The organism is Actinoplanes sp. NPDC004185, assembly GCF_053603475.1.
In genome coordinates, this window is sequence record NZ_JBSGFR010000042.1 from 23,542 (window position 1) to 78,480 (window position 54,939).

Annotated in this window: 49 protein-coding genes and 1 pseudogene; 30 read left to right on the forward strand and 20 right to left on the reverse strand. The window is 73.0% G+C overall.

Features of this window, described 5'->3' with window-relative positions:
- The 5 genes from ACWEOZ_RS33620 to ACWEOZ_RS33640 form a co-directional block, all read left to right on the forward strand.
- A partial coding sequence (locus ACWEOZ_RS33620; protein WP_451914708.1) for a hypothetical protein occupies positions 1-288 on the forward strand: 288 nt, incomplete at its 5' end.
- 139 nt (positions 289-427) lie between these two features.
- A complete protein-coding gene (locus ACWEOZ_RS33625) occupies positions 428-781 on the forward strand; it encodes a hypothetical protein (RefSeq protein ID WP_451914709.1) in 354 nt (117 codons plus the stop codon).
- Between the two features lie 407 nt (positions 782-1,188).
- Positions 1,189-1,875, forward strand: coding sequence for a DUF4232 domain-containing protein (locus ACWEOZ_RS33630; protein ID WP_451914710.1), 687 nt, complete (start codon positions 1,189-1,191; stop codon positions 1,873-1,875).
- 167 nt (positions 1,876-2,042) lie between these two features.
- A complete protein-coding gene (locus ACWEOZ_RS33635) occupies positions 2,043-3,278 on the forward strand; it encodes a low temperature requirement protein A (protein ID WP_451914711.1) in 1,236 nt (411 codons plus the stop codon).
- Between the two features lie 30 nt (positions 3,279-3,308).
- A complete protein-coding gene (locus tag ACWEOZ_RS33640; RefSeq protein WP_451914712.1) occupies positions 3,309-4,304 on the forward strand; it encodes a nitronate monooxygenase in 996 nt (331 codons plus the stop codon).
- Positions 4,305-4,352: 48 nt separating this feature from the next.
- Here ACWEOZ_RS33640 and ACWEOZ_RS33645 read toward each other — a convergent pair whose 3' ends face one another.
- Positions 4,353-4,952 carry a mycothiol-dependent nitroreductase Rv2466c family protein gene (locus ACWEOZ_RS33645; RefSeq protein ID WP_451914713.1) on the reverse strand — a complete coding sequence of 200 codons (600 nt, stop codon included), beginning with the start codon at positions 4,950-4,952 and terminating at the stop codon, positions 4,353-4,355.
- A 99-nt stretch (positions 4,953-5,051) separates the two neighbouring features.
- Between ACWEOZ_RS33645 and pdxR the strand changes: the two genes are divergently transcribed.
- From pdxR to ACWEOZ_RS33675, 6 genes are all read left to right on the forward strand, one after another.
- On the forward strand, positions 5,052-6,473 hold the full coding sequence (gene pdxR / locus ACWEOZ_RS33650) for a MocR-like pyridoxine biosynthesis transcription factor PdxR (RefSeq protein WP_451914714.1): 1,422 nt from the start codon (positions 5,052-5,054) through the stop codon (positions 6,471-6,473).
- 74 nt (positions 6,474-6,547) lie between these two features.
- Positions 6,548-7,762: an MFS transporter gene (locus ACWEOZ_RS33655; RefSeq protein ID WP_451914715.1), complete on the forward strand. Its 1,215-nt coding sequence runs from the start codon at positions 6,548-6,550 to the stop codon at positions 7,760-7,762.
- Between the two features lie 39 nt (positions 7,763-7,801).
- A complete protein-coding gene (locus ACWEOZ_RS33660) occupies positions 7,802-8,389 on the forward strand; it encodes an ArsR/SmtB family transcription factor (protein WP_451914716.1) in 588 nt (195 codons plus the stop codon).
- Positions 8,386-9,648: an MFS transporter gene (locus tag ACWEOZ_RS33665; protein ID WP_451914717.1), complete on the forward strand. Its 1,263-nt coding sequence runs from the start codon at positions 8,386-8,388 to the stop codon at positions 9,646-9,648. The genes ACWEOZ_RS33660 and ACWEOZ_RS33665 overlap by 4 nt, the downstream gene beginning before the upstream one ends.
- A 36-nt stretch (positions 9,649-9,684) precedes the next feature.
- Positions 9,685-10,536 carry an SDR family NAD(P)-dependent oxidoreductase gene (locus tag ACWEOZ_RS33670; RefSeq protein WP_451914718.1) on the forward strand — a complete coding sequence of 284 codons (852 nt, stop codon included), beginning with the start codon at positions 9,685-9,687 and terminating at the stop codon, positions 10,534-10,536.
- A gap of 60 nt (positions 10,537-10,596) precedes the next feature.
- The gene (locus tag ACWEOZ_RS33675) at positions 10,597-12,690 is read left to right on the forward strand and encodes a M14 family zinc carboxypeptidase (protein ID WP_451914719.1); all 2,094 of its coding nucleotides are present in this window, start codon (positions 10,597-10,599) and stop codon (positions 12,688-12,690) included.
- Here the strand turns inward: ACWEOZ_RS33675 and ACWEOZ_RS33680 are convergent.
- Positions 12,687-14,132 carry a pyridoxal phosphate-dependent decarboxylase family protein gene (locus ACWEOZ_RS33680; RefSeq protein WP_451914720.1) on the reverse strand — a complete coding sequence of 482 codons (1,446 nt, stop codon included), beginning with the start codon at positions 14,130-14,132 and terminating at the stop codon, positions 12,687-12,689. The genes ACWEOZ_RS33675 and ACWEOZ_RS33680 overlap by 4 nt on opposite strands.
- Positions 14,133-14,336: 204 nt before the next feature.
- On the opposite strand from ACWEOZ_RS33680, the gene ACWEOZ_RS33685 reads away from it, so the two are divergent.
- Entirely contained in the window at positions 14,337-15,797 is a 1,461-nt protein-coding gene (locus ACWEOZ_RS33685; protein ID WP_451914721.1) for a GGDEF domain-containing protein, read from the forward strand.
- On the opposite strand, the gene ACWEOZ_RS33690 is transcribed toward ACWEOZ_RS33685, so the two are convergent.
- Positions 15,794-17,044 carry a sensor histidine kinase gene (locus tag ACWEOZ_RS33690; RefSeq protein WP_451914722.1) on the reverse strand — a complete coding sequence of 417 codons (1,251 nt, stop codon included), beginning with the start codon at positions 17,042-17,044 and terminating at the stop codon, positions 15,794-15,796. The two genes, ACWEOZ_RS33685 and ACWEOZ_RS33690, sit on opposite strands and share 4 nt — an antisense overlap.
- 22 nt (positions 17,045-17,066) lie before the next feature.
- Positions 17,067-17,228 (reverse strand): hypothetical protein, encoded by a 162-nt coding sequence (locus tag ACWEOZ_RS33695; RefSeq protein WP_451914723.1) that lies wholly within the window; start codon positions 17,226-17,228, stop codon positions 17,067-17,069.
- A gap of 328 nt (positions 17,229-17,556) precedes the next feature.
- Here ACWEOZ_RS33695 and ACWEOZ_RS33700 point away from each other — a divergent pair, with 328 nt between their 5' ends.
- Positions 17,557-18,309: an SDR family oxidoreductase gene (locus ACWEOZ_RS33700; protein WP_451914724.1), complete on the forward strand. Its 753-nt coding sequence runs from the start codon at positions 17,557-17,559 to the stop codon at positions 18,307-18,309.
- A 99-nt stretch (positions 18,310-18,408) separates the two neighbouring features.
- Positions 18,409-19,569, forward strand: a complete 1,161-nt coding sequence (locus ACWEOZ_RS33705) for an alkaline phosphatase PhoX (protein WP_451914725.1) — start codon at positions 18,409-18,411, stop codon at positions 19,567-19,569.
- Between the two features lie 28 nt (positions 19,570-19,597).
- On the opposite strand, the gene ACWEOZ_RS33710 is transcribed toward ACWEOZ_RS33705, so the two are convergent.
- Positions 19,598-20,383: an alpha/beta fold hydrolase gene (locus ACWEOZ_RS33710; RefSeq protein WP_451914726.1), complete on the reverse strand. Its 786-nt coding sequence runs from the start codon at positions 20,381-20,383 to the stop codon at positions 19,598-19,600.
- Between the two features lie 68 nt (positions 20,384-20,451).
- Between ACWEOZ_RS33710 and ACWEOZ_RS33715 the strand changes: the two genes are divergently transcribed.
- Positions 20,452-23,493, forward strand: coding sequence for a BTAD domain-containing putative transcriptional regulator (locus ACWEOZ_RS33715; protein WP_451914727.1), 3,042 nt, complete (start codon positions 20,452-20,454; stop codon positions 23,491-23,493).
- Position 23,494: 1 nt separating this feature from the next.
- Here the strand turns inward: ACWEOZ_RS33715 and ACWEOZ_RS33720 are convergent, their stop codons facing one another.
- The 5 genes from ACWEOZ_RS33720 to ACWEOZ_RS33740 form a co-directional block, all read right to left on the reverse strand.
- Positions 23,495-24,049 (reverse strand): dihydrofolate reductase family protein, encoded by a 555-nt coding sequence (locus ACWEOZ_RS33720; RefSeq protein WP_451914728.1) that lies wholly within the window; start codon positions 24,047-24,049, stop codon positions 23,495-23,497.
- A gap of 81 nt (positions 24,050-24,130) precedes the next feature.
- Complete coding sequence (locus tag ACWEOZ_RS33725; protein WP_451914729.1) at positions 24,131-25,303, reverse strand: cytochrome P450; 1,173 nt, start codon at positions 25,301-25,303, stop codon at positions 24,131-24,133.
- 379 nt (positions 25,304-25,682) lie between these two features.
- On the reverse strand, positions 25,683-27,485 hold the full coding sequence (locus ACWEOZ_RS33730) for a multicopper oxidase family protein (RefSeq protein WP_451914730.1): 1,803 nt from the start codon (positions 27,483-27,485) through the stop codon (positions 25,683-25,685).
- Positions 27,482-27,916 carry a DUF6220 domain-containing protein gene (locus ACWEOZ_RS33735; protein WP_451914731.1) on the reverse strand — a complete coding sequence of 145 codons (435 nt, stop codon included), beginning with the start codon at positions 27,914-27,916 and terminating at the stop codon, positions 27,482-27,484. Before ACWEOZ_RS33735 ends, ACWEOZ_RS33730 begins: the two co-directional genes overlap by 4 nt.
- Before the next feature lie 23 nt (positions 27,917-27,939).
- Positions 27,940-30,117: an MMPL family transporter gene (locus tag ACWEOZ_RS33740; RefSeq protein WP_451914732.1), complete on the reverse strand. Its 2,178-nt coding sequence runs from the start codon at positions 30,115-30,117 to the stop codon at positions 27,940-27,942.
- A 214-nt stretch (positions 30,118-30,331) separates the two neighbouring features.
- Between ACWEOZ_RS33740 and ACWEOZ_RS33745 the strand changes: the two genes are divergently transcribed.
- Entirely contained in the window at positions 30,332-31,441 is a 1,110-nt protein-coding gene (locus ACWEOZ_RS33745; protein WP_451914733.1) for a histidine kinase, read from the forward strand.
- Entirely contained in the window at positions 31,438-32,106 is a 669-nt protein-coding gene (locus tag ACWEOZ_RS33750; RefSeq protein ID WP_451914734.1) for a response regulator, read from the forward strand. Before ACWEOZ_RS33745 ends, ACWEOZ_RS33750 begins: the two co-directional genes overlap by 4 nt.
- A gap of 11 nt (positions 32,107-32,117) precedes the next feature.
- Here the strand turns inward: ACWEOZ_RS33750 and ACWEOZ_RS33755 are convergent, their stop codons facing one another.
- The gene (locus tag ACWEOZ_RS33755) at positions 32,118-33,116 is read right to left on the reverse strand and encodes a LacI family DNA-binding transcriptional regulator (RefSeq protein ID WP_451914755.1); all 999 of its coding nucleotides are present in this window, start codon (positions 33,114-33,116) and stop codon (positions 32,118-32,120) included.
- Positions 33,117-33,268: 152 nt separating this feature from the next.
- Between ACWEOZ_RS33755 and ACWEOZ_RS33760 the strand changes: the two genes are divergently transcribed.
- The 7 genes from ACWEOZ_RS33760 to ACWEOZ_RS33790 all read left to right on the forward strand — a co-directional run bounded on the left by ACWEOZ_RS33760 (position 33,269) and on the right by ACWEOZ_RS33790 (position 41,304).
- Positions 33,269-34,528, forward strand: coding sequence for a sugar ABC transporter substrate-binding protein (locus ACWEOZ_RS33760; protein WP_451914735.1), 1,260 nt, complete (start codon positions 33,269-33,271; stop codon positions 34,526-34,528).
- Positions 34,529-34,530: 2 nt separating this feature from the next.
- The gene (locus tag ACWEOZ_RS33765; protein ID WP_451914736.1) at positions 34,531-35,487 is read left to right on the forward strand and encodes a carbohydrate ABC transporter permease; all 957 of its coding nucleotides are present in this window, start codon (positions 34,531-34,533) and stop codon (positions 35,485-35,487) included.
- Complete coding sequence (locus ACWEOZ_RS33770) at positions 35,484-36,293, forward strand: carbohydrate ABC transporter permease (RefSeq protein ID WP_451914737.1); 810 nt, start codon at positions 35,484-35,486, stop codon at positions 36,291-36,293. The genes ACWEOZ_RS33765 and ACWEOZ_RS33770 overlap by 4 nt, the downstream gene beginning before the upstream one ends.
- A gap of 11 nt (positions 36,294-36,304) precedes the next feature.
- Positions 36,305-38,233, forward strand: coding sequence for a glycoside hydrolase family 127 protein (locus ACWEOZ_RS33775; protein WP_451914738.1), 1,929 nt, complete (start codon positions 36,305-36,307; stop codon positions 38,231-38,233).
- Positions 38,234-38,271: 38 nt separating this feature from the next.
- The gene (locus ACWEOZ_RS33780) at positions 38,272-39,972 is read left to right on the forward strand and encodes a CBM35 domain-containing protein (protein ID WP_451914739.1); all 1,701 of its coding nucleotides are present in this window, start codon (positions 38,272-38,274) and stop codon (positions 39,970-39,972) included.
- A 61-nt stretch (positions 39,973-40,033) separates the two neighbouring features.
- Complete coding sequence (locus ACWEOZ_RS33785) at positions 40,034-41,041, forward strand: LacI family DNA-binding transcriptional regulator (RefSeq protein ID WP_451914740.1); 1,008 nt, start codon at positions 40,034-40,036, stop codon at positions 41,039-41,041.
- A gap of 56 nt (positions 41,042-41,097) precedes the next feature.
- Complete coding sequence (locus ACWEOZ_RS33790; RefSeq protein WP_451914741.1) at positions 41,098-41,304, forward strand: hypothetical protein; 207 nt, start codon at positions 41,098-41,100, stop codon at positions 41,302-41,304.
- A 32-nt stretch (positions 41,305-41,336) separates the two neighbouring features.
- Here the strand turns inward: ACWEOZ_RS33790 and ACWEOZ_RS33795 are convergent, their stop codons facing one another.
- On the reverse strand, positions 41,337-41,804 hold the full coding sequence (locus tag ACWEOZ_RS33795; RefSeq protein ID WP_451914742.1) for an SbtR family transcriptional regulator: 468 nt from the start codon (positions 41,802-41,804) through the stop codon (positions 41,337-41,339).
- Between the two features lie 161 nt (positions 41,805-41,965).
- Between ACWEOZ_RS33795 and ACWEOZ_RS33800 the strand changes: the two genes are divergently transcribed.
- The 3 genes from ACWEOZ_RS33800 to ACWEOZ_RS33810 all read left to right on the forward strand — a co-directional run bounded on the left by ACWEOZ_RS33800 (position 41,966) and on the right by ACWEOZ_RS33810 (position 44,622).
- Complete coding sequence (locus tag ACWEOZ_RS33800; protein ID WP_451914743.1) at positions 41,966-43,216, forward strand: alpha/beta hydrolase; 1,251 nt, start codon at positions 41,966-41,968, stop codon at positions 43,214-43,216.
- Complete coding sequence (locus tag ACWEOZ_RS33805; protein WP_451914756.1) at positions 43,213-43,497, forward strand: CocE/NonD family hydrolase C-terminal non-catalytic domain-containing protein; 285 nt, start codon at positions 43,213-43,215, stop codon at positions 43,495-43,497. The genes ACWEOZ_RS33800 and ACWEOZ_RS33805 overlap by 4 nt, the downstream gene beginning before the upstream one ends.
- 171 nt (positions 43,498-43,668) lie before the next feature.
- On the forward strand, positions 43,669-44,622 hold the full coding sequence (locus ACWEOZ_RS33810) for a serine hydrolase domain-containing protein (RefSeq protein WP_451914744.1): 954 nt from the start codon (positions 43,669-43,671) through the stop codon (positions 44,620-44,622).
- Between the two features lie 9 nt (positions 44,623-44,631).
- Here ACWEOZ_RS33810 and ACWEOZ_RS33815 read toward each other — a convergent pair whose 3' ends face one another.
- Both ACWEOZ_RS33815 and ACWEOZ_RS33820 read right to left on the reverse strand, forming a co-directional pair.
- Positions 44,632-45,393 (reverse strand): YlbL family protein, encoded by a 762-nt coding sequence (locus ACWEOZ_RS33815; RefSeq protein ID WP_451914745.1) that lies wholly within the window; start codon positions 45,391-45,393, stop codon positions 44,632-44,634.
- The gene (locus tag ACWEOZ_RS33820) at positions 45,390-46,727 is read right to left on the reverse strand and encodes an MFS transporter (RefSeq protein WP_451914746.1); all 1,338 of its coding nucleotides are present in this window, start codon (positions 46,725-46,727) and stop codon (positions 45,390-45,392) included. Before ACWEOZ_RS33820 ends, ACWEOZ_RS33815 begins: the two co-directional genes overlap by 4 nt.
- A 177-nt stretch (positions 46,728-46,904) precedes the next feature.
- Here ACWEOZ_RS33820 and ACWEOZ_RS33825 point away from each other — a divergent pair, with 177 nt between their 5' ends.
- Entirely contained in the window at positions 46,905-47,387 is a 483-nt protein-coding gene (locus ACWEOZ_RS33825; protein ID WP_451914747.1) for a sigma factor-like helix-turn-helix DNA-binding protein, read from the forward strand.
- The gene (locus tag ACWEOZ_RS33830; protein ID WP_451914748.1) at positions 47,384-48,163 is read left to right on the forward strand and encodes a hypothetical protein; all 780 of its coding nucleotides are present in this window, start codon (positions 47,384-47,386) and stop codon (positions 48,161-48,163) included. Before ACWEOZ_RS33825 ends, ACWEOZ_RS33830 begins: the two co-directional genes overlap by 4 nt.
- A 4-nt stretch (positions 48,164-48,167) precedes the next feature.
- Here ACWEOZ_RS33830 and ACWEOZ_RS33835 read toward each other — a convergent pair whose 3' ends face one another.
- The 6 genes from ACWEOZ_RS33835 to ACWEOZ_RS33860 all read right to left on the reverse strand — a co-directional run bounded on the left by ACWEOZ_RS33835 (position 48,168) and on the right by ACWEOZ_RS33860 (position 54,829).
- Entirely contained in the window at positions 48,168-49,283 is a 1,116-nt protein-coding gene (locus ACWEOZ_RS33835) for an AI-2E family transporter (RefSeq protein ID WP_451914749.1), read from the reverse strand.
- 55 nt (positions 49,284-49,338) lie between these two features.
- Complete coding sequence (locus ACWEOZ_RS33840) at positions 49,339-50,205, reverse strand: carbohydrate ABC transporter permease (RefSeq protein ID WP_451914750.1); 867 nt, start codon at positions 50,203-50,205, stop codon at positions 49,339-49,341.
- The gene (locus ACWEOZ_RS33845; protein WP_451914751.1) at positions 50,205-51,206 is read right to left on the reverse strand and encodes a carbohydrate ABC transporter permease; all 1,002 of its coding nucleotides are present in this window, start codon (positions 51,204-51,206) and stop codon (positions 50,205-50,207) included. Before ACWEOZ_RS33845 ends, ACWEOZ_RS33840 begins: the two co-directional genes overlap by 1 nt.
- Entirely contained in the window at positions 51,206-52,606 is a 1,401-nt protein-coding gene (locus ACWEOZ_RS33850; protein ID WP_451914752.1) for an ABC transporter substrate-binding protein, read from the reverse strand. The genes ACWEOZ_RS33845 and ACWEOZ_RS33850 overlap by 1 nt, the downstream gene beginning before the upstream one ends.
- 181 nt (positions 52,607-52,787) lie before the next feature.
- Positions 52,788-53,624 carry a rhamnogalacturonan acetylesterase gene (locus tag ACWEOZ_RS33855; protein ID WP_451914753.1) on the reverse strand — a complete coding sequence of 279 codons (837 nt, stop codon included), beginning with the start codon at positions 53,622-53,624 and terminating at the stop codon, positions 52,788-52,790.
- Positions 53,625-53,740: 116 nt separating this feature from the next.
- Positions 53,741-54,829, reverse strand: coding sequence for a hypothetical protein (locus ACWEOZ_RS33860; protein ID WP_451914754.1), 1,089 nt, complete (start codon positions 54,827-54,829; stop codon positions 53,741-53,743).
- Positions 54,830-54,838: 9 nt separating this feature from the next.
- Between ACWEOZ_RS33860 and ACWEOZ_RS33865 the strand changes: the two are divergent.
- Positions 54,839-54,939, forward strand: a pseudogene (locus ACWEOZ_RS33865) (DUF3516 domain-containing protein); the annotation flags it as partial.

A 54,939-nucleotide genomic window follows, 5' to 3' on the forward strand; every position in this document is an offset into this window, starting at 1 on the left:
CGCGCAGCCAACGAATTCTGCCGCGAACGCGGCTTCGTCGGCGGCTTCCTCAACGGCCACCAATTCGCGAACCGCCGAGGCGCGATCTGCCTCCGTGACGCGCAGTGGTTCGATGCGACGATGGGTCAGCTCAGCGATCTCGGCTACCCGATCGGCGACGTGAACACCACCACCTGGGCCCGCGCCGGCCGCGCAGCCAACGAATTCTGCCGCGAACGCGGCTTCGTCGGCGGCTTCCTCAACGGCCACCAATTCGCGAACCGCCGAGGCGCGATCTGCCTCCGATAATCGGACCAGTCACAATGCCGCCGTCAAACTGCTCAGCGTTTGAGCCGACGATGGAGATGCGGGGTGCCCCTTTGCGGGGCACCCCGTCCGGGCCCGCGGGAGCGATGGTCCGGACTACGGCGGACGAGCCCACCGAGGAATGGCTGACCTCAAATTGCAAAACAGCGCGATGCAGCCCAGGGTCATTCGTACCGGGTCCCATCCGAAGACTCCGCACCAGAGGCAGCTGATGGCTGTGATTTTCACGGCGTCGATACGCTCGTGCCGCGTCACGGTCGCGATGCACCACAGGGTGGCCGTGGGGGCGGCATCGGCGGGGTACCGATCACTCGCCCTTCAAACCCGGTTGACCGGTGCATCCCGGCCCGACGATACGCGCAACCGCGCGGAGTCCACCTCCGGTACGGGGTACCTGCAGACCTATATCGAGGTCACGCCCCGCATTGTCGTGATGTCCGTCGGCGGGGTGGGCGCAGATCCGGCCCTGTGCTGATCCGTTAGCTGGTCGGGCAGCCGGCGTGGTCAACTTCGACTCCGGACACGGTGGCGGCGATCCGGTCCCGCCACTCTCTCTCGGCGCCTGGGTGATCACCTCGACACCGTTCCGCCGGACTGTGGTGCAGTCGCCCTCGTGGTCGCTCCCGTCGCCACCTCCGTACGGTTGAAGCCGGCCATCCAGCCGGTGTTCGCGGTCAGGAACTCGGCCGGCCGATCTTTCCGATCGTTGCCGCAAGCGATGGCCGGGGCCGGAGCGCCGGGCCGGGAGACCGCGGGCGGATGGTTGCCGGGTTCGATGCACCACGCGTGCAAGTGGAGCGCCGGGTTGTTCCATCCCGGGTCGCCGGGTACGCCGCCCTGGACGCCGCCGAACGGTTGTCAGGGACGGCCAGAATGGGTCGAGTGATCAAGATCCGGGGCCACCGCTTCGTCGTACCGCTGGCCTGTGCGGCGCTGCTCGTCGGGTGCGCCCGGCCGGCGGAGCCGTCCACCTCCGAGCCGCCCGCCTTCCCCGACCCGATGCCTTTCCCGTCCGGGCTAATCACCCCGTCGGCGACCCCGGGGACCTGTCCGCCGGAGGGTGTCCGGTTCCAGGTCGGTGAGGGGGACGCCGCGATGGGGCTCCGGGTCCTGAGCATCATCCTGGTCAACTGCGGCTCGAAGACCTACCGGCTGAAGGGCTACCCGGCTGTGCGGCCGCTCGACGACGATCGGTCGGAACTGAAGGTCCGCGTCCTGCACGGCATCAAGGAGATCCTCGGTACGGCCATCCCGCGGGACAACCCGCCGAGGCCCGTCGTCCTGAAGCCGGGACAGCAGGCCGGCACGACCGTGGCCTGGCGCAACACGTACGACGACATCCGGCAACCACCGGTGACGGTGAAGCTGCTCGACATCGCGCCGCTGGCCGGCCGCCCGTCCCGGATCATCGCACCGGGCGACGGCCTCGACCTGGGCAGCACCGGCCGGCTGGGCATCAGCGCCTGGAGCGTCCTCCCGGACGGTGCTGCCACGGCGAACCCGAACGGCCGGCCCGTCCCCGGCGTCTCCGCCTCGAAACCGGCGGAAACCGACGGCCCGCTCCTGTAGTGCGTCCAGAGACGCCGCCCGTGAGGTCGATGACCATCACCCCAGGTAGACCGCCCACCTCAAAGATCCATGTGAGTGGCCTGAGCGTGCCGATCGTGCACATACGGGTATGACCGGACGCTGCCGGGGGTAGTTCGAGCGGACGGCGACACGGCGTGGGAGGCCCAGTGACAAACGCGGAGGACCAGCTCGGCCAGGAGGAGCGAGAGCACCTCGACGAGGAGGAGGCTGAGCAGGTCGAACCCATCCGGCCGCCCGACCTCAACCAGGAGTCGAACCGCTCGGCGACCCGCCTCGAGCTCTTCTTCGACCTGGCCTTCGTGCTGTTCGTCGCCCGGTGCGCCGACCTGCTGGCCAAGGACGAGACCTGGCACGGCGCCGCCGTGTTCGCCGCAGTGCTCTCGGTGGGCTGGTGGGCCTGGGCCAGCACCACCCTGTACGCCAACCGGTTCGACACCGACGACGCGGTGTTCCGGCTGATCACCCTGACCGCCATGGCGGGCGTGGCGGCGATGGCCGCCGCGGTGGACAAGATCGACGAATCCACCGGCCGCTGGTTCGTCATCGGCTACGTCATCATCCGGCTGGCGCTGATCGCCGGCTACGTACGGGCCTGGCGGCACGTGCCCAAGGCCCGGTCGACGGCCCGGCTGTACCTGATCGGGCACGGACTGGGCGCGGCGATCTGGCTGGTCTCGCTGGCCGTGCCGGCCCCGGCGCGGTACGTGCTGTGGGGCGTCGGCGTGCTCGCGGACCTGGTGTGGCCGACCGCCGCGGCCCGGTTGAAGGACGCCGTCCCGCTGCACCTGGAGCACCTGCCGGAACGCTTCGGGCTCTTCGTCATCCTGGTCCTCGGCGAGTCTGTGACCGCCGTGGTGACCGGCCTGCACGACGGCGAGTGGAAGCCGGCCGTGGTGGTCACGGCGGTGGTGGCGTTCGTGGTGGCGGCGGCGCTGTGGTGGATCTACTTCGACCTGTCCGGCGGTGCGGCCAAACGGCGGCTGGCCGCCGAGGGCGACCACGCGACCAAGCACGGCGTGCACGACTTCTACGTGTACGTGCACCTGCCCCTGGCCGTCTCGCTGGCGGCGGTGGCGGTCGGGCTCGAACACGCGGTGCTGCACGGGGCCGACGACCACCTCACCGCCGGGACGAGGTGGGTGCTGGGCATCGCCACCGCCGGCTACCTGCTGAGCGCGGCGGTGATGCAGGGCCAGCTGGGCCAGCGGATCCGGGGGGCCGTGATCTGGCCCGGTGCCGGCGTACCGCTGGCCCTGCTGATCGCTCTGCTCGACCTCTCCCCCGCCGTCACCGTCGGCCTGTTCGCGGCGCTCACGGTGGCGGGCGTGCTGACCGGCTTCCTGCTGCACCGCTCCGGTGAGGTCCGCACCGCCAAGGTATGAGGAAGCGGCGGCGCGTCCTACAGTGGCGGGATGCTGGACGGTTGCGAGCGGTCCGTCGTCGTCGCGCCCATGGCCGGCGGGGTCTCCTCGACCGCGCTGGTGCGGGCGGCGGCCGAGGCCGGGGCGGCCGGATTCCTGCCCGCCGGTTACCTGACTCCGGAGGCCGTCGAGGCTCAGCTGCGCGAGCTGCGCGGTCACCCGTACGGGCTCAACATCTTCGTGCCCTCCAAGACCGTTCCCGACGCTGCGGCGGTGGAGGCCTACCGGGACCGGCTGGCCCCCGAGGCCGACCGGTACGGCGTTGAGCTGCCCGCGCTGCGCCTGCACGACGACGACCACTTCGCGGCCAAGGTCGAGCTGGCCGTGGCCGCGGCGCCGGCGTGGGTGAGCTTCACTTTCGGCATCCCGGACGCGACCGTGGTCGACGCGCTGCGCCGGGCAGGGTCAACAGTGCTGATCACCGTGACCGACGCGGACGAGGCAAGAGCTGCCGCAGCCGCGGGCGCCGACATCGTGGTGGCTCAGGGCGGCAGCGCCGGTGGGCACTCCGCGACGACGCGGCCCGCGAGCTACCTCGGGGACCGGGGCACGGCCGAGCTCGTCCGCGAGGTGCGGGCGGCGGTGCCCGTACCCGTGGTGGCCGCCGGCGGGGTCGGCAGTGCGGCGGACGTCGCCGCGTTGCTGGCGGCCGGGGCGACGGCCGTCCAGGTGGGCACAATGTTCCTGCTCGCCGCCGAGGCCGGGATTCGCGAGGCGCACCGGGCGGCGCTGGGCAGCGACGGCGCCTCGACCGTGGTGACCCGGGCGTTCACCGGGCAGCCGGCCCGCGGGCTGCGCAACCGGTTCACGGACACCTACTCCGCGGACGCGCCGGTCGCCTACCCGGCGGTGCACCACCTGACCGCGCCGATCCGGGCCGCCGCGGCCCGGGCCGGTGACGCCGGGCCACTGCACCTGTGGGCCGGGACGGCGTTCGGTCAGGCCCGGCCGGGGACCTGCCGCGAGATCCTCGACCGGCTGAGCTGACCGCGGCTCATATAACGAACTTGCATGGGTTTTCCGCCGCGGGTGGGCTCAGTCGAACGACAGCTCGCCGGTCCGGGTGCGCTTGAGCTCGAAGAAGTCCGGGAAGGAGGCCAGCGCCAGGGCCCCGTCGAAGATCCTGGCCGCCTGCTCGCCGCGCGGGATGCTGGACAGCACCGGGCCGAAGAACGCCACCCCGTCGATGTGCATGGTGGGTGTGCCGACGTCCGCACCGACCGGGTCCATGCCCTCGTGGTGGCTCTTGCGCAAAGCCTCGTCGTAGTCGGTGCTGGTGGCCGCGGCGGCCAGCGTCGCCGGCAGTCCGGCCTCGGCCAGCGCCTCAACGACCACCGCGTCGAAGTCCTGCCTGCGGTGCCGGTGGATGCGGGTGCCCAGCGCCGTGTAGAGGTCGCCCAGCACCTGCTCGCCGTGCTCCTGAGCGGCGGCGGTCACCACCCGGGCCGGGCCGAGCGACCGGTCGACCAGCTCGCGGTACCACTCCGGGAGCTCGCGGTGCTCATTGAGCACGGACAGGCTCATCGGCCGGAAACGCAGCTCCAGCTCGCGCAGCCGCTGGACCTCCAGGATCCATCGGGAGGTGATCCAGGCGAACGGGCAGGCCGCGTCGAAGTAGAAATCCACCCTGGTCACGTCGGCTCCTTCGTTGGTTGCCGGCCGAGCCTACGACGGTAGAGTGGCACCTCCCAAGGGCCAATCCGGCGCCTTCCGAGCAGACCAATCGCGGGGCCGATGAGCTTCCAGGTGCACCTGACCGGTTCGGGTGATCTTGTCGTCCAGGTCTACCGGCAGCTCCGGGAGGCCATCCTGGACGGCCGGCTGCGACCCGGCGAGCGGCTGCCGCCCACCCGCGAGCTGGCCCGCAGCGCGGCGGTGTCGCGCAACACCGTCTCGACGGCGTACGAGCGGCTGCTGGCGGAGGGCTTCGTCACCGCGCGGGTCGGTTCCGGCACCTTCGTCGACGGCACCGCCGCTCTCGACGGGCCCGCCGGCGCCGCGCCCGGTGGCAGCCTCCAGCCCCGCGGGATCTGGCCGGAGCTGGCCACGACCGGGCCCCCGCGCCCGGAGCCCCGGTACGACCTGCGGGTCGGCACCCCGGACCCGGCCCTGTTCCCGCTGCCGTCGTGGCGCCGCCTGGTCAACCGCGAGCTGCGCACCGGCACCCTCGCCGCGGGCAGCTACGCCGACCCGGCCGGTCATCCCGCGTTGCGCGCCGCGGTGGCCCGCTGGCTGGGCATCTCCCGTTCGGTGCGCACCGGGCCCGGCGACGTGCTGGTCACCAACGGCGCCCAGCAGGCGCTCGACCTCATCGCCCGGGTGCTGGTGGAGCCCGGTGACGTCGTGGCGGTGGAGGAGCCGGGTTATCAGCCCGCCCGCCGGTTGTTCCGATCGCACGGCGCCACCGTGGCCGGGGTGCCCGTGGACGACGAGGGGCTGGTCGTGGACGCGCTGCCGCCACGGGCTCGGATCGTCTACACGACACCGTCGCACCAGTTCCCGCTGGGCGTGCCGATGTCGCAGGCCCGGCGCAGGGAGCTGCTGTCGTGGGCGGAGCGGCACGGCAGCGCCGTCGTCGAGGACGACTACGACAGCGAGTTCCGCTTCGGGAAGAGGCCGCTGGAGCCGTTGCAGAGTCTCGACCGTGGCGGCCGCGTCATCTACGTCGGCTCCTTCTCCAAGACCATGCTGCCGGCGCTGCGGCTGGGCTTCCTGGTCGCGCCGGCCACGCTGCTCCCGGCCCTGCGGCTGGCCCGGCAGGTCGCCGACCGGCACGGCGACACCGCCTCCGAGGCGGCTCTGGCGGCCTTCATCGAGGAGGGCCTGTTCGCCCGGCATCTGCGCACGGCCACCAAGGTGTACGGCGCCCGCCGCGCCCTGCTGCTCACCGCGCTGGACGGCGATCTGGGCCGGCGGCTCGCCCCGGTGGCCTCGGCGGCCGGCCTGCACCTGACCGCCCACCTGCGCCCGGACGCCGGGGTGGACGCCGCCACCGTGGTCGCCCGGGCCGAGCGCGCCGGGGTCGGCGTGCAGAGCCTGGCCGACTTCTGCGCGGCGCCGCCGGAACGCGACGGCCTGGTGATCGGATTCGGCAGCATCCCCACCGACCGTCTTCCCGAGGCCCTGCGCCGGCTGGCCCGCTGCCTCACCGGGTGAGCCGGATTGGCCCGATCCGTTCGGCGGTCATTGGCCCTTCTGCGGCGCCCCGATCAACGCCGAAGGTGGAGACCATGAACGCCGACACCGCCCGGGTCGCCACCACGCTGGCGCGTACCCACCTGGTCAACGCGATCGGGGACGGTGCCTTCTACGTCACCTTCGCGCTGTACTTCACGCACGTGGCCGGGCTGTCCGCGACCCGGTTCGGGCTGGGCATGTCGCTCGCCTGGGGCGCCGGGTTCCTGGCCAGCATGCCGCTGGGCCAGCTGGCCGACCGGATCGGCCCGCGCCGCGCGGCGGTCGCCCTGGCGGCGGGCACCGCGGTGGCGGTGGCGGTGCTGCCGGTGGCGCGCGGCTTCCCGGCCTTCCTGGTGGTCATCTGCGCGTACGGCGTCTGCCAGTCCGGCCTGATCGCCGCCCGCCAGGCGCTGCTGACCCGGCTGGTCGAGCCTGCGGAACGGACCCGGGTCCGGGCCCGGCTGCAGTCGCGGATCAACGGCGGGCTGGCCCTGGGCTCGGTCGTCGGCGCGATCGCGCTCGCCCTGGACACCCGGCCGGCGTACGTGACGGTGCTGGCCCTCGACGCCGTCGCGTTCGGGATCGCCGCGGTGCTGCTGAGCCGGCTGCCGAGCGGCACGGCACCGGCGCCGGTGGCCGGGGGCGAGCGGGCGCTGACGGTCCTGCGGGACCGTCCGTACGCGGTGCTGACCTTGCTGAACGCGGTGATGCTGCTCTACATGCCGCTGCTCAGCCTGGTGATCCCGTTGTGGATCGTGGCGGCCACCGAGGCGCCGACGTGGATGGCCGCGGTCGTGCTGGCGCTCAACACGGTCAGCGTGATGCTGTGGCAGATGCGGGTGGCCCGCCGGGTCACCGATGTGTCGTCGGCGGCGCGCACCGTCCGTACCGCCGGGCTGGTGATGCTCGGTGCCTGCGCCGTCTTCGCGATCACGGACAGCACCCCCTCCCCCGGGCTGACCTGCGCGGTCCTCGTGGTGGCGGGACTGCTGCAGGTGCTGGCCGAGATGCTGCAGGCCGCCGGGAGCTGGGAGCTCAGCTTCGGCCTGGCCCCGGCCGGACGGCACGGCCTCTACCAGGGCATGTACAACAGCGGCATCCCGCTGGCCCGGATCCTGGGCCCGGCCGCGCTGACCGGTCTGATTCTCGGGTACGGCGCCGCGGGCTGGCTGGTCCTCGGCGCGCTCATCGCGGCGGCCGGGCTGGCCACCGTACCGGTGACGCGGTGGGCGGCCCGGAGCCGCCCTGTCGCGATCCTTGCAGAATAATCTCTGCAGAAAACTCTCTGCATGGGCTACGGTCAGGCCATGACCGACCCTCAGCAGGAACGCCACGTCACCGATCCCGCCGACCTCAAGGCCGTCGCCCATCCCCTGCGGGTGCGCATGCTCGCGCTGTTGCGCCGGCACGGCCCGGCGACCGCCACCGAGCTGGCCCGCCGGCTCGACACCGAGACCGGTTCCACCAGCTACCACCTGCGCATCCTGGCCAAGCACGGGTTCGTCGCCGAGGCCCCGGCCGAACCGCAGGAGCGCCGACATCCCCGCGAACGCCGCTGGGCCGCCGTGCACCGCACGACCGGCTGGAGCAACACCCAGCTCGCGGCCACCGACGCCGGCCGGGAAGCGGCCGCGATGATGCGCCGCCGCCAGGTGGAGGTCCTGATCGGCGACGTCGAACGCTTCGAGGCCGAGCAGGACCGGCTGACCCCGGCCTGGGTCGAGGCCGCGGGCATCGGTGACCTTCAGGTACGGCTGACCGAGACGTCCCTGAGCGAGCTGTGGGACCGCTTCTACGCCCACCTCGACGAACTGCGCGCCCGTGACTCCGACGATCCGGCGGCCGCCGTGGTCTCCGTCGTGGTGGCCGGTTTCCCCCGCGCCGCGGACCGATGACCGCCGTCGCGGCCGCGCGCCGCTACGCGTTGCTGAACGCTCTGCTCTGGCTGCCGGCCGGGCTCTACCTGGTCCCCCTGGTCCTGCTGATGCTCGACCGCGGCCTGACGGTGTCGACGATCGCGGTCGTCGGCGTCGCCTACGGCCTCACCATCGCCGTGCTGGAGCTGCCCACCGGCGGGCTGGCCGACATGCTCGGGCGCCGGCCCGTGCTGATCGCCTCGGCGGTCGCGGGCGCCGCCGGCCTGCTGCTGCTCGGCCTGGCCGGCACGGTCGCCCTGTTCCTGGCCTCCGCCGTGCTGCGCGGCGCCGCCCGGGCCCTGTCCACCGGCCCGCTCGAAGCCTGGTACGTCGACACCGTGCACGCCGACCAGGGGCGCGAGACCGACCTGACCGCCGGTCTGGCCCGCGGCGAGGTCGCGGCGTCGCTGGCCCTGGGCGCCGGCACCCTGATCGGCGGGCTGCTGCCGCTGGCCCTGGGCCGGGCCGGCCCGCTGCCGGCGCTGGCCGTGCCGGTGCTGATGGCCGCCGGCGTCGAGGTGGTGCGGGCGGTGCTCACCAGCAGGCTGCCCGAGCCGCCGCATCCGCGCCCGGCCCTCGGTGTGGTGCTGCGGGGCGTGCCGGCCGCCGTGGTCGCCGGGCTGCGGGTGGCCGGTCGTGCCCGCGCCCTGACCCGGATCATGCTGGCCGCGGGCGGAGCGGGCGTGGCGCTGGGCACGATCGAGCTGCTCACGCCGGCCTGGCTGGCCGGCCTCTCCACGGGCCCGCGCGCCGCCGCCACGTACGCGGTGGTCGCGGCGGCCGGCTTCGGCGCGGACGCGATCGGCGGCATGCTCGCCGCCGGGGCGGTACGCCGCTTCGCCTCGCACGCCCGGGCGGCGGCGGCCGGCTGGACCGTGTCGGCGCTGGCCCTGGCCGGGCTGGCGGGCTGCGCGATGCTGTCCGGGACCGGGGCCACGGTGCTGGCCGGGATCGCGTACTGCGTGCTCTTCATCGGGCTGGGCGCCGCCTTCCCGGCGCAGGCGCACCTGCTGCACGAGCGGGTCGAGCCGGGCGAGCGCGCCACGGTGCTGTCCGTGCAGTCGCTGCTGATGCAGGCGGTGGGTGCGGTGGTCATCCCGGTGATCGGCTGGCAGGCCACCCGCAGCGGCGTCGAGGCCGGCTACACGATCAGCGCGGTGGTCCTGCTGGCCTCGGCCGGGCTGTTCCTGCGGCTGCGCAGCGGCAGCCGGCCCGCGGTCCCGGAGCCGGTCGGATAGCCCGTTCTTGTCGTACCCCGGCGGCAGGATCCCGGCATGACTGATGAGCGCATCGCCTTGGTGACCGGGGCCAGCCGCGGGGTGGGCAAGGGCATCGCGCTGGCCCTCGGCGCGGCCGGCCACACCGTGTACGTCACCGGCCGGTCGACCGACGGCAGCGTCACCTACCCGCGGGTCGGGGGCAGTGTCGAGCAGACCGCGCGGGAGGTCACGGCGGCCGGCGGCCGGGGCGTCCCGATGGTGTGCGACCACACCGACGACAGCCGGACCGCGGCCGTGATCGACGCGGTCCGCGACCGCAGCGGTGGCCTCGACCTGCTGGTCAACAACGTCTGGGCCGGCTACCGGCCCTACCACGAGGACAGGCACACCGACATGGAGGGCGGGTTCTGGGAGCAGCCGCTGTCGGTCTGGGACGACATGTTCACCGGCGGCGTCCGCGCCCACTACGCCACCACCGTGCTGGCCGTGCCCGTGCTGCGCCCGGGCGCCCTGGTCGTCACGGTGTCCTTCTTCCCCGGCAGCTATCTCAGCGGCGAGGACCAGGTGGCGTACAGCGTGGCCAAGGCCGCGGACGACCGCATGATCGCGGTGATGGCCGAGCAGCTGCGGCCGCGCCAGGTCACCGCCGTGAGCCTCTACCCCGGACTGGTCCGCACCGAGGGCGTCCTGAGCGCGGCGGAGTTCATGGACCTGTCCAATTCGGAGTCGCCGGAGTTCGTCGGGCGCGCGGTGGTGGCCCTGGCCGGCGATCCCACGGTGGCCCGCCACACCGGACATTGCCTGGTGGCGGCCGAGCTCGCCGAGGAGTACGGCTTCACCGACCTGGACGGGAGCCGGCCGGCCAGCGCCCGCGGCTACTTCCGGGAGCGCGCCGGCGGCAGTTGACACAGGTCGATGGATGGACTGGTCTGGGTGTCATCATCCTTCGATGTCGCAGGAGGCTCGATGTCATCCAGACGCCGCTGGGCGGCCACCGCCGCAACAGCCGTGCTGACCGTCGGACTACTCACCCACCCCGGTGCGAGTGCCGCCGCCCCACCGAGCGCGCCGGCCGCCGCCCCGGTGATCGCCCTCGACCCCGGCCGGAGCGCCCTGATCCGGTTCCGGCTGCCCGACGAGGCCGCGTTCCAGCAGCTCGTCGCGTCCGGAGCGGACGTCGCCACCCGGCCGCGCACCACCGACGGGCAGGTCATGGCCGACGTCGTGGTGACCTCCGCCGAGCTGGCCGCGCTCACCCGGCGCGGCGCGGTGGCCGTCCAGGTGATCCAGACCGAGGCCGACGGCGCACGGCGGCTCGCCGAGGGCCGGCGCTCGGCGCGCCTGGCCGGCGAGGACACCCTGCAGTTCCTGCAGGCGTACTGGTGGACCAGCAACGGGCGGACCTTCCTGCAGACCCAGGTGGCCACGTCCGCTTCCGACGACCCGGACGTCGAGATCACCGTGACCTGGACGACCGCCGACGGCACCACCGGCAGCTACCCGCTCTACCGCTTCGAGGACTCGGGCGAATACCAGTACCACGTGGAGGTGCCGCAGCGGCTGCCCGCGAAACCGGTCAAGGTCACCGCCACCTCCAGCCTCGGCGGTCAGTCCCGCGTCGTCACGCCGACGGCCTGGCCGAACGCCACCCCGCCGCCGCAGCCGACCGGCTACCAGAAGGACTTCATCGACGCGTACATGACGCCCGTCGACATCAAAGCGCGGATCAAGCGGCTGGGCCGGCAGTACGACGACCTGGTCGACGTGGTCGACCTGCCGCGCCGCACCCAGGGATACCGGCGTACGGCCGCGGCGTACCTGGGCGACCCGGCCGCGGCGGCTGTCGTGGTGGAGTCGGTCAAGTTCGGTGACCAGGGCATGAACGGCGTACAGGTGCGCACGGTGGACCCGGGGCGGGCGAACAGGCCGCTCGGCGCGACGTACCGGGACCGGGTCCTGACCGTGTCGCTGGCCACCGACGCCGGCGGCAAGGTGATCAGCACGACCGACGACGTGGCCGCGTTCATCACCGCCCGCTACCCGCAGCGCTTCACGGCGTTCGTCGAGGAGGGCTCCGCCGGCGTGCCGATGCCGGTCACCGGCCCGGCCCGCCTCGACGACGGCCTGGCCGGCACCGAGGTGCCGCAGCGGCCGTGGACCGTGCAGGCGCTGCGGATCGGCGCGGTCCGCGACGGCTCGAAGGTCGGCGTGCTGGCGTACTCGCAGGAGCACGCCCGGGAATGGGCGACGCCGCTGGTCACGCTGGAGTTCGCCGAGCGCCTGCTGGCCAACTACGCGACCGACCCGGCGACCCGCGAGCTGCTGGACTCGGTCGAGGTGTTCGTCATCCCGACGGTCAACCCGGACGGCGCCAACTACTCCTTCAACGACTTCAACTTCCAGCGCAAGAACCTGGTCAACCACTGCACGGGCGCATCCCGCGACCCGGCCCTGCGCGACTCGTGGGGCGTCGATGTCAACCGCAACTACACGGTCGGCTCCTTCTTCGACGGCTACGTGGGCGCCAGCTCCAACTGCCTGTCGGGCGTGTACGCGGGCACCGGCGAACTGTCGGAGGCGGAGAGCAACAACGTGATCGCGCTGGCCAGGGCCAACCCGAACATCAAGTACGCCCTGAACGTGCACAGCTACGGCGGCTACTTCATGTGGTCACCGGGGGCGTACAAGGCGGCGGGCCGGATCACCCTGCCCCGCCCGTCGATCGACGAGTCGAAGTACTTCCTGGACAGCGCCCGCCGCATCGTCGGGGCGATCTCCGCCTCGCGCGGCACGGTGACCTGGCCGGCGTACACGGGCCCGGTCGCCGACGTCCTGTACTCGGCGGCGGGCAACTCGGCCGACCAGCTCTACTACGAGCTGGGCATCGCGGCCTGGGACTTCGAGGTCGGCAACGACATCTGGAACGAGGAGACCCAGCAGTGGGATGGCGTGGGCTTCCAGCCCCCGTTCGACGAGGCCCACGCCGAATCCCAGGAGTACGCGGACGGCCTGCTCGAACTGGTCCGCATCGCCCGCGACAGCGCGGCGGCCACCCGCTAGGAGGAAGGTGCGTCCGGCCGGGTGCGGGCGGCGAGCTCCCGCACCACGTCGACGAACAGGTCGATGTCGGCCGCGGTGGTGCGCCAGTTGACGATCGCCGGGCGCAGCGCCACCCGGCCGCCGTAGACGGTGGTGCCGCAGAAGACCCGGCCGTCGGCGATCAGGGCCTCGCCGACGGCCCGGTTCCACCGGTCGAGGTCCTGCTCGGCCAGGCCGGGGCGGGCGACCCGGAAGCACACGATGCACAGCGGCACGTCGGCGAGGCGCTCCAGCTCGGGCGCCTCGTCGACCCGCCGGGCCAGGTGCTGGGCCAGGTCGAGGTGCCGCTCCACCATGGCCCGGTGACCCTGCCGCCCGTACGCGGTCAGCGTCGCCCAGATCGGCAGCGACCTTGCCCGCCGCGACGACTCGGGCCCGTACAGGCCGTAGCCGCCGCCCGGGTCCTGCGGTCCGGGCAGGTACGCGGCCCCCGGCATCCCGAACGCGGTGCCCAGCCGCTCCGGCTCCCGGATCAGCGCGAAACCGCTCTCGTAGGGCACGTTGAGCCACTTGTGCCCGTCGGCGGCGATGGAGTGCGCCCGCCCGATCCCCCGCACGAGGTGCTCGCTGCGCGGCGACAGGGCGGCGAACAGCCCGAACGCGCCGTCGACGTGCAGCCAGGCGCCGTACCGTTCGGCCAGGGCGGCCAGCGCGTCGACCGGGTCGAAGTCGCCGGCGTTGACCTCGCCGGCGTTGGCGATGAGCACCGCCGGGGCGCCGCCGAGCCCGGCCAGCCGCCGCTCGAGGGCGTCGAGGTCGACCCGGCCCACGTCGTCGCGGCTGAAGACCTCGACCGCGTCCCGGCCGTGCCCGAGCATCTGCAGGGCCTTGCGGGCGGAGGCGTGCACATAGCCGCCGGAGAGCACCGGCATCCGCGGCAGCCCGGACAGCCCGTCGCGCACGGTGTCGGCGCCGTGGCGCTCGCCCCACCACTGGGTGGCGCAGCCGAGGGAGGTGAAGTTGGCGAAGGTCGCGCTGCCGACCAGCGCCCCGCCCCAGCCGGCCTCGATCCCGAACAGTTGCCGCAGCCAGTCGAGCACGACCGTCTCCACCTCGTGCGCGAAGGGCGACGACACCCGGGCGAACGCGTTCTGGTCGAGCAGCCCGGCGGTCCAGTCCGCGGCCAGCGCGGCCGGGGTGCTGCCGCCGGTGACGAAGTGGAAGAACCGGGGCCCGGACGAGGCCGTGGCGGTGGCCGTGCCGATCTCGAGGAGCCGCTCGACCGCCGCGGCGGTGCCGTCGCCGGCCTCCGGCAGCGGACCGGCCAGGCCGGCGAGCAGTTTCGCGGCGGCGGGGTCGTGCACCGGCCGTGCGGCCAGGGAGTCCAGGTAGGGCCCGGCGGCCGCGGACACCTGGGCGAGCGCCGCGGTCGCCGCGTCGCGGTCCAGCAGAGGATCAGCCATATCGGCAGCCTCGCGCATCCGGCCGTACGGCGACAGCAAGCGACGCGAAGCCGACGCCGGTCCGGTCGAGAATGTGCCCCGCTGGGGTTCTTCGTCCGGATCGGCGCGCGGAGGGTATCGCTGACCCCCGCGGACATGTTCTGCTCAGATCCGCATGCGCGAGACCGATCAGGGTGGCGACACATCGAGAAGGGGGACCTGCCGATGCGCTGGCCGCGAGCCACAGCACCGGCGTGGCCCGTGCACGCCGCGACCGCGACCGCCGTGCTGGGTGCCGGCGTGGCGTATGCCCTGGCCGGGCCGGACGGGCGTCCGCTGGTCTACACCCTCGTCTCGGTCCTGCCGATCGTCACCCTGCTCGCGGCCCTGGCCAGCGGGCACCTGCCGGACCGCCGCCCCTGGCTGCTCGCCGTCGTCGGCCTGGTCCTGCTCTTCGCCGGCCAGCTGCTCTTCCCCGGCTGGGTCAACGAGCCCCACCTGGGCCGCGCCCAGGGCTCGGCGCTCGACCTGGCGCAGTCCACCGCCCACATGTTCTTCCTGGTCGGCGTGGCCGCGGCCGTGCGCCGGCGGGCCAGCGCGGATCCGGGCGGCATCATCGACGCCACCCTGTTCGGGCTGTGCGCGGGCGGGCCGGTCTGGGAGTGGGTCATCCAGCCCCGCCTGCCCGCGGCGGCCCAGCCTTTCGGTGAGGTGCTGCTGCTGGCCGACCTGCTGGTGCTGTGCGGCGTCATCGGCTGTGTGCTGCGGATCGGCATGATGGCCCGACCCGGGCGCGGCACGCTGGGATATCTGCTGGTCACCGGGGTTCTGACGCTGGCCGCCACGGCGACGGGCACGCTGACCAGCGGCTCGGGCACCGTCTGGAGCACCGGCGTGATGATGGCGGCGTACCTGACGCTCGCGGCGGCGCCGCTGCATCCGGACGCGCCGGCGATCACCCTGCCGCTGAGCGCCGGGCCGGACGCCGGGAACCAGCGCCTCGGCTGGCTGGCCGCCGCGCTGAGCGCCAATCCGCTGATCGCGGCGGTGCAGGTGCTGCGCGGCACCGAGTCGGCCAGCCTGCTGCTGCCGGTCGGGACGCTGCTGGTCGTCCCGCTGGTGCTGCTGCGCATCCGGCACCTGTCGGGCCAGCGCGACCGCGCCGAGCAGACCCTGGCGTACCACGCCACCCACGACGAGCTGACCGGGCTGTGCAACCGCCGGCACATCGCGGCCGAGATCGACCGGGCGCTCGCCGAGGTCGGCCGGGGCACCCTGGACGAGGTCACGATCCTGCTCTGCGACCTCGACGGCTTCAAACCGGTCAACGACCGGTACGGGCACCCGGCCGGCGACGCCGTGCTCAAGGCGGTGGCCGCCCGGCTGACCGCCGCCGTACGCCGGGAGGACCTGGTCGGCCGCCTCGGTGGCGACGAGTTCCTCATCCTCTGCCGGGGCGCCCTCGGTCCCGGGACGCCCGAGCTCACCACCCGGATCATCGACGCCGTCCGAGCGCCCGTCCCGCTGCCGGCCGGCGTGGTGTCGGTGGGCGTGACCATCGGCCTGGCGCAGGCCCGGCCCGGCCTGGCGGTCGACCGCGACCTGCTGATCGGCCTGGCCGACGCGGACATGTACGCCGGCAAGGCCGCCCGCCGTCGCGACGACACCGCACCCGTCACCCGCTAAGGGCTCGCGGGGAGCAGCCCGGCGCGGTCAACGGCCGGTTCCGCCGCTGCCGGGCTCAACAAGCGCGGGGGTACGACCACAGCCGCCACGCAACCCTGCTCGATCGGCAGCAGGTGCACCGCGACTCCGGTCCGGGCCGCCAGGGTGCCGGCCACGTGCAGTCCGAGCGTCGGCTCGTCACCGATCCCGTCCGGCCGGGGGCGGCTGAGCCGGGCGTTGAGCTCCGCGGCGGTGCGCTCGCCCAGCCCGTACCCCTGGTCGCGGACCTCGACCCGGATGCCGCCGTCGGCGAGCGGCCCGGCGGTGATCCGCACGGGGGTGTCCGGCGGGGAGAAGCGGGTGGCGTTGTCGATGAGTTCGGCGAGGATCTGCAGCAGGTCGACGATGACGGCGGCGCGGATGCCGCTCTGGGGCAGCGGGCTGATCTCGACCCGGCGGTACTGCTCGGTGGCGGCCGCCGCGGCCTGCACGACCTCGGTCAGGGAGGCGGGCCGGGGCCAGCGCCACGCGGGCCGCCCGCCGGTGAGCACGAGCAGACTGTCGCCGTGCCGCCGGATCCGGGTCGCCAGGTGGTCGAGGCCGAACAGCCGGTTCAGCTTGTCCGGGTCCAGTTCGCGCTGCTCGAGCTCGGTGATCAGGTGGAGCTGCCGGCCGATGAGCTCCTGGGTCCGGCGGGTCAGTGTGCGGGCGATGCCGGCCGTGGTCGCCCGCTGCTCGGCCTGTTCGGTCGCCAGCCGGATCGCCTGCTGGTGCACGGACTCGAAGGCCCGGCCGACCTGGCCGATCTCGTCCGGTCCGGCGGGCACCGGGGGCGTGGCGCGAAGGGGGACCGCCAGGCGTTCCACCGGGTTCTCGGCCAGGGCCGCGACCAGCCGGGGCAGCCGGTGCTCGCCGACGTCGCCCATCCGGTCCCGCAACCGGCGCAGCTCGACCGTCAGCCCGCCGCCGACCAGACCGGCGAGCAGCATGACGCCGAGCAGCACCGCGATGACGACAGCCAGGTCGGTACGGGTCCCGGCGGCCCGGTCCGCCCGCAGCGCGGTGATGTCGGCGAGAGCCCGGTCGACGGCACTGCGCAGGACCTGACGCACCTTGGCCAGATACAGCGTCGTCAGTTCCGTCCACTGCCGCACCGGCAGGTCGACCGTGGCGCCGGCCTCGCTCGCCGCCGTGATGCGCTGGGCGAACACCTCGACCTCGGCCGCGGCCGCCTCGACCCCGGCCGCCGGGTCGCGGACCTCGGCCACGGCGGTGAGCAGGGCCGCGAGGTCACGGTCGGACGCCGCGGGCCAGCGGCTGTCCCCGCAAGGTGAGGACCGGCGCGGCCCGGCCGAGCAGCCACCGGACGGCCGGCCACGGACGGCGTCCGGTCAGGCCGTGCCGGCCGCGGACCCGGGCAGCCCAGGCCGCGGAACGACTCCAGATGTCCACGATCGTGTCCTCCCGCCCACCGCCGTCACCGTCGGTACCCTCCCGATGACACGGATCCCCCGGACCGGCAGTTCAACAATTCCCGGGCCGGGATCCGAAGAGCAGGAATTGCATTCGATATGCCACGGATTGATTCCGGACAACCGCATCGTTGCTGTTCACCGCACTGTGACGGAATTTCGGGCCGCACTGAGCGGCGACCATTGCCGTACCGATCCATCGCCGCGAATATCGCGCGAGATCAGATTCGGTAGGAGGGCGCGCCCCGCCCGCCGGCGGAGATCCGCCAGGCTGGAGACTGGACCCAGGGCGAGGAGAGGTCGGGCGCGTGGGCGTGCGGAAGAACATCCTGATCACCGGGGCGAGTGCCGGGCTGGGCGAGCAGATGGCCCGCGACTTCGCCGCGCGCGGCCGCGACCTCGCGCTCTGCGCGCGCCGGCTGGACCGGCTCGAGGCCCTGCGGGACGAGCTGCTGGCCGCCCACCCCGGCATCACCGTCACGGTACGGCAGCTCGACGTCACCGAGCACGCCCAGGTCTTCGCGGTGTTCGACGCCGTCCGGGCCGAGTTCGGCACGCTGGACCGGGTGATCGTCAACGCCGGTGGCGGCAAGGGCCGGCCCATCGGCACCGGCGGCTTCGACACCAACCTGCACAGCGCCCAGACCAACTTCGTCGCCGCGCTCGCGCAGTGCGAGGCCGCCACGCAGATCTTCCGCGACCAGGGCCACGGCCACCTCGTGGTGATCTCCTCGATGAGCGCGATGCGCGGCCTGCCCCGCGGGATGACCACCTACGCCGCCACCAAGGCCGGGGTCGCCGCGCTCGCCGAGGGCATCCGGGCCGACCTGCTGGGCACCGCGGTCAAGGTCACCACGGTCTTCCCCGGCTACATCGTGTCGGAGGCCAACCCGGCGGCCAAGCCCAAGCCGATGATGGTCTCCACCGAGCACGGCGTACGGGCCATGGTGCGGGCCATCGAACGGGAGCGCCCGCAGGCCAAGGTGCCGGCCTGGCCCTGGGTGCCGGTCGGCTTCGTGATGCGCCACGCGCCGCTGCGGGCGGTCGCCCGGTTCAGCTGAGCCCAAGTCGCGGTCCAGAATCCACCGCGGGTTCACGCGCCGCATCGGGACCGGCAACGCACCGCCCGCAGGCTGCCAGGAACCCATCGAGGAGGTTCCATGGATCGGCGAACGATGCTGCGAGCGACAGTGGTGAGCGCGGGAGCGATGGCGCTGCCCTTCACCGCGTGGTCCGCGGCGTACGGCGCACCGGCACAGAACGCCACCGGGCCCTACGGCCCGCTGCAGAGCGCCGACGCCCGGGGCATCCAGCTACCGGCCGGGTTCACCAGTTCTATCGTGGCCCGGTCCCGGCAGGTCGTCAGCGGCACGTCCTACGTCTGGCACGACGCCCCCGACGGCGGCGCGGTCATCCCGAACGGCACCGGCTGGGTCTACGTCTCCAACTCCGAGGTCAGCTCCTCGGCCGGCGGCGGCGCCTCGCGGATCCTGTTCAACTCCGCCGGCGCGATCATCGGCGCGTCGCGGATCCTGTCCGGCACCAACCAGAACTGCGCGGGCGGCCGGACGCCCTGGAACACCTGGCTGTCCTGCGAGGAGGTCAGCCTGGGCCGCGTCTTCGAGACGTACCCCCTGGGCGGCACGGCCGTCTTCCGCCCGGCCATGGGCCGGTTCAAGCACGAGGCCGCGGCGGCCGATCCGGTACGGCGGGTCGTCTACCTCACCGAGGACGAGACCGACGGCAAGTTCTACCGCTTCATCCCCGCGACCTGGGGTGACCTGTCCACCGGCACGCTGCAGGTGTTCCGGGCCGGCACCGCCACCTCGGGCACCTTCACCTGGGTGAACGTTCCCGACCCGGACGGCTCCCCCACCGCCACCCGCTATCAGGTGTCCGGGGCCAAGGCCTTCAACGGCGGCGAGGGTTGCCACTACGCCGACGACACCGTCTGGTTCACCACCAAGGGCGACAACCGGGTCTGGCAGGTCAACCTGGCCGCCGGCACCTACGAGCTCGCGTACGACGACAACCTGGTCAGCCCGGGCCCGGCCCCGCTGTCCGGGGTGGACAACATCACCGGCACCACCGCCGGTGACCTGTACGTCGCCGAGGACGGCGGCACCATGGAGATCTGCCTGATCACGCCGGACGACAAGGTCTCGCCGTTCCTGCGGATCACCGGCCAGAGCAGCTCGGAGATCACCGGCCCGGCCTTCACCCCGGCCGGCGACCGCCTGTACTTCTCCTCGCAGCGCGGCACCAGCGGATCGTCGTCGGGCGGCATCACCTACTGCGTCACCGGGCCCTTCCGCCGCTGACCACAGCCGGCCTGCGTCGTGCGCCCGGTCAGGCCGCCGGGCGTACGGCCCGGGCCGGCTCGCTCTCGTCGAGGAACTCGTCGATCATCGGGGCCAGCCACTCGGCGCGCTGCGGGATGCCGGTGTGGGTGGTGCCCGGCAGGATCGCCAGGCGGCAGGCCGGCAGGCCGGTCAGATCGCCGGCCACGCCGCCGCCGAGCAGCCGGAACATCTGCACAGCGTGCTCCGGGCGCACGATGTCCGCGTCACCCAGCACCAGCAGCGCCGGCGCGGCCAGCGCCCGGAGCTGCGCGGCGGTCCACCGCGGCAGGTCCGCGTCCAGCACCTTCATCTTGGTGACCAGCGTGGCGAAGCCCGCCGGGTCCGGCGCGGTCCGCAGGTACTCGTCGTGCAGCTCCGAGCCGTGCAGGTGCTCGGGCCGCAGGTCCTGGATGCCGTCCAGCAGGCCCGGGTGCAGGCCCGCCTCGTCGAAGCTCACCGAGGCCAGGACCAGCCGGCCGACCCGATCCGCGTGGTCGGTGCCCAGCCGCAGCGCGACCGCCGCGCCCATGCTCCAGCCGAACACGTCGGCGGTGGCGACGCCCAGCCGGTCGAGCAGCTCGACCACGTCGGCGGCGAAGCTCTCCACCGTGAACGGACGGTCGATGTCAGGGGTACGGCCGTGGGCCTGCAACTCGACGGCGATGACCCGGCGCGTACGGGCCAGCAACGGCAGGATCGCGCCGAACGAGGTGCCGATGCCGCAGAGCGCGCCGTGGATCAGCAGCACCGGGCGGCCCGCCGCGGTGCCGTGTTCCTCGTGGTAGATGTCCATGCCCCCACGATGTCGGCCGGCCCTTACGGTTCCCTTGCGGTCCGCTGCCCGCTTGTAGGGTGTGCGCCATGCGATTCGGCGTGCTCGGACCGCTGGCGGTCACCACCGACGCCGGCGAGCCGGTTGTCGTGCCCGGCGCCAAGGTGCGCGTCCTGCTGGCCGACCTGCTGGCCAACCGCAACCAGGTGGTGTCGGCGGACCGGCTGATCGACGACCTGTGGGCCGAGGACGTGCCCGCCAACCCGCTCGGTGCGCTGCAGGTGCGCGTCTCGCAGCTGCGCAAGGCGCTCAACGACGCCGAGCCCGGCGCCCGTGACCTGGTCGAGTCCCGCTCCCCCGGGTACGTGCTGCGGACCGCGGAGGTGGACGCGGACCACTTCACCGCGCTGGCCGGGGCGAGTGACGTGGAGACCCTGACGTCGGCCCTGACGCTGTGGCGCGGGGACGCGTACGCCGACATGGCCGACGAGGAGTTCGTCCGGGCCGAGGCGACCCGGCTGACCGAGCAGCGCCTCACCGTGCGCGAGCGGCTCGCCGACGCGCGGCTGGCCCGCGGCGAGCACGATCTGGTCGCCGCCGAGCTGGCCGAACTGGTCGCCCGGTATCCGCTGCGCGAGAGCCTGCGAGCCCTGCACCTGCGCGCCCTCTACGCGGCCGGCCGTCAGACCGAGGCCCTGGACAGCTACGCCGACCTGCGCGAACGACTCGCCGACGAGCTGGGGCTGGACCCCGGTCCCGAGGTGGCCGCGCTGCACCGCAAGATCCTGGAGCAGGACTCCGCGCTGAGCCCGCCGCCGAAGGCCGCCATCATCCGCAACAGCCTGCCGGCCCGGCTGGACGAGCTGGTCGGCCGGGCCGAGGCGCTGGCCGAGCTGCGCACGCTCGTCCCGGAGCAGCGGCTGGTCACGCTGATCGGGCCGGGCGGCGTCGGCAAGACCCGGCTGGCCACCGAGGTGGCCCGGGAGCAGACGTTCCCCGACGGCGTGCACCTGGTCGAGCTGGCGCCGCTGCCGGCCGGTGACCCGGGCATCGCCGAGCGGGTGCTGGCCACGCTGGGCGTGCACGAGGCGGCCGGCGCCGAGGTCGCCCCCGACGACCGGCTGACCGTCGCGCTGCGGGGCCGGCACCTGCTGATCGTGCTGGACAACTGCGAGCACGTGATCGAGCCGGCCGCCGCGCTGGTCGCGCGGGTGTTGCGGGAGGCGCCCGGGGTCACGGTGCTCGCCACCAGCCGGGAGCCGCTCGGGCTGACCGGGGAGGTGCTGTGGGAGGTGCCGCTGCTGGCCGTACCGGAGGACGGCGGGGACCTGGATGTGGTCCGCCGGTCCGCCGCGGCCCGGCTCTTCACCGCCCGGGCCGCCGCCCACCAGCGCACCTTCCGGCTGGATGAGCGCACCGCGCCCGCGGTCGCCCAGCTCTGCCGGCGCCTGGACGGGCTGCCGCTGGCGCTGGAGCTGGCCGCCACCCGGGTGCGCTCGCTCGGGGTGACCGGCGTGGTGGACCGGCTCGACGACCGGTTCCGGCTGCTCAGCACCGCGCAGCGGGACCGGCCCGACCGGCAGCGGACGCTGACCGCGGTGATCGGCTGGAGCTGGGAGCTGCTCGACGCCGCGGATCAGGGGGTGCTGGCCCGGCTGGCGGTCTTCGCCGACGGCTGCACGCCGGAGGCGGCCGAGCAGGTCGGCGGGGCGGATCTGGACGCGCTGGCCCGGCTGGTGGACCGGTCGCTGGTGGTGCCGGACGACAGCGGCGCCGAGCCGCGCTACCGCTTGCTCGAGTCCATCGCGGCGTTCGGCCTGGAGCGGCTGCCGGACCCGGAAGCGGTACGGGCCCGGCACGCGGCCTACTACACCGCGCTGGCCGAACGGGCCGACCCTCAGCTGCGCGGCGCCGACCAGCAGGGGTGGCTGGCCCGGCTGGACGCCGAGTCGGCGAACCTGCGCACCGCCCTGGCCCACGGCGGCGGGTTGCGCCTGGCCAATGCGCTGACCTGGTACTTGATCCTGCGCGGCCGGCTCACCGAGGCCCGCCGGGCCCTGGCTCACGACGGCAGCGCGGCCGAGCAGGCGCGGGCGGCGGCCTGGCGGGTGGGGTTCGCGCTGTTGCAGGGCGCCCCGGTCGTGGCCGGCGAGATCCGCGCCGCGCTGGCCGCGCACCCCGGCGACCGGGCAGCGTGGTTCGTGGCGAACGCGGTGCTCGACCGCGGCGAGGTCACGCTGGCGGCGGAGCTGCTGCCCACGGTGTTCGAGGACCGGTGGACCGAGGCCGCGGTGCTCAGCACCCGGGCCAAGCTGGCCCACGTCCGCGGCGACCTGGCCGAGCTGGAGCGCACCGGCACCCGCAGCGCCGCGCTCTTCGCCGAGCTGGGTGACCGCTGGGGTCAGCTGCAGGCCGACGACTGGCTGGGCGGCCTGCTCGAGATGCGGGGTGACCACGAGGGGGCGGCGGCCCTGCACGAGCAGGGTCTCGGCTGGGCCGAGGAGCTGGCGCTGTGGCCGGAGGTGGGCGGCAAGCTGTCCTGGCTGGCCTGGCTGGCGGTGCAGACCCGCGACTACCCGCGGGCCCGGGAGCTGGGCGAACGCGCGTACCGGCTGGCCGAGGAGCGGGACGCGCGGGCCGCGATGGTCTTCGCCGGCATGAGTCTCGGCATGGCCGCCCGCCGCGCCGGTGACGTGGAGCCGGCGCTGCGCCACCTCGGCGCCATCGCCGAGCAGGGCCGGGCCGAGGCGCAGCCGGCCCTGTACCTGCCGATGATCCTGGTCGAGCTCGGTTACGCGGCCGAGCTGAGCGGCGACCCGGCGGCCGGGCTCGCACTGCACCTGGAGGCCTTCGCGGCCGCGCGGGCGATGGACGCGCCGCGCGACGTGGTCCTCGCCCTGGAGGGCATGGCGTCGGCGGTGGCCGTGCCGGAGGTGGCCGCCCGGCTGCTGGGTGCCGCGGACGCGGCCCGGGTGGCGCTGAGGGCCCCCGCGGCCCCGGCGGAACGCGACGGGATCGAGCGGGTCACCGCCCGCCTCGTGACCGCGCTCGGCCGCGAACGCGTCTCGGCGCTGCTCACCGAGGGCAGCCGGCTGGGCCCGGACGACGCCCGGGCCCTCATCCCGGCCTGAGTCAGGCCACGGTCTTCGGCCGGTACGACGCGATGATCACGCCGCTCTTCATGACCTTGGTGTCGATGAGCTCGAACGAGGTCTTCACGTCCTTGAGCGGGGTGCTCAGCGAGTCGCCGCCCTCGAGCACCGGGTGGATCCAGAAACGGACCTCGTCGACCAGTCCGGCCGCGACCAGCTGGGCGGTGACCGAGCCGTAGCCGTACTGCAGGATGTCCTTGCCGTCCTGGGCCTTGAGCGCGGTGACCGCCGTGATCAGGTCACCCGTCAGCACCTCGGTGTTGTTCCAGGTGGGGTCGGTCAGGGTGGTCGACGCGACGTACTTCTTGACGCTGTTGAAGTAGGCCGCGCCGGTGCTCGGGTCGCTCTCGTCCCTGGCCGGCCAGGCCTTCGACATGCCGTCGTAGGTGGCCCGGCCCATCAGGAGCGCGTCGGCGTTGTCGGTCTGCGAGCCGGCGAAGGCGCCGGCCTCGTCGTCGAAGTAGGGCCCGGTCCACATCGGGTTCTCGATGACGCCGTCGAGGGTGAGGTAGGTCGAGTTGATGAGCTTGCGCATCGGATTTCTCCTGAATCAGTGGTGTGCCGTGCTGACCTCCTGATCATGTCCGGGCGCGCTTACGGTTCTCTTCAGGTGCGGCTACGGCCGGGTGGTCAGGTGGACGGCGGTGTAACCGCGCAGGACGAAAGTGGGCCGCTGGACCGGCTCCGCGGCCAGCTCCAGGCGGGGTGCGTGGTCGAGCAGGGCGGCCACGGCCGTCCGCAGCTCCAGGCGGGCCAGCGGCGCGCCGAGGCAGAAGTGCAGGCCGGCGCCGAAGCCCACGTGCGGATTGGGGTCGCGGCCCACGTCGAACGTGTCCGGGTCGGCGAACACGGCCGGGTCGCGGTTGGCCGCACCGAGCAGCGCGGCCACCTCGGCGCCGGCCGGGATGGTGACTCCGGCCAGCTCGACGTCGGCGGCCGCGGTCCGGATGAACATGTGCAGCGGCGGGTCGTACCGGATCATCTCCTCGGCCGCGGTGGGGACGAGCCGGCGGTCGGCGCGCAGCCGTGCGAGCTGGTCCGGATGCCGCAGCAGGGCCACCATGCCGCCGCCGAGCGCGTTCACCGAGGCCTCGTGGCCGGCGTTGAGCAGCAGGATCGCCGAGGCCACCAGCTCGTCGGCGGAGAGCCGGTCGGTGCCGTCGCGGACCGCCACCAGCCGGCTGACAAGGTCGTCGCGCGGCTCGGCCCGGCGGCGTTCGGCCAGGTCGCGCAGGTAGTCGGCGAACTCCTGGCTCGCGGTCAGGGCCGCCGCCTCGGTCTGCGGGGCCGGCGACACCTCGTACATCCGCACGATCGCCGCCGACCACGGCCGCAGCCGATGCCGGTCGGCCGGCGGCACTCCGAGCAGCTCGGCGATGACCGTGACGGCGAGCGGCTCGGCGACCTCGGCCAGCAGGTCGAACTCCGGGCCGGTGGCGGCCAGCAGTGCGGCGGCCTCGGCGGCGACGGCCGGGGCCAGCCGCTCGACGTGCCCGCGGGTGAAGGCCCGGGCGACCAGCGACCGCAGCCGGGTGTGCACCGGCGGTTCGTTCTCCATCATCTGGTTGCGGTGCAGCAGGTTGAACGGCTCGTAGACCGCGGCGGGCTCACGGTCGCGCCAGAACCGGCCGAGGCGGCGGTCGCGCAGCACGCCCTCGACGGCGGCGTGCCCGGCGGCCAGCCACCGGCCGGTCGGGGCGTGCCAGGTGACCGGCGCTTGCTCGCGCAGCCGGGCCAGCTGCGGGTACGGATCACGCACGAAGCCGGGATCGGTGAAGTCGACGTCCACCCCCGCACGGTAATCCCCACGCCCCTCGGCGATCTGCCGGCGAAGCTCCTCCTCCCAGAAGGTCAAGTCGGCTGTCTCCAGATTCGGAATACGCACTCCACTGCTCCCGGCCACACTGACCCGATATTCGGAATCGACGGCAGTTACGGCCCAGTCGCCGGAAGCTGGTATCTCGAAGCGCCGCGCCCGGATCGAAGGTCCGTTGATCCGCAAGACAGTCGGCTGTCCGAATCCCGGCGCGTCCCAGGTCGGGAAGTCGATTTCTTCCACAACGATCTCCTGGTGGGCTACGGCAAGCATCTTACAAGAGGTCGAATTCGAGGCGGGCGGTGCAGCGAAACGCGTCGCCCATCCCCCGGACGGTAGCGGTCCGGGACGCTCATTCGGGATGGTTCGGGGTGCGCCGGCCGACGGCGAACGGTGACGTCACCCCCCGGTACGCCACGTGCAGCACCATCCCCTGCCGGGCGTGCGGCAGGTTGTGGCAGTGGTCGAGCCAGATCCCGGGATTGTCGGCCCGGAACGCGACCTGCCACACCTCCCCCGGCAGCACGTCGAAGGTGTCCAGCCACAGCGGACTGCCGCTCACCGGTCGCCCGTTGCGGGACAGCATCAGCACGTGGTGGCCGTGCAGGTGCATCGGATGGCTGTCGGTGCCGCGGTTGACCACCGTGATGCGTACGGCGTCACCCTCATCCACTATGAGCGGCGCGATGTCGGGGTAGACGTCGCCGTTGACCGTGTACGCGTACCCGGGCACCCCGTTCAGGAACCGGAGGAGCCGGTCCAGCACCAGGGTGTAGTCCTTGTCGTAGCGGGCGAACGGTCCGGGGGCGGGCGTGCCGTAGCGGGTGATGTCCAGCTCGGTGCCGTCCGGGTGCGGCGGGGCCGCGCCCGCGCCCAGCAGCAGTCCCTCGGAGTCCCGCCCGTCCATCATGACGTGCACGGCCCCGGCGGGCATGGTGAACAGCACGTCGTAGCGTCCTCCGGCGGGGAACCGCAGCGTGGTCGCGGCCGTCAACGGGGTTGGACCGTGGAGGTCCCGGCCGTCGATCGCACCGACGGTGTACGGCGTACCGCCGATCGCCACCCGGTGCGCGGTGTTGTCGGTGTTGATCAGCCGCAGCCGGACCGGCCGGCCCGCGGGCACGTCCCGGTTCTCGCGCCGGTCCGATCCGCCGAGGACGGTCACGCCGCCGTCGAACCGGTGCACGGGCAGGGCGAGGTCCGTCTCCGCCGGCCGGGTCCCGGCGGGGGCCACCACCAGGGTGCCGTACAGACCTTTACGGACGGCCGTGCTGGACAGCTCATGCGAGTGGTACCAGTAGGTGCCGGCGTCCTCGGCCGCGAACCGGTAGGTGAACGTGCCGCCCGGCGGGACCGCGTCCTGGGTGACCCCGGCGACGCCGTCCTCGCCGGCCGGTACGTCGTAGCCGTGCCAGTGCAGGGTGACCCCGGTGTCCGGCAGTTCGTTGCGCAGGGCCACCTCGACGAGGTCGCCCTGGGTCACCCGCAGTTCGGGGCCCGGCACCCGGCCGTTGAAGGTCCACGCGTCCACCGTCTTGCCCGAGGGCAGGGTCACCGCCGCGGCGCGGGCGGTGAGCGTGAAGCTGCGGGTCGGCGGGCGGTCCGGGCCCCGCAGGTCGGCGACGGACACGCCGTGCCCGGCGTGGTGGTCGAGCCGGTCGGGCAACCGGCTGCCGGCGGCGGCCGTTACCCCCGCCGCCAGCACCGCGAAGGCCGCGGCGGCCACCACCGCGATCCGGGCCGCCCGGACCCGCAGCCGCCGGACCAGCAGAGCCGCCGCGCCGGGTCCGAGGACGACCAGGAGCCCGCCGGCCGTGACCGGATATCCGACCAGCAGCTGCATGGCCAGGCCGGCGACCGCCAGGTACGCCGCGGCGATCAGCATCGGCGCCGCGGGTTTCCGGCGCCGGGCCACCGCGATCCCGGTCACCGCGGCCAGCAGCGTCAGCGGAACCGCGGTCACCAGCCGGTCCGGCAGGAACCACCAGCCGGCCCGGCCGAGCACGACCACCACGGCGGCCCGCGCCACGGTGGCCAGCACGGCCGCGATCAGCACCGGGGTTCCGGCCCGCGCGTCGCGCAACGGCCAGGCCGCCACCCACAGGCCGGCCGTGACGACCAGCAGGAGCAGGTCGAAAACGAGTGCCACGCTCATGCCGCGTGGGTTCGCGGCGTTCCGGTGACCGCCCCGGCGGAGAGGCGGCGGGCGTTCCTCAGGCCGGTGACCGCGGTGCCGAGGATGGCCAGGCCGTTGAGCACGTGCAGGGCGACGACGCACAGCGGCAGACCGGTGCGGTCGTCCTGGCTGCCGCCCAGCGCGTTGCTCAGCGCGACCAGGATGAACTGCAGGACGACCAGCCCGAGCGGCAGCGCGGCGAACGCGACGGTCCGCCCGCCGGCCCGGGCCAGCGCCGCGACGGCGATGTTGATCAGCACCGCCACCAGGACGGCCAGGGCGCCGGCGCGGTGGGCCGTCCACGAGTCGGTGGTGGCCGGCCGGCTGAACCCGCCGACCCCGGCCAGGTAGAACTGGGTCAGCACGACGATCACGACGAGCGCGCTGCTGATCACGAAGACCTTGCGCATCCGGACCACTCCTCGCAGGACGATCAGACTGTGGCGTCTTCACGGAGGCCGGCCGGGGCCGGCGGGACCGCTCGCGGTGCCCGGCGGCCGGGCATCCACCAGTTGGCGTCGCCGCACAGCTCCATCACCGCGGGAACGAGGACCATCCGGACGACGGTGGCGTCGATCAGCACCGCGACGGCCATGCCCAGGCCGATCTGCTTGACCGAGACGTCCGGGCCGAGCAGGGCGGTGGTGAAGACGGCGATCATGATGGCGGCGGCGGCCGTGATGACCTTCGCGGTCCGGGCCAGGCCCCGGGTCACGGCCCGGCGGGTGTCGCCGGTGCGCTCGTACTCCTCGCGGATCCGCGAGATCAGGAAGACCTCGTAGTCCATCGACAGGCCGAACAGCAGCGGGAACATCATCATCGGCACCCAGGTGGTGATCGGCATGCCGGTGGGGAACCCGAGCGCGGTGCCCAGCCAGCCCCACTGCACGACCGCGACCAGGACGCCGTACGCGGCTCCGATCGACAGCAGGTTCATCACCGCGGCCTGCAGCGCGATCGTGACCGAGCGGACCAGCGCGATCAGCAGCAGCAGGGACAGCACGATGACGACGCCGATCATCAGGGGCAGGCGCGAGCTCACCTCCTCGGCGAAGTCGACGGTGGCGGCGTTCGGGCCACCGATGGAGACCTCGCCACCGCCGGAGGCCCGGGGCAGGACGACGTCGCGCAGCTCGTGCACCAGCTCCGTGGTCGCCTCGTCCTGGTACCCGGTCCGGGGGAAGGCCATGAAGGTGGCGGCCTGCCCGTCCTGGCTGACCCGGGGCGGCGTGGCGTAGGCGATACCCTCGGTCGCGCGGACCGCCGCGACGACGGGTTCCAGGTCGGTGTCCGGCGAGCCGATCCGGATGGCGAAGATCAGCGGCGCGCCGTAGCCGGGGCCGAAGCCCTCGGAGATGATCTCGTACGAGGTGTAGCTGCCGCGGTCGTGCGGCTGGACGCTGGCGTCGGGCAGGCTGAGCCGCATCGACAGCGCGGGCACGGCGAGCACCAGCAGCAGCGCGCCGGCCAGCAGCGCGGCGACGACCGGCCGGCGCTGCACCACGCCGGCCCAGCGCTCGGCGGGGGCCCGGCGTTCCCGCGGCGGGACGCCCGCGGCCCGGCGGGTGCGCGGCGTGCGGCGCGGCAGCCGCAACGAGTTGATCTTGTGGCCGGTGAAGCCGAGGAACGCCGGCAGCAGGGTCACCGCGGCGACCATCGTCACCAGCACGGTCACCGAGGCGCCGATGGCCACGCCGGTCATCATCCGCTGTCCCATGGCGATCAGGCCCAGCAGCGCGATCAGCACCGTCGTGCCGGCGAACAGCACAGCGTGACCCGCGGTGGTGATGGCCTTGACCGCGGCGTCCTCGGGATCGCCGCTGTCCCGCAGGCCGTCCTTGTAGCGGGTGAGGATGAACAGCGCGTAGTCGATGCCGACGCCGAGGCCGATCAGCACGGCGACGAGCACGGTGAAGTCCGGCGCCGGCACCACGTGCCCCACGATCTTCATCAGGGCCACGCCGCCGATCACGGCCAGCAGCCCGGTGACGATCGGCAGGCCCATCGCCACCAGCGACCCGAACGCGATGAACAGGATCACCGCCGCGGCCAGCAGACCCACGCCCTCGGCCGGGCCCTGCGGCGGCGTCTCGGCCTTCTCCGCCGCCTCCCCGCCCAGCCCCAGCGTCAGCCCGTCCCCGGAGGCCGCCTTGACCGCGTCCACCAGCGGCACGACGTCGGCCTTGGGCAGCTCCCGGCCGGTCAGCGGGATGGTCGTGCGGGCGATCCGGCGGTCCGGTGTCACCAGCGCCGGGTCCGCGTACGGCGAGACCACCGGACCGGTGACCGCGGCGGCGTCCAGCTCGGCGAGGACCTGCTCGATCCGCTGCCGGGTGGCCGGGTCGTCGATCCCCCGATCGGCCCGGACGGCGAGGGTCAGCGTGTCACCCCGCTGCTGCGGGAAGTGCTGCTCGATCAGCGCTTGGGCCTTGGCCGAGTCCGACCCGCCCCCGGAGTACGCGTTGTCGGCGTCCGCGCCGAAGCCGAAGCCCAGGACCGACACGGCGAGCACCCCGAGGATCCAGGTCAGCAGCACCAGGCGGCGGCGCCGGTAGCAGAAGCGGGCCAGCCGGGCCAAGGCGCCGTCCGCGGGTGGGGTCTCGGTGGGCATCGTCGCGCTCCTCGGGTTCGGCGGATGTCGCCTGATCCTGTCGCCGGCAGCGGCGCGGGTCGTCCGGCAGCGGCAGACACTTCGCGGTGCCACCGGTGCCGCATCCGGCTGCCGCGGACGCAGCAGAAACGCCGCGCGTACCGCGGCTGCGGTAGTCCTGCGCTCGTCCCCGGGCAGGACTCGCTCGCGGCCACTTTGCGGCTAGGGTGCGGCCATGAGCAGGAGACGGGCCGCGGTCACCGACTGGGCGATCGCCGTCGGCATCGCGGCGGCACTGCTGACCGGAGGGCTGTCCGGCCGGCCGGCCACGGATCTCGACCCGCTGGGCCATGTGCTGCTGGTCGTGGCCGGCCTGGCGCTGGCCGCGCGCCGGCGGGCTCCCGTACCGGTGCTGGTCGTCACCGGGTTGTGCGCGGTGGGCTGGCAGGCGGCCGGCTTCGACGTGCCCGCCGTGGCGTACCTGTTCGCCGTGTACGCCGCCGTCCGGGCCGGGCACCGCAGGCTCACGATCGTGGTGTCGGTGGCCATGCTGGCCGCGCTGCCGTTCGCGGCCCTGGTGTCCTTGCACGACCTGAGTGAGGCGTTCGCCCGGGCCCGCAGTGCCCTGGAGCTCGCCTGGCTGATCGCGGCCGGCGCCGCGGGTGAGGCATTGCGGCAGGCCGAGCGGCGGGCGGACGAGGCCGAACGTACGCGGGAGGAGACCGCGCGGCGCCGCGCCGACGAGGAGCGGCTGCACATCGCGCGGGAGCTGCACGACTCGCTCACCCACCAGATCTCGGTGATCAAGGTGCAGGCCGAGGCCGCCGTGCACGTGGCCCGCAAGCGGGGCGAGGAGGTGCCGGAGTCGCTGCTGGCCATCCGCGAGGCCGGCCGGGAGGCGACCCGGGAGCTGCGGGCGACGTTGGAGGCGTTGCGCGACGACGGCACCGCCCCGCCGCAGGGTGTCGGTCACGTCCCGGAGCTGGTGGAGCGGGCCCGGGCGTCCGGACTGGACGCGACGCTGACGATCGAGGGAGCCCGGCACGACGTGCCGGCGGCGGTGGACCGCACCGCGTACCGGATCGTGCAGGAGTCGCTCACCAACATCGCCCGGCACGCCGCCGCCGCGACCGCGTCGGTCCGCATCCACTACCGCCCGGAGGGCCTGGCGATCCAGGTCGACGACGACGGCCGGGCCACGCCGGGCAGTGCCCCGACGCCCGGCGTCGGGCTGCTCGGGATGCGCGAGCGGGTCACCGCCCTGGGCGGGCGCCTGCGCGCGGAGCCCCGCACCGGGGGCGGCTTCACCGTGCAGGCCGAGCTGCCCGTGGACCGGACCGCGTGATCCGGGTCCTGCTGGTCGACGACCAGCCGTTGCTGCGCAGCGGTTTCCGCGCGCTGCTCGACGTGGAGGACGACATCGAGGTGGTGGCCGAGGCGGCCGACGGCCGGCAGGGCCTGGCCCTGGCCCGCGAGCACCGGCCGGACATCGCCCTGCTCGACATCCAGATGCCGGTGCTGGACGGCATCGAGACGACCCGGCGCATCGCCGCCGACCCGGATCTGGCCGGGGTGCACGTGGTCATCCTGACCAACTACGGCCTGGACGAGTACGTCTTCGACGCGCTGCGCGCCGGCGCCGCCGGGTTCCTCGTCAAGGACATCGTGCCGGAGGACTTCCTGCACGCCGTCCGGGTCGCCGCGCGCGGGGACGCGTTGCTGGCCCCGTCGATCACCCGCAAGCTGATCAGCCGTTATGTCACCGAGCCGCGCCGCGCCGGCACCGGTGCCGGCGCGCAGCTCAAGGAGCTGACCAACCGCGAACGCGAGGCCGTCGCGCTGGTGGCCCAGGGGCTGTCCAACGACCAGATCGCCGAGCGCCTGGTGATCAGCCCGCTGACCGCCAAGACCCACATCAACCGGGCGATGGCCAAGCTGCACGCCCGCGACCGGGCCCAGCTCGTGGTCCTGGCCTACGAGTCCGGTCTGGTCACTCCGCGCACCGGCTGAGCCCGCCCGGGTCAGCGGGCCGTCGAGGCGCGCGGGACCAGCCGGCAGGGCCGGGTGCGCTCGCCGCGTACCGGATCGCCGTTGATCGCCGCGAGCAGCAGCTCCGCGGCTGACCGGCCGATGCCCTCGAGGTCCATGTCGACGCTGGTCAGCGCCGGGCGGCAGCCGTCGACCATGACGTCCCAGTTGTCGAAGCCGACCAGGGCGACGTCGCCGGGGATGGCCCGGCCGGCCTCGCGCAGCGCCTCGGCGACCCCGCGGGCGATCTGGTCGCTGCCGCAGAAGATGGCGTCGACGTCCGCGCCGGCGGCCAGCAGCAGGCCGGCCGCCTGCCGGCCCCAGGCCTCGCTCCATTCGCCGAACAGCACCGGCAGCGCCAGGTCGAGGCCCTCGCCGCGCAGGGTCTGCTCGGTGGCGGCGGCCCGGACCGTCGCCGAGTGGTGGTGCTCGGGCCCGGTCACGTGCGCGATCCGGCGCCGGCCGGTCGACAGCAGGTGCCGCACCGCCCGGCGCGCGCCGTCCGCCTCGTCGGGGACCACCGAGCAGTCCTGCGGGTCGGCCGAGCTGATGAACGCGTACACCACCGGCACGTGCAGGCCGGCGGCGATCGGGGCGCGGGCCTGGGTGCGCCGGCCGGTGACGATGATGCCGTCGACGTTGCGGCTCAGCAGCGTCCGCAGGTAGTACTGCTCGCGGATCGGGTCGTCGCGGGCGTCGCAGAGGAACACCGAGACCTGGCCGGCGCCCAGGGCGTCCTCGGCGCCGATCAGCAACGGGATGCTGAACCGGCCGATGCTGTCGGTGGTGATCATGCCGACCGTGTACGTGCGCCCGGAGTGCAGGCTGCGCGCCGCCGCGTTGGCCACGAAACCGAGCCGGTCGGCGGCTTCCCGGACCCGTTGCCGGGTCTCCGGGCGCAGGCTGCCGCGGCCGTTGAGGGCCTTGGAGGCGGTGCCGACGGAGACCCCGGCCAGCGCGGCGACCTCGGCGATGGTGACGGCCCGTCCGATGGTGGTCAGTGTTTCCTCCAGGTTTTCCTGCCGCGCTTTCGCGATCGGCGTAACCACACGGTAATCAGCCCTTGACATGGCCGCAAGGTGCTCCCTAACTTCAAGGCAATCGTTTTCCTTGTTTCCTCCCTCCCTGGCCCAAGGGGCACCTGATGAGACTTTCCCCCGGCAACCGCCGACGGCTCGGCGTCGCTGCCGCACTGACCCTGACCGCCTGCCTCACCGTCGCCTGCTCGTCCTCCGACTCCGGTTCGGGTTCCTCGGACGCGGCGAGCGGCACCTACACGATCTGGGATCCGTATCCGCAGTTCGACGACAGCTCGGAGTGGGTGAAGCTGCTGACCAAGTGCGGCACCGACGCCGGGGTCACCGTCAAGCGGACCGGCTACGACACCACCGACCTGACCAACAAGGCGCTGCTCGCCGCCCAGCAGGACAACTCCCCCGACGTGCTGATCGTCGACAACCCGGTGGTCTCCACCCTGGCCGAGGCCGGCGCGCTGACCACCACCGAGGAGTCCAAGCTCGACACCACCGGCGTCGAGCCGAACCTGCTGGCGGCCGGGCAGAGCGGCGGCAAGACCTTCGGCATCCCGATCGGTGCCAACACGCTCGCGCTCTACTACAACAAGGACGTGCTGACCAAGGCCGGGGTCGACCCGGCCCAGATCAAGGACTGGGCCGCGCTGACCGCGGCCCTGGGCAAGGTGAAGCAGTCCGGCAAGAAGGGGATCACCTTCTCGGCGATCGGTACGGAGGAGGGCAGCTTCCAGTTCCTGCCCTGGTTCTGGGGCTCCGGCGCCCAGCTGACCCAGCTCGACTCCCCGCAGGCCGTCTCGGCGCTGACCCTGTGGACCGGCTGGCTCAAGCAGGGCTACGCGCCGAACTCGGTGCTCAACAACACCCAGACCACGAGCTGGCAGGAGTTCGCCACCGGCGACTACGCGTTCGGCGAGAACGGCACCTGGCAGCTGGCCAACGCGAAGAAGGCCGGCTTCGACTACGGCATCATCGCGATCCCGTCGAGTGCCGGCGGCACCGCCCCGGCGCCCACCGGCGGCGAGTTCGTCACCGCGCCGGTGCAGTCCGACACCGCCCGCTACGCCGTCTCGCAGAAGCTGATCGCCTGCCTGACCAGCGCCGACAACGCGCTGACGACCGACACCACGCTGTCCTACGTCGCGGCCACCGCGGCCGTGCAGGACAAGCAGGTCGCGGCCACGCCGGAGCTGAAGGTCTGGGTCGAGGCGGTCAAGGCGGCCAAGGGCCGCACCAGCGACGACCTCGGCACCAAGTACCCGAAGATCTCCCAGCCGCTGTGGACCGCGTTCCAGGCCGCGCTGAGCGGCTCCAAGTCCCCGCAGGACGCGCTCAAGGCGGCCCAGTCGACGGCAGCGGCGGCGACGCAGTAGCCATGGCCCACGACACGACGATCCGTACCGGGGCGGCGACCACCGCCCCGGTGCGGGCCGGGGCCTCCCCGGCCCGGCGCGCGCGGCGGACACGGCAACTGGCGGCCTGGGGTTTCCTCGCGCCGGTCGTGGTGTACCTGCTGGCCTTCTACGCCTATCCGCTCTACCGGAACCTGGATCTGAGCCTGCGGCACTACACCGTGCGGTCGTTCGTGCAGGGTGACGCCCCGTTCAGCGGGCTGGACAACTACCGCACGGTCTTCGGTGATCCCAGCTTCGGGCCGGCGTTGCTGCACACCGTCGTGTTCACCGGTGTGTCGCTGGTCTTCCAGTTCGCCATCGGGATGGCCCTGGCCGTGTTCTTCGCCCAGAACTTCCGGCTGTCGGCGACGTTGCGGGCGCTGTTCCTCGTACCGTGGCTGTTGCCGTTGATCGTCTCGGCCTCGACCTGGTCGTGGATGCTCAACAGCGACTCCGGCATCGTCAACGCCGCGCTCGGTGTCCTCGGGGTGGACCCGGTCAACTGGCTCACCTCGCCGCAGTGGTCGCTGGTCTCGGTGATCATCGCGAACATCTGGATCGGCGTGCCGTTCAACCTGGTGGTGCTCTACAGCGGGCTGCGCGCGATCCCGGGCGAGATCTACGAGGCGGCGGCGCTGGACGGCGCGTCCGGCTGGTCGACGTTCTGGCGGGTCACGTTCCCGCTGCTGCGGCCGGTCTCGGCGATCACCCTGCTGCTCGGGCTGGTCTACACCCTCAAGGTCTTCGACATCATCTGGATCATGACCAAGGGCGGGCCGACCGACTCGTCCACGACGCTGGCCACCTGGTCGTACCGGTTGAGCTTCGGCAACCTGCTGCCGGAGTTCGGTCCCGGCGCCGCGGTCGGCAACCTGCTGATCGTGATGGCCCTGGTGTGCGGGCTGATCTACATCCGGATCCAGCGGCGGCAGGCATGACCCGGCCCGTGAAGACCGGCATCGGGATCGTGCTGACGGCGATCATGCTGTTCCCGGTCTACTGGATGATCAACGTGTCGTTCACCAAGGACACCGACATGCGGGCCAGCCCCCCGCACGTGTTCCCGTTCGACGCCACCCTCGAGGGCTACCGCGCGGTGCTGGACCAGCAGCTGCCGTACCTCGGCACCAGCCTGCTCGTCGGGCTCGGCACCGTCCTGCTCACCGTCGTGCTGTCCGCCCCGGCCGGCTACTCGCTGGCCAAACTGCGCCCGCGCGGCGGCGGCGCGCTCAGCTTCGTGCTGCTGATCGCCCAGATGATCCCCGGGATCATCATGGCGATGGGCTTCTACGCCATCTATCTCAAGGCCGGCGTGCTCAACAGCACGGCCGGACTGATCCTGGCCGACTCGACCATCGCCGTGCCGTTCGGCGTGCTGATCTTCACCGCGTTCATGTCCGGCATCCCGGACGAGCTGACCGCGGCCGCCACCGTGGACGGTGCCGGACCGCTGCGCACCTTCTGGTCGGTCGTGCTGCCGGTCAGCCGCAACGCCGTGGTCACCGTCTCGCTGTTCGCGTTCCTGTGGGCCTGGTCGGACTTCGTCTTCGCCACCACGCTGGCCGGCGGGGCCGACCACCAGCCCATCACGCTCGGCATCTACCGCTACATCGGCAACAACAACCAGCAATGGAACGCCATCATGGCCACCGCCGTGGTCGCCTCCATCCCCGCGACGCTGCTGCTCATCCTGGCGCAGCGTTACGTGGCCGCCGGCGTCACGGCCGGCGCCGTCAAGGACTGAGGACAATCCCGATGACCGAACCCACCCGTTCCGCCGGTCCCGTCGCGCCCACCGCCCGGGCCGTGGCCGCACTGCACCCGCTGCCGGCGGACGCCGTCCACCTCTCGCCGACCGGCCTGCTCGGCGGCTGGCAGGCCCGCAACGCCGCCGCCACCCTGCCGCACTGCGTCGACAGCCTCGACACGGCGGGAAATCTGGCCAACCTGCGCCGGGTCGTCGGCGACGGGCCCGCGGCTTTCGCCGGCATGTGGTTCGCCGACACCGACGTCTACAAGACGCTGGAGGCCGCGGCCTGGGAGCTCGGCCGGACCGGCACCCTGAGCCCGCGGCTGTCCGGTTTCCTGGCCGACACGGCGTCGCTGCTGGAGAAGGCCCAGGATCCGGACGGCTACCTGGACTCCTACTACCAGACCGACCACCGCGACCGGCAGTGGACCGAGCTGCACTTCAGCCACGAGATGTACTGCGCCGGGCACCTGATCCAGGCGGCCGTCGCGGCCGCCCGGGCGCCGGGCGCCGACGCGGCGGCCGTCCAGCAGCTGGTCGGGGTGGCCCGCCGCTTCGCGGACCTGCTGGTACGGCGGTACGGCCCGGACGGCACCGAGGCGATCTGCGGCCACCCCGAGATCGAGACCGCCCTCGTGGAGCTGTACCGGCTCACCGGCCACGAGCCGTACCTCGATCTGGCGGCACGCTTCGTCGACCGGCGCGGGCACGGCCTGATCGAGCCGGACAAGCTGGGACCGCGCTACTACCAGGACCACCAGCCGGTCCGGACGGCCGACGAGGTCACCGGGCACGTCGTACGCCAGCTCTACCTGCTGGCCGGCGCGGTCGACGTGGCCGTCGAGACCCACGACAGCGAGCTGCTGACGGCGGCCGAACGGCTGTGGGACTCGGCGCTGAGCAGCAAGACCTACCTCACCGGCGGACAGGGCTCCCGGCACCGCGACGAGTCCTTCGGCGACCCGTACGAGCTGCCCCCGGACCGGGCCTACGCCGAGACCTGCGCGGCGATCGGCAGCTTCCAGTGGGCCTGGCGGCTGCTGCTGGCCACCGGCCGCGCCCGGTACGCCGACGAGATGGAACGGCTGCTGCACAACGGCATCGCCGGCAGCACCGGGGTCGACGGCACCTCGTTCTTCTACTCCAACCCGCTGCAGCTGCGCACCGGCCACGACGGCTCACACGAGGACGCGCCCTCGCAGCGGCTGGGCTGGTACTCGTGCGCGTGCTGCCCGCCGAACCTGGCCCGGCTGATGGCGTCCCTGCACGCGTACCTGGCCACCGGCGACGAGAGCGGCCTGCAGCTGCACCTGTACGCCACCGGCACGTTCGGCCCGGTCGACGTGAGCACCCGTTACCCGTGGGACGAGCAGATCACGATCTCGCTCACCGAGGACGCGGCGACACCGTGGACGCTGGCCCTGCGGGTGCCGTCCTGGTGCGCCGACGCGCGGCTCACCGTCAACGGCGAGCCCGACGCGACCGCCGCCGAGGACGGCTACCTGCGGCTGACCCGGGCCTGGCGGACCGGCGACCAGGTGGTCCTCACCCTGGCGATGCCGCCCCGGCTGGTGCGGCCCCACCCCCGGATCGACGCGGTACGCGGCACAGCGGCGCTCACCCGCGGCCCGCTGGTCTACTGCCTGGAACACGCCGACGTGTCCCTGCCCGGCGTGGTCCTCGAGGACCTCACTCTGGACCCGGCCCGGCCGGTCGAGGTCGTGCACCGCGAGGACGCCCTCGCCCCGGTGACCCTGCTGGCCCCGGTCCTGGCCCGCCCCGCCGAAGAGGTCCCGCTCTACCGCACCGGGCCGCAGGACGAGCCGCCGGCCACCACGCCCGGCGCCGTCGCGGCCATCCCCTACTTCCTGTGGGCCAACCGGGCCCCCGGACCCATGCGGGTCTGGATCCCCACGGCACCACCGGAGGCATGACCCGCTCCTCCCCCTCCCCCACGATCGAGGTGCACACCGTGCGACACCGAAGAACCGCAGCCGCCGCCCTCACCGTCCTCACGCTCGCCGCCGCCGGCGCGCTGGCGGGCCCGGCCCAGGCGGCCGGCAACACCCTCACCGTCAACGTCGGCACCCCCGTCCGGCCCGTCACCCACGTGGCGTCCGGCGGTCTCTACGCCGTGGACACCGGCACCAAGCCGCCGCTGGAGCAGCTGTACCCGCTGCGGCTCAACCACCTGACCCAGCCGCCGCCCGGCGTCCAGCAGCTCGGCAACGGCGCCACCCAGCCGTGCTGCGACGGCCTGCTCGTCGCCGGGAAGGTCACCAGCGCGGGCGCCCAGCAGTTCCTGCGCATGCCCGACATCTACCCGAACTTCCCGTACCGCTGGGTGAGCTGGACCGACTGGGAGGCCAAGGTCCGCACGATGGTGCAGGCCCGGCTCAACGCCACCGGCACCACCAACATCGACGGCTGGGAGCTGTGGAACGAGCCGGACTGGACCTGGAACACCGCCGCCGCGGGGGCGTTCACCGCCGGGTGGACCCGCACCCACCGGCTGATCCGTTCCCTGGACACCCTCACCCCGATCGTCGGGCCCAGTCACTCGTACTACAACCACAACTGGATGGTCGAGTTCCTCACCAACGCCCGGGACACCAACACGCTGCCGGACGTGATCGTGTGGCACGAGCTCGGCAACGACGACTACCTCAACGTCGGGGCCCACGTCGCCGACTACCGGGCGGTCGAGCGGTCGCTGGGCATCTCCCCCCGGCCGATCTCGATCAACGAGTACGCCGCACCGAGCCAGGTCGACATCCCGAGCGTCGCGGTGCACTACATGGCGGTCTTCGAGCGGCACGGCATCCGGTCCGCCGAACGCGCGTACTGGTACGAGGCGGGCACCGTCAACGGCTTGCTGCACAACAACGCGCCGACCGCGTCGTACTGGGCCTACAAGTGGTACGGCGACATGGCGGGCACCATCGTGCAGACCGTGCCGGGCTCGTGGCTCGAAGGCGTCGCCGCGTACGACCCCACGCGTCGCTTCGTCAACGTGGTGCTCGGCGGCGACAGCGGCAACAACACCGTACGGGTCAACGGGCTCGGCGCGCTCGGGTCCCAGATACGGGTGACGCTGTCGCGTACCAACACCACCGGGCGCACCACCAACCAGAGCGCCCCGGTCACTGTCTCCGCGACGACGTACAACGTCGTCAACGGCAGCATCAGCGTGCCCGTCAACGGGATGGACGCGCTGGCGGCGTACCAGCTGCTCATCACCCCGGCGAGCGGGGCCGCCACGTGGCAGCAGCGCTACGAGGCCGAGAACGCCACGGTCGTCAACGCCAACCGGTTCTCCTCCGGCTCCGCCTCCAACGGCGGCTACGTCGGGCAGATCGACGGCTCGGCGACCGCGCGGGACCAGTCGTTCGTCGACTTCCTCGTGAACGTGCCGGCTGCCCGGGCGTACACGATGACCATCGGCTACGCCAACGGGACCGGCGCGACCGCCACCCACGGCCTGGCCTACAACGGCGGCGCCTGGAGCACCGTCAGCTATCCACCGACAGCCGCCTGGGGCACCTTCGGCGCGACGGTGAACACGACCGTCAACCTGCGCGCCGGCTACAACGTCATCCGGCTGGCCAAGGGCGCACCGCAACTCAGCGCCCGCACCGGCTACGCCGAGCTCGACTACGTGCAGCTGAGCTGACCGGTGCCGGTGCCGGGTCCACCGCGGTGGACCCGGCGCCGGTGCACGGTAGGTTCTCAGCATGCCCCGGCAGCGTCCCGTCACCATCCGCGACGTGGCTGCCCTGGCCGGGGTCTCGGTGGGCACCGCCTCCAAGGCTCTCAACGGGCGCGGCTCGCTGCGCGCCGACACCGTCGACCGGGTCCGCCAGGCCGCGGCCCGGCTCGACTTCCGGCCCAGCCAGGCGGCCCGTGACCTGCACGCCGGGCGCACCTACACGGTCGGCATGATCACCACGGACACCATCGGCCGGTTCAGCATCCCGCTGCTGATCGGCGCGGAGGACACCCTGGGCGGCGGCCAGATCTCCGTCCTGCTGTGCGATGCCCGCGACGACCCGATCCGCGAGCAGCACCACCTCAAGGTGCTGCTGGGCCGCCGGGTCGACGGCATCATCGTGACCGGCCGCCGGGCCGGGACCCGGGCTCCGATCGGCGGGCCCGCCGGCGTGCCGGTCGTCTACGCCTTTTTGGCCTCGGCCGACCCCGCCGACTGCTCGATCGTCCCGGACGAGGCGGGCGGCGCCCGCCAGGCGGTCGACCACCTGCTGACCGTCGGACGCCGGCGCTTCGTGCACATCACCGGCCCGGAACACCACCACTCCGCCCGGGTACGCGCCGACGCGACCACCGCCCGCCTCAGCGAGGCCGGCCTCGACCTGATCACCGCCCCGATGTACGGCGAGTGGAGCGAGGCCTGGGGACGTCAGGCGGCCGGCATCCTGCTGGCCCAGGGCGTGCGGTTCGACGCGGTGATCGGCGGCAACGACCAGATCGCCCGCGGCGCCGGCGACGCCCTGCGCGAGGCCGGCCGGCCGGTCCCCGCCGAGGTGGCCCTGACCGGCTTCGACAACTGGGACGTCATGGCCCTGGCCAGCCGGCCCACGCTCACCAGCGTCGAGATGGACCTGGAGGGCCTGGGCCGGGCCGCGGCGGGCCTGCTGCTCGAAGCCATCGACGGTGTGGCCCGGCCCGGCGTGCACACCCACCCGGCCAAGCTGGTGATCCGGGACTCGACGGTGGCGTCCTGACCGGCCCGGATCCCGGCCCGGCTGCCTGACCGGCCGGATGCTTGTACATTGCAGGGATGGACGACGTCGGGCCCGACCTCGATGCGCTCTGCCGGGCCGTCCGCGACCTGGTCGAGGCCCAGCAGCGCCTGATCGAGGCGCTCAGCGCGCGAGGCATCCTCGACGACAGGGCCAGCGGGATGCTGGCGCACCTCGACCAGCTCAAGGCCGAGGCCGACGAGGCCCGCAGACTCGCCACCCACCCCGTCAGCCGATGCCCCTGATCCACTGTGGCCCTGTCCTGACGCGCTCTCCGTCAGGTCCGGTCATGGAAGACGCCGTCGAGCACCAGATCGATCGAACGGTCCGCGGCGGCCCGGTCCTCGGTGCCCTCGGCGACGCCCTGCACCATCGCCAGTAGCAGCAGCAGGTCGGCCGGGGTGACGTCGCTGCGCACGTACCCCTGGGTCTGCGCCCGCCGCAACGGTTCGGCCAGGGCGGCCGGCAAGCGCTGCTGATACCGGTCCCGGGCACCGGGATCGATGCGCCGGGCGAGCAGGACGAGCGGGCGCATGGCGACCAGGTTGTGCAACACCTCGCGCAGCAGGTCGCGGAACAACGACGGCCGGCAGGCGTCGCCGGCGGTGCAGGTCTCGAGCCGCTGCAGGTGGTGGGCGACGACCGCGGCGGCCGGCGCGGACCGGTCGGGAAAGTGCCGGTACAGGGTGGCCTGGCCGACGCCGGCGCCGGGCCATCTCCGGCATCGCGATGACGGATCCGCCACGAGAATGTCACCACCTTCAATTTCTCGGTACCGCTTCCTACGCTGCCGCCACCGAACCACCGCTGCCCTCCCATTGCAGCTCACCACCGGTGCGCGCCGAGCCGTCGTCACGTGTGCCACCGCGACCCACCCCCACCGGCGACATCGTCCTGTCCCGAGGAGTGCGCACGGCCGCACGTCGCTTCCCCCTGCCCACCTGCCTGCTGGCCGCGCTGGCCGGCACCGTCCTGACCATCGCCGTCCCCGCTCCGGCCGCCGCAGCCACCCGCGCCGCTGCCCACCCGCCTGCCGCCGCCGCGCTCGGCGGCCCGGTCAGGGCCGCGTCGGTGGCCACCACCGGGCCCCGGTTCGTCGACCTCCCCACCGGCGGGCCGGTCCTCAAGGCCAACGTCGTCGTGTCCTACACGCCGCGCGGCTGGTGGTTCTCCGGCGGAGAGATCAACACAGCCGGTCCCGCCGACATGGCCGACCTGTCCACGGTCATCGACTGGACGATCGCCAACACCGCCACGGACCCGGCCCGCATCGGCGCGGCCGGCATCTCCTACGGCGCAGGGCTCAGCCTGCTCGGCTCGGCGTTCGACCGGCGCATCCGGGCGGTGGCCATGATGAGCGGCTGGACCGACCTGAGCCAGTCGCTGTATGCCGACTCGACCCGGCACCGGCAGGCCCCCGGGCTGCTGAAGGTGGCGGCCGACCTGCTCGGCCACCCGGGCCCCGAACTGACCGGCAAGCTCGGCGACTTCGCGGCCGACCGCAACGTCGACGAGGTGCTGGCCTGGTCCCGGACCCGCTCGGCAGCGACCTACCTCGACGCCATCAACGCGAACCGCCCGGCGGTGCTGATGGCCAACGCGTGGGGTGACTCGTTCTTCCCGCCGAACCAGCTGGTCGACTTCTTCGGCCGGCTGACCGGGCCGAAGCGCCTGGAACTGCGCCCCGGCGACCACGCGATCGCCGAACTCACCGGCATCCTGGGCCTGGACAACGAGGTCTGGACCGGCGTGTTCCGCTGGTTCGACCAGTACCTGGCCGGCGTCGACACCGGCATCGCGGCCGAACCGCCGGTGCTCATCAAGCCGTACAACGCGGACACCGAGAGCTATGCGGCGTGGAGCGCGCTGAACACCTCGACCCGCCGTTACGGCCTGGGCCAGATCCGCAAGCTGGACGGAACGGGTCTGCTGGGCGGCGCACCGAGCACGGGCTGGACCAAGACTATCCCGACGGACGCGAACACCACGGCGGACGGCGGAGCCGTGCTCATCACCAACGGGCTGGCCGCCTTCACCGGCCGGCCACCGGAGATCTGGCTGCCGACGGTCAGCCGCGCCCGCGCGGGCGTCTGGGCCGCCGGACGCCCGCGACCCCGCAACGGATCCGCGGCATCCCGGAACTCCACCTCGAACTGAGTGGCACAGCGCCGCGGGGCACGCTCGTGGCCTACCTGTACGACCTGGACGCGCTCGGCAACGCCGGACTGATCACTCACGCCCCGACGACGTGGCTGGGTCCCGGCGGCGGTGACCGGAGTGTGGACCTGGCCCTGCCGGCCACCGCGTTCGACCTGCCGGCCGGCCACTCCCTCACCCTGGTCGTCGACACGGTCGATCCCCTGTACTACGACGAGAACGCCCCGGACGACACGGTCACCATCGGCGGCGGCTCCTACCTCGACCTGCCCTTGAAGTAGTCCCGCCGCGAGCGCTGGCGCTCTCACCTCGGTGACGCCGGCGCTCGTGCGTCCCCCGGCACAACCGCTCAGGCATCCTAGGAACCTGGCCTGATGATTGGCCGGGTCGTGCCGTGAGGCCCCGACCGTCGACCTCACCAGCGTGGTCGTGCTGAGGCATACTCGGGCGTCATGGGCTTCCGAGAGGAATGGCAGGACCTGGTGCCGGACGCCGGGCGGATTCCCGACATCGGGGTCGCGGTCGGCGGGATCGACGGTGATATCTGGACCGCCGGCCCGGACCTGGTGTTTCCGGCCTGCTCGATCAGCAAGCACGTCGCCGCGTTCGGCACGCTACGGCTGGTGGCGGACGGGACTCTCGACCTCGACACCGACGTCAACGCCTACCTGTCCGCCTGGCAGCTGCCGGGATCCGGGACGGTGACCGTACGCCAACTGCTGGCCCACACCGCGGGACTGACCGAGAACTGGTACCCCGGATACACCTCCGGCGAAGCCGTGCCCACCCTGCCGCAGATCTTGCGGGGCGAACCACCGGCCAACACCCCCGCGGTCCGCCGCGAACTGACGCCCGGCACCGAGTTCCGCTATTCGGGCAGCCACTACGCCGTCCTCGAGCAGCTCCTGACCGACGTCACCGGGACGCCGTTCGCCACGCTGATGGCGACGCTCGTCCTGACGCCGGTCGGCATGACCGACAGCAGCTTCGACCAGCGATTCCCTTACGAGCAGAGGGATCGCGCCGCCCGTGGCCACCGAGGCGGCACTCCTGTGCCCGGCGGCTGGCAGACGCAGCCGGAGCTGGCCGCGGCCGGGCTGTGGAGCACCCCGGCCGACCTGGTGCGGCTGGAGCTGGAGCTCAGCCGGGCCGCCGCCGGCGAATCCGCCCTCCTGACCGGAGACCTGGCCGCGCAGATGCTGACACCGCAGGTGCCCGGCGGGTTCGGTCTGGGCGCCGAGGTCCGCGACGGATCCTTCGGCCACACCGGCCAGAACACCGGCTTCAGCTGCTTCTCCTTCGCCTGGCCGGCGTCGCGCACGGCGGTCGCCGTCATGACCAACGCCGACGACTGCAGCGACACGCTGTTCGCGCTGATCGAACTGGCCGGCCGCCACTACGGCTGAGCAGAGCTCTCAGGCCGCCACGCAGGGCTCCGGGGCTCCCCCGGCCGCATAGGTCCGCACCGCGCCCAGGGCCTCACCGACAGTCGCGACCCTGGCCGTGACGAGCCCCGGCACCGCGTTCCGGACCGCCTCGGCGCAGTTCGCCTCGGGCACCAGGAACAGCTCGGCCCCCGCCGCCCGGGCACCGAGGAGTTTCTGCGGGACGCCGCTGATCGGCCCGACCGCACCGGCCTCGTCGACCGTTCCGGTGCCGGCGATGATCCGCCCGCCCGTGAGGTCGGCCGGGGTCAGCTTGTCGATGATGCCCAGGGTCAGCATCAGCCCCGCGCTGGGCCCGCCGATCTCGTCCACGTCGACCTTCACCTCGACGGACGGAGAGCCCAGCTCCCGCCGGGCCGCCTGCTCAGCGTTGCGCACCGACGAGGCGAACAGCTCAGCGTTGTGCCGGTCGACCTGCTCGGCGCTCTGCCCGGCCGGGTAGACCCGGCTGCGCGGCGCCACCGCCCGGTCGCCGTCGAACCAGGCCTCCACTGCTTCCCGCAGCCCGACCTCGGTGTCCACCAGTACGGTGGTCAGCCGCAACTGCCCCGCGGAGCCGAAGGCCTGCCCGCCGGTCACCGCGATGACCTGAGCACCCTCGTGACTGCCCAGCGTGTCCACCGTGGGCCCCGGCTCCAGCACAACGAACGGCAGCGGCCAGAACCGGATCCCGGCGCCCAGCAGCACGGTGACCACCGCACCCGCGACGAGCGCTACGCCACGACGTCTCATGCCCGGGAGCGTATCGAGGCCGGCGTCACCAGGATCACGCCGGTGACAGCGGCCAGACCCGCGGCCACGGCCCAGGCCACCGCGGTGCCGGACCCGCCGACGGTCGCGGCCAGCAGGAGCAGCGCGGCGACCCCGACGGCCGTTCCCAGCTGCGCGCCGGTGTTGAGGACACCGGTGGCCGTACCGCTGAGGGTGTCGGCCACGTCGGTGCCGATCGCCGTGCCCGCGACCGAGGCCACCCCGAGGCCGATGCCGGTCACCGCGACCCCGGCCACCACGCCCGCGACACTGCCGTAGGTCAGTACCAGCAGGAGGTTGCCGGCGGCGATCCCGGCCAGGCCGGCAGCGGCCAGCCGGCGGACGGACAACCGGGCGCCGAGCGGCTTGGTCAGCGCCGAACCCACCACGACCCCCAGGCTGAACGGGACCAGCGCCAGTCCCGCCCCCACGGCGGAGACGCCCAGCTCCTGCTGCAGTGACAGGGTGGCGAGCACCCCGGTCGAGCTGGTGGTCGCGGTGTTGACGAAGGACACCGCGGCTCCCGTACGCAGGTTCGCCGAGGCGAACGCCGCCCGCGGCACGAGGGGCGCGCTGACCCGGCGCTGGTGGATGACGAAGACCGCCCCGGCGGCCAGGCCCGCGACGACCAGCAGCGCGCCGGCCGTCCGGGCGTGCGGATTCTCCAGCGTGGACGCCCCCACGATGAGGGCCATCACCGCGCCGGTCAGCAGGGCGGCGCCGATCAGGTCCAGGCGCACCGGCTCGCGCTCGCCCGGCGAGGGCGGGATCACCAGCCGGACGGCCGCCACCAGGATGAGGCCGACCGGCAGGTTCACCCAGAAGACGGCCCGCCAGTCGAACACGTCCGTGAGCACCCCGCCGACCAGCAGCCCCAGCGCGCCCGCGGCGGCACCGCTGGCACTCCAGGCCGCCAGCGCACCGCGGCGGTCGTCCGGGTCGGGGCTCGCGTCCAGCAGGAGCCGCAGCGCGGACGGGACGCTGATCGCCGCCGCCGCGCCCTGCAGCCCGCGGGCCGTGACCAGCTGGACCACCTCCTGGGCGCTCGCGCCGACCAGGCTGACCAGCGCGAAGGACGCGCAGCCGAACAGCAGGACGCGGCGGTGCCCGTACCGGTCCCCCAGCCGGGCGCCCAGCACCAGCAGGCCGCCGAAGAACATCGCGTAGACGGTCGCCAGGACCGGGGTGGCGGCGGGCGGCGCCGACACGCCCGACAGCATGGCCGGCAGCGCGGTGATGCCGCTGGTCACGCCGAGCACATCGACGAACTGGATGCCGCAGAGCACAGCCACGGCGCGGCGGGAGCCTCCTGCCATGATCTGCACGCTACCTCGAAGCGTTCCGATGTCCAGGGAAGGTGGTCCGGGGCGGCCGGAACGTTGCCCGCCGTCCGGAAGTTTCTTCGAGATCCCGATCGCATTGCCCGCGCCCGGCACCGGCCTCTACGGTCATCGCGGCGGACCGGGTTGATCGCGGACAGGGAGGCGGTGCCGATGACTGACGACGGCTCCGGCTTCCTCGCGTTCTTCGAGCGTCAGCACGTCGAGCTGTCCCGGCTGGCGTACCTGCTGACCGGTGACGCGGCCGGGGCCGACGACCTGGCCGCCGATGCCCTCGGCCAGGTGCGGCGGAACTGGTCCCGGATGGGCGACGACCCGGCGGCCCACGCCCGGGGCCTGGTGGCCACGCTGGCCCGCGGCCGCGAACGACGGCTGCTGCTGCCCGGCCCGGGCCGCCGCGACGCGGCCGGGGCGATGGACCTGCCGGGTGCGCTGCGCCGGTTGCCGCACCGGCGCCGGGTCTGTGTCGTGCTCCGGTACGCGTCCGGCCTCACCGACGACGAGGTGGCGCGGGCACTCGGCATCTCCCCCGCGACCGTACGACGCCGGACGGCCAAGGGCGTGCGCCGGCTGACCGAGCTGCTCGGCGGCTCCCTGGCGAGCACCGGTCCCGGCCGCTGGGAGGCGGCCCGATGAGGAGCTATCCGGAGCTCTCGGAGCACGAGCTGCGTACCCGGTTGGGTGGTCTGGCGACCCAGCACGAGCCGGACCGCGCCGCCATGCTGCACCGGGTCGCGCAGCACCGCGTCGGTCCGCCGGTCGCGGAGCGGCGGCCCGCCGGCCAGGCCGTACGGCTGGCCGGTTCCGCGCTGGCCGTGGCCACCATTCTCGGGGTCGGCGGGATGGCCCGCTGGGCCATGGCCGACGGCCCGGAGCCCGGCGTCACCCCCGTGCCGGCCGCCTCGGCGCCGGCAGCGACGACCGCGACCACCGCACCCTTGAACGGGGGGCCGTCGCCCGGAGCACCATCGTCTCGGGCATCGGTGAACGCCCGATCAGCGGCGGCGAAGGACGACCGGCGGCGGGACGCCATCTGGGCCGACGGCTCGATCAACCCGAACAGCGACGACACCGAGGGGCGCAGCGACATCACGCTCAAGCTCCGCGAGCCGGTGCGCGCGCTGGAGCTCACCGTCCGGGTCGCGCCGACCGCCGGGCTCACCGATCAGGGCAGCACGCACGACGTCACCGGCGCCACGATCGAGACCACCGCGGTCCGTGAGAAGGACGCGCTGGTCTACCACTTCAGGCTGGCCGGCGGCGCCACCCTGCGCCCGGGCACCTACGTCTTCACCGCGAAGTACGGCTACGACAACGAGGGCGGCCGGGACGCCGGTGACGACAGCTACTCGGTGCGCGCCGAGACATCGGAAGGCGGCGCCGAGCTGCGGCTCCGGGGCGACTTCTTCTGAGGTGTCACTCCGTCACCGGCTCCGGTTCGGGCACCGGGTCCGGCTGCGGCTCCGGCTCCGGATCGCTGAGCTGCTCGCGCAGGTAGTTCCAGAACACGGCGATCAGCGCGGCGACCGGCACCGCCAGCAGCGCGCCCACGATCCCGGCCAGGCCGCTGCCCAGCGTCACCGCGAGCAGCACCACCGCGGCGTGCAGGCCGAGGCCGCGGCTCTGCACCATCGGCTGGAACACGTTGCCCTCGAGCTGCTGCACCGCCACGATGATGGCCAGAACGATCAGCGCGTCGGTGGGCCCGTTGAAGACCAGGGCGATCAGCACGGCGACCAGCCCGGCGAAGAGGGCACCGACGATCGGCACGAACGCCGTCACGAAGGTCAGCACCGCCAGCGGGAGCACGAGCGGCACCCCGACGACCCACAGACCGAGGCCGATGAACACGGCGTCGAGCAGGCCGACGAACGCCTGGGAACGGACGAACGCGCCGAGGGTGTCCCAGCTGCGCGCGGCGACCGTGGGCACGTCCGTGGCGAGCCGGCCGGGCAGCTGCCGGGTCAGCCAGGGCAGGAAGCGCGGCCCGTCCTTGAGGAAGAAGAACATCAGGAAGATGGCCAGCACGGTGGTGACGATGCCGTTGACCACGGTGCTCACGCCGGTGACCGTCGCGGTGACGATGCTGCCGACGCTGTTCTGGATCCGGTCGATCGCCGTGTCGAAGGCCGTGGTGACATCGTCGGCGCCGAAGTTCAGCGGCGGCCCGGCGGCCCACTCCCGGATCTGCTGGATGCCGTCGACCACGCCCTTGGCCAGCTCACTGGACTGCGACACGACCGGCACCACGATCAGCACGATCACGCCGATGGCGACCAGCAGGGACACCAGGGTCACGGTGGTCGCGGCCAGCGCGGGATGCCAGCGGTGCCGGCGCAGGAAGCGGGCCAGCGGCCAGGTCAGCGTGGTCAGCAGCAGGGCCACCACCAGCGGCCAGATCACCGACCACATCTTGCCCAGCAGCCACAGCGCCACCCCGGTCATCACCAGGAGCACCAGCACCTGCAGGGATATCCGGGCCGACGTGCTCAGGGCGGCCCGGGTCTTCGTGGAACTCAACGTTGCCGGCATGCGATCACCCTAGGGATCTACCCCCCGCGTGCGCATGATGAAACGCCCGCCGGGATCAGCCCTTGTCGGCCCCGGCGGTCAAACCCTCGGTCAGCAGCCGTTCGGCGGCGAAGAACAGCACCACGATGGGCAGGGTCAGCACCACCGATCCGGCCATCAGGACCGTCTTGCTCACCTCGATACCACCGGAGAGCTGGGCCAGGCCCAGCGACACGGTCCAGTCGTTGCGGTCCTCGACCAGGAACAGCAGGGCGAACAGGAACTCGTTCCAGGCGATCATGAAGACGTACAGGGCGTTGGCCATCACCGCGGGCGCCGCCAGCGGCAGGATCACCTTGCGGATGGTCTGCAGGCGGGAGTAGCCGTCGACCGCCGCGGCCTCCTCCAGGCTCACCGGGATCGTCGCCAGGTAGTTGCGCAGCATGTAGATCGACACGGGCACGGTCTGAGCGATGTAGACGATGGTCAGGCCAGCCAGCGAGCCGCGCAGGCCGAGCCGGGTGAAGAGCACGAACAGCGGGATGGCCAGCAGGATCGAGGGGAAGAGGTAGACCGACAGGAACAGGAAGTGCACCTGGCGCCGGCCGACGAAACGCAGGCGGCTGACCGCGTACGCGCCCGGGATGGAGACCAGCAGGGTCAGTGCCGTGGCGGCGATGGAGACCAGCGCCGAGTTGGTGAGGAAGCGCAGGAATCCCTGGCCGCCGCGGCCCGCCGGGGTCAGCACCTCCCGGTACGTCGAGGTGGTCCATTCGGCCGGCCCGACCCAGAGCTTGCCCGGGTTCTGCAGCACCTCCTCGATCGGGCGCAGCGAGAGCAGCAGCATGTAGAGGAACGGGAACAGCGTCGCCACGACGAGCACGGCGATGACGACCCGGCGCAGGACCCCGAACACCCGGGTCTCGACGGCAGCGCGGTCCATCAGTTCTCCTCCTCGCCTTCCACTCGTGGCGCCATGAACTTCAGGTAGACGACGAGCAGGACGATGAGCCCGGCGGCCAGCACCAGCGCCTGCGCCGAGGCGGCCCCGATGTCGAAACGCGCGGTGAGGAACTGGTAGACCCGGACGCTGACCACTTCCGTGCCGGCCCCGCCGCCGGTCAGCAGGTAGACGTCGTCGAACTTGTTGAACGTCATGATGAAACGCAGCACGGTCAGCAGGGCGATGACCGGGCCGAGCTGGGGCAGCAGGATGTGGCGGAAGATCTGGGTGGGCGCGGCGCCGTCGACCAGGGCCGCCTCCTCCAGGTCACGCGGGACCGCCTGCAACCGGGCGAGCAGGAACAGGAAGGCGAACGGGAAGTACCGCCACGCCTCGAAGGCGATGACCGTCAGCAGGGCCAGCGGGACGTGGAAGTGCCAGCCGAACAGCGACGCCTCGTACTCGCGCTGGCTCAGGAAGGCGATCGGGCGGTCCCAGCCCAGGAAACGCGTGCCCCAGTTGTTGGCGATGCCGAACTGGGGGCTGAGCATGATCTCCCAGACGAAGGTCACCGCCACCACCGGTGCCACGTACGGCAGCAGCACCGAGGCGCGGACCATCGTGCGGCCGCGGAAGCGCCCGCGCAGGGCCAGCGCGGCGATCAGGCCGAACAGGATCGAGAAGAAGGTCGCCCCGATCGTGTACGCCAGCGTGGTCCACAGCGACGACCAGAAGCCGGGCGAGGTCAGCACCAGCTCGAGGTTGGCCCAGGTGTACTCGCCGAAGAAGCCGGCCCGGCGCAGGTTGATCAGCCGGATCCGCTGGAAGGCCAGCATGACCGTCCACAGGATCGGCAGCACCACGACGACCAGCACCACGATCAGGGTGGGCGACAGGTAGATCAGCCCGGCCCGGTTCTCCTGCTGCCGCCGGGTCAGCGGCCGTCTCCCCGGCTTGTCCTTCGCCGGGGAAACGGCCGTGGGCGGCCGGGTCGCGACCATTACTCGAGCGACTTCTGGATGCTCTTGACGTCGTCGGCGGCCCGCTTGGCCGCTCCCGCCGCGTCCAGCTCGCCGCCGGCCAGGGCGTTGACCGCCTTCGGTACGGGCAGCTCCCCCAGCGTCGCCCCGACCAGCGCGCCCTGTTTCTGGGGGAAGCCCCAGCGCTGGAAGGTGTCCGGGCTGTTCTGCAACGCGGTGATGACGTCCTTGGCGTAGACGTCACCGAGCGGCTTCTTGGTGTCCACCCCGGCCGGCAGGTCGTTCCACGCGGTGGTGAACTTGGTGGCCTCCTGCTGGGTGCCCTTGCGGACCGGGAACTTGCCCTCCGGCGCGATGCCCAGCCAGTCGGTGTAGCCCTCGTTCATCATGTACTGCACGAACTTCTTGGCCGCCTCGGTGTTCCCGCCGTCCTTGGTGATGGTCCAGCTGGTGATCTCGCCGAACTGCGACGGCTTGCCCGCGGGCCCGGCGATCGCGGTGACGATGCCGCTGTTCTTGGCCAGGTACGCCGGGTCGGCCTTGCACTGGGCGCAGGTCGGCAGCGCGTCCTTGCGCAGGCCGGCCATCTCGTCGAGCAGGAACGAGGACCAGACCACCATGGCGGCCTTGCCGGAGAAGTACGTCGCGCGGGTGGTGTCCACGTCCTGCGCCCCGGGCACCGAGAAGTTCCGGACCAGGTCGCCGTACAGCTGGAAGGTCTGCACGCACTGCGGCGAGTCCAGGGTGACGGTCTTGTTCGCGTCGACCAGCTCGCAGCCGTTGCCCAGGGCCATGTTCTCGAAGGTCTGCTCGGTGAACGCGTCGTTGCCGATGGTGGACAGGCTGATCCCGGCGATGTCCTTGGAGTTGAGCTGCTGCGCCGCCTGCCGGATCTTGTCGTACGTGTCGGGCGCGGCCAGGCCGGCCTTGTCGAAGAGGTCCTTGCGGTAGAAGAGCAGCTGGGCCCAGCCGTCGGAGGGGATGGCCAGCTGCTTGCCGTCCTGGCCGGTCAGCTCCAGCGCGCGGGGCGAGAAGGTGCCGGTGCCGAGCGCGTCCACGACGGCCTTGCTGGCCTCGGTGTCGATCAGGTCGTTGGTGGACATCTGCGCGACCGCGCCCAGCGGCAGGGCACCGACCACGTCGGGCAGCGTGCCGGCGGCCGCGGCCGAGGTGATCAGGCTGCTGAACTGGTTCTCGTCCGTCGCGACGATCTTGACCTTGACGCCGCTCGCGGCGGTGAACTTGTCGGCGATGGCCTGGGTCGCCTGCACCCGGTCGGTCTGGTTCTCCAGGCTCCACACGGTCAGGGTGCCGCCGCCGTCGCTGTCCCCGCCGCCGTCGTCGCTGCAACCGGTCAGCGCGGCGGTGACGAGCAGCGCGGCCGCGGGCAGCCGCCAGAACCGTCCATGATCGATCTTCACGAGATTTCCTCTCGGTGACGCATCGATGTCACTTGTTACCGACGCATCACATCAAGGACTTGACCACGGTGCAACCGCTGGCACCGGCAGTGCCGAGATCGGACACCCGCACGGCACCCGCCCTCGCCCTGAGCGCGCTGACCAGCGGTGCTGCCCGCGCCTCCGAGCCGGACGCCGCCGGTCAGCTCTCGGCCGGCCGGGTCGGGGGCCAGACGAGCGAGTCGTCCGGGATCGCGGGGTCGCACAGCGCCCGGTGGTCCCGGCCCGGCAGCATCCGGCCGGCCGCCACCACCAGCCGGGCCACCTCGATCGCCCCGTGCGCCTGGAAGTGGGTGTTGTCGGCGACCCCGGCGGGATAGTTCGGCGACGCGCCCGGGTCCAGCCAGAGGAAGTGGGTCTTGGTCGCCTCCGGGCCCAGGGCGCCCCAGCGGGCGAACGACAACGCGGTCAGGTCGATCAGCGGCGTACCGGTGTCCTCGGCCAGCGCCCGCATCGCCGCCGGATACTCCCCGTGCGACAGGTAGGGCACGCCCTCGGCGGTGAACCGCCGGCGCTCGACCGGGGTGACCAGCACGGGCCGGGCCCGGCGGGCCCGTGCGCCGTCCAGGTAGCGGCGCAGATACTCCTGGAACGTCGTCCAGGGCTCGGTGCCGCGGGCCGGGTCCTCGACCTTCTCGTCGTTGTGGCCGAAGGACACCAGCAGCACGTCGCCGGGCCGGATCGCGGCCAGGATGCGGTCGAGCCGGCCCAGCTCCGCGAAGCTCTTGGAGCTGGCGCCGGAGAGCGCCTCGTTGACCACCGCGACCTCCGGCCGCAGGAAGAGCGGGAGCGCCTGGCCCCAGCCCGCGCGGGGCACGTCCGCGAGGGCGTACGTGGCCGCGGTCGAGTCCCCCGCGACGAAGACCGTGTGCCGGGCCGGGCGGCGGCCGGCGGCGCCGGCCGGTCCGGTGATTCCCAGCCCACCGGCGACGGCACCGCCGAGCGCGGCCCGCAACAGCATCCTGCGATCGAGTTCCATGCCGCCATCAGATCAACCTTTGTCGATCCAGGCAAGCGCTTACCTACAGTCGGCGGGGGCCCACCCCATCCCCCCGGTTCGTGGGATGAGCACCCGCCGACCACCGACGGCAGCGGTCAGCGGACCAGCCGGACCGCCGGGTGCACCGCACTCGACCGGCTGAACAGCCGGGTCTGCCGGTCCTTCAGGTGCAGGTCGAAGAACGCCGCCTGGTACGCACGCGTCGCCGCCACCGCGGCGGCCGGGGACACCGTGCCGATCATCCCGGCGTGCGCGTCCGCGGGCAGCCCGAGCCCTCGCCGCACCTGCGGCAGCACCACCTGCAGATCGCTGCACCAGCCCAGGCCGCCACCGACGAGCTCCAGCTCCCGCCGCCAGCCGCGCAGCACCGACCACTGCCGGTCCCACATCGGGTTGGCCGCGCCGTACGCGCTGCCCGGCCGGATCGCCAGCACCGCGCGCGACAGCCCCTGCTCGACCACCGGCGCCAGCGGCAGCCAGCCCCCGTCGGCGGTCGGGAACCCGACGTCGGTGTCCCCGACCGCGCCGGCCCGGACGCGCTCGTCGGCCGCCATCAGGGTCAGTGTCATCAGGCCGGCGCCGGTGATGCCGCTGAACGCGCCGACCCGGCCCAGGTCGAGTCCGGCGCGCAGGCCGGGCGGCAGCTCGCGGGCGTCGAGCGTGGTGAGCCGGTCGAGCACGAAGCGGGCGTCGGCGGTGCGGCTGGTGTAGATGTGGCGCACGTAGGCCAGGAACTCGGGGCTGTAACGGTCGTCGTTCGGCGGGTTCGCGGCCGGGTGCTGCGGGACGAGCCGCCCGCCGGGGAACACGACCGGCGTCTCGTAGGTCGGTTCGAACGTCACCACCACGTACCCGCGGCTGGCCAGGTCCTCGATCTCGCACCGGTTGGTGCTGTGCGAGCCCCAGTGGCCCAGCTGGTAGACCAGCACCGGCCAGCCGTCGTCAGTGTCGCGGGCGGCGGCGCCGGCCACGGCGTGCGCACGCGTGCCGGCCCAGTCCACCCGATCGGCCGGCTGGGGAGCGGCGGCGAACGCGAAGATCTCGCCGGCGGCCCCGGCCCAGCCGGGCGTCAGCCACGGCACGCCCGGCCCCGCGGCCGGGCGCCGGGCCGGATAGGTCAGATTGACCATGAGCTCCCGGTACGGCTGTGCGGTGACGTACGGATCGGGCCTGGACCGGTCCACGAGGTGCAGATCCGGGCGCAGCAGTTCAAGGCCAAGGGCGAAGCCGTCAACGCGATGAAGGCCGAGGGCATCGAGTACGACCAGCGGATGGAGCTCCTCGAGGAGGTCAC

What these genes read in the sequence shown, in the direction of transcription:
- ACWEOZ_RS33625 (WP_451914709.1), top strand. Translation starts at nt 428, where the DNA reads ATGGCTGACCTCAAATTGCAAAACAGCGCGATGCAGCCCAGGGTCATT.
- ACWEOZ_RS33640 (WP_451914712.1), top strand. Translation starts at nt 3,309, where the DNA reads ATGCTGGACGGTTGCGAGCGGTCCGTCGTCGTCGCGCCCATGGCCGGC.
- pdxR (WP_451914714.1), top strand. Translation starts at nt 5,052, where the DNA reads ATGAGCTTCCAGGTGCACCTGACCGGTTCGGGTGATCTTGTCGTCCAG.
- ACWEOZ_RS33655 (WP_451914715.1), top strand. Translation starts at nt 6,548, where the DNA reads ATGAACGCCGACACCGCCCGGGTCGCCACCACGCTGGCGCGTACCCAC.
- ACWEOZ_RS33660 (WP_451914716.1), top strand. Translation starts at nt 7,802, where the DNA reads ATGACCGACCCTCAGCAGGAACGCCACGTCACCGATCCCGCCGACCTC.
- ACWEOZ_RS33665 (WP_451914717.1), top strand. Translation starts at nt 8,386, where the DNA reads ATGACCGCCGTCGCGGCCGCGCGCCGCTACGCGTTGCTGAACGCTCTG.
- ACWEOZ_RS33670 (WP_451914718.1), top strand. Translation starts at nt 9,685, where the DNA reads ATGACTGATGAGCGCATCGCCTTGGTGACCGGGGCCAGCCGCGGGGTG.
- ACWEOZ_RS33675 (WP_451914719.1), top strand. Translation starts at nt 10,597, where the DNA reads ATGTCATCCAGACGCCGCTGGGCGGCCACCGCCGCAACAGCCGTGCTG.
- ACWEOZ_RS33680 (WP_451914720.1), bottom strand. Translation starts at nt 14,132, where the DNA reads ATGGCTGATCCTCTGCTGGACCGCGACGCGGCGACCGCGGCGCTCGCC.
- ACWEOZ_RS33685 (WP_451914721.1), top strand. Translation starts at nt 14,337, where the DNA reads ATGCGCTGGCCGCGAGCCACAGCACCGGCGTGGCCCGTGCACGCCGCG.
- ACWEOZ_RS33705 (WP_451914725.1), top strand. Translation starts at nt 18,409, where the DNA reads ATGGATCGGCGAACGATGCTGCGAGCGACAGTGGTGAGCGCGGGAGCG.
- ACWEOZ_RS33710 (WP_451914726.1), bottom strand. Translation starts at nt 20,383, where the DNA reads ATGGACATCTACCACGAGGAACACGGCACCGCGGCGGGCCGCCCGGTG.
- ACWEOZ_RS33715 (WP_451914727.1), top strand. Translation starts at nt 20,452, where the DNA reads ATGCGATTCGGCGTGCTCGGACCGCTGGCGGTCACCACCGACGCCGGC.
- ACWEOZ_RS33720 (WP_451914728.1), bottom strand. Translation starts at nt 24,049, where the DNA reads ATGCGCAAGCTCATCAACTCGACCTACCTCACCCTCGACGGCGTCATC.
- ACWEOZ_RS33730 (WP_451914730.1), bottom strand. Translation starts at nt 27,485, where the DNA reads ATGAGCGTGGCACTCGTTTTCGACCTGCTCCTGCTGGTCGTCACGGCC.
- ACWEOZ_RS33735 (WP_451914731.1), bottom strand. Translation starts at nt 27,916, where the DNA reads ATGCGCAAGGTCTTCGTGATCAGCAGCGCGCTCGTCGTGATCGTCGTG.
- ACWEOZ_RS33740 (WP_451914732.1), bottom strand. Translation starts at nt 30,117, where the DNA reads ATGCCCACCGAGACCCCACCCGCGGACGGCGCCTTGGCCCGGCTGGCC.
- ACWEOZ_RS33745 (WP_451914733.1), top strand. Translation starts at nt 30,332, where the DNA reads ATGAGCAGGAGACGGGCCGCGGTCACCGACTGGGCGATCGCCGTCGGC.
- ACWEOZ_RS33760 (WP_451914735.1), top strand. Translation starts at nt 33,269, where the DNA reads ATGAGACTTTCCCCCGGCAACCGCCGACGGCTCGGCGTCGCTGCCGCA.
- ACWEOZ_RS33765 (WP_451914736.1), top strand. Translation starts at nt 34,531, where the DNA reads ATGGCCCACGACACGACGATCCGTACCGGGGCGGCGACCACCGCCCCG.
- ACWEOZ_RS33770 (WP_451914737.1), top strand. Translation starts at nt 35,484, where the DNA reads ATGACCCGGCCCGTGAAGACCGGCATCGGGATCGTGCTGACGGCGATC.
- ACWEOZ_RS33775 (WP_451914738.1), top strand. Translation starts at nt 36,305, where the DNA reads ATGACCGAACCCACCCGTTCCGCCGGTCCCGTCGCGCCCACCGCCCGG.
- ACWEOZ_RS33785 (WP_451914740.1), top strand. Translation starts at nt 40,034, where the DNA reads ATGCCCCGGCAGCGTCCCGTCACCATCCGCGACGTGGCTGCCCTGGCC.
- ACWEOZ_RS33790 (WP_451914741.1), top strand. Translation starts at nt 41,098, where the DNA reads ATGGACGACGTCGGGCCCGACCTCGATGCGCTCTGCCGGGCCGTCCGC.
- ACWEOZ_RS33810 (WP_451914744.1), top strand. Translation starts at nt 43,669, where the DNA reads ATGGGCTTCCGAGAGGAATGGCAGGACCTGGTGCCGGACGCCGGGCGG.
- ACWEOZ_RS33815 (WP_451914745.1), bottom strand. Translation starts at nt 45,393, where the DNA reads ATGAGACGTCGTGGCGTAGCGCTCGTCGCGGGTGCGGTGGTCACCGTG.
- ACWEOZ_RS33820 (WP_451914746.1), bottom strand. Translation starts at nt 46,727, where the DNA reads ATGGCAGGAGGCTCCCGCCGCGCCGTGGCTGTGCTCTGCGGCATCCAG.
- ACWEOZ_RS33825 (WP_451914747.1), top strand. Translation starts at nt 46,905, where the DNA reads ATGACTGACGACGGCTCCGGCTTCCTCGCGTTCTTCGAGCGTCAGCAC.
- ACWEOZ_RS33830 (WP_451914748.1), top strand. Translation starts at nt 47,384, where the DNA reads ATGAGGAGCTATCCGGAGCTCTCGGAGCACGAGCTGCGTACCCGGTTG.
- ACWEOZ_RS33835 (WP_451914749.1), bottom strand. Translation starts at nt 49,283, where the DNA reads ATGCCGGCAACGTTGAGTTCCACGAAGACCCGGGCCGCCCTGAGCACG.
- ACWEOZ_RS33840 (WP_451914750.1), bottom strand. Translation starts at nt 50,205, where the DNA reads ATGGACCGCGCTGCCGTCGAGACCCGGGTGTTCGGGGTCCTGCGCCGG.
- ACWEOZ_RS33845 (WP_451914751.1), bottom strand. Translation starts at nt 51,206, where the DNA reads ATGGTCGCGACCCGGCCGCCCACGGCCGTTTCCCCGGCGAAGGACAAG.
- ACWEOZ_RS33855 (WP_451914753.1), bottom strand. Translation starts at nt 53,624, where the DNA reads ATGGAACTCGATCGCAGGATGCTGTTGCGGGCCGCGCTCGGCGGTGCC.